At 61.5% G+C, this 57,671-nt stretch carries 47 protein-coding genes and 1 pseudogene (1 of these 48 running past the window's edge); 20 read left to right on the plus strand and 28 right to left on the minus strand.

Features of this window, described 5'->3' with window-relative positions:
* The first annotated feature begins 537 nt into the window (after positions 1-537).
* From ACZ6YA_RS03040 to ACZ6YA_RS03055, 4 genes are all read left to right on the plus strand, one after another.
* Positions 538-1,518, plus strand: a complete 981-nt coding sequence (locus ACZ6YA_RS03040) for an integrase domain-containing protein (protein ID WP_465895340.1) — start codon at positions 538-540, stop codon at positions 1,516-1,518.
* A complete protein-coding gene (locus ACZ6YA_RS03045; protein ID WP_465895341.1) occupies positions 1,515-1,790 on the plus strand; it encodes a hypothetical protein in 276 nt (91 codons plus the stop codon). The genes ACZ6YA_RS03040 and ACZ6YA_RS03045 overlap by 4 nt, the downstream gene beginning before the upstream one ends.
* Before the next feature lie 286 nt (positions 1,791-2,076).
* Positions 2,077-2,778 carry a hypothetical protein gene (locus ACZ6YA_RS03050; protein WP_465895342.1) on the plus strand — a complete coding sequence of 234 codons (702 nt, stop codon included), beginning with the start codon at positions 2,077-2,079 and terminating at the stop codon, positions 2,776-2,778.
* 528 nt (positions 2,779-3,306) lie between these two features.
* Positions 3,307-4,602 carry a hypothetical protein gene (locus ACZ6YA_RS03055; RefSeq protein ID WP_465895345.1) on the plus strand — a complete coding sequence of 432 codons (1,296 nt, stop codon included), beginning with the start codon at positions 3,307-3,309 and terminating at the stop codon, positions 4,600-4,602.
* 925 nt (positions 4,603-5,527) lie between these two features.
* On the opposite strand, the gene ACZ6YA_RS03060 is transcribed toward ACZ6YA_RS03055, so the two are convergent.
* The 3 genes from ACZ6YA_RS03060 to ACZ6YA_RS03070 form a co-directional block, all read right to left on the minus strand.
* Complete coding sequence (locus ACZ6YA_RS03060) at positions 5,528-7,003, minus strand: ATP-dependent nuclease (protein ID WP_465895347.1); 1,476 nt, start codon at positions 7,001-7,003, stop codon at positions 5,528-5,530.
* Between the two features lie 349 nt (positions 7,004-7,352).
* Positions 7,353-8,789: an IS1182 family transposase gene (locus ACZ6YA_RS03065; RefSeq protein WP_465895348.1), complete on the minus strand. Its 1,437-nt coding sequence runs from the start codon at positions 8,787-8,789 to the stop codon at positions 7,353-7,355.
* Positions 8,790-8,901: 112 nt separating this feature from the next.
* Positions 8,902-9,717: a hypothetical protein gene (locus tag ACZ6YA_RS03070; RefSeq protein ID WP_465895350.1), complete on the minus strand. Its 816-nt coding sequence runs from the start codon at positions 9,715-9,717 to the stop codon at positions 8,902-8,904.
* A 622-nt stretch (positions 9,718-10,339) separates the two neighbouring features.
* On the opposite strand from ACZ6YA_RS03070, the gene ACZ6YA_RS03075 reads away from it, so the two are divergent.
* Positions 10,340-10,687, plus strand: a complete 348-nt coding sequence (locus ACZ6YA_RS03075; RefSeq protein WP_465895921.1) for a helix-turn-helix domain-containing protein — start codon at positions 10,340-10,342, stop codon at positions 10,685-10,687.
* Positions 10,688-10,881: 194 nt separating this feature from the next.
* Here the strand turns inward: ACZ6YA_RS03075 and ACZ6YA_RS03080 are convergent, their stop codons facing one another.
* The 11 genes from ACZ6YA_RS03080 to ACZ6YA_RS03130 all read right to left on the minus strand — a co-directional run bounded on the left by ACZ6YA_RS03080 (position 10,882) and on the right by ACZ6YA_RS03130 (position 25,149).
* Entirely contained in the window at positions 10,882-11,604 is a 723-nt protein-coding gene (locus ACZ6YA_RS03080; protein ID WP_465895352.1) for an anaerobic ribonucleoside-triphosphate reductase activating protein, read from the minus strand.
* A gap of 142 nt (positions 11,605-11,746) precedes the next feature.
* Complete coding sequence (nrdD, locus tag ACZ6YA_RS03085) at positions 11,747-11,896, minus strand: anaerobic ribonucleoside-triphosphate reductase (RefSeq protein WP_465895354.1); 150 nt, start codon at positions 11,894-11,896, stop codon at positions 11,747-11,749.
* The gene (locus ACZ6YA_RS03090) at positions 11,871-13,622 is read right to left on the minus strand and encodes a ribonucleoside triphosphate reductase (RefSeq protein WP_465895355.1); all 1,752 of its coding nucleotides are present in this window, start codon (positions 13,620-13,622) and stop codon (positions 11,871-11,873) included. Before ACZ6YA_RS03090 ends, nrdD begins: the two co-directional genes overlap by 26 nt.
* 90 nt (positions 13,623-13,712) lie before the next feature.
* Entirely contained in the window at positions 13,713-14,702 is a 990-nt protein-coding gene (gene moaA / locus ACZ6YA_RS03095; protein WP_465895358.1) for a GTP 3',8-cyclase MoaA, read from the minus strand.
* A gap of 121 nt (positions 14,703-14,823) precedes the next feature.
* Positions 14,824-15,657 (minus strand): peptidylprolyl isomerase, encoded by an 834-nt coding sequence (locus tag ACZ6YA_RS03100; RefSeq protein WP_465895360.1) that lies wholly within the window; start codon positions 15,655-15,657, stop codon positions 14,824-14,826.
* Positions 15,658-15,672: 15 nt separating this feature from the next.
* Positions 15,673-16,368: a respiratory nitrate reductase subunit gamma gene (narI, locus tag ACZ6YA_RS03105; RefSeq protein WP_465895362.1), complete on the minus strand. Its 696-nt coding sequence runs from the start codon at positions 16,366-16,368 to the stop codon at positions 15,673-15,675.
* Positions 16,361-17,113 carry a nitrate reductase molybdenum cofactor assembly chaperone gene (gene narJ, locus ACZ6YA_RS03110; protein ID WP_465895363.1) on the minus strand — a complete coding sequence of 251 codons (753 nt, stop codon included), beginning with the start codon at positions 17,111-17,113 and terminating at the stop codon, positions 16,361-16,363. The genes narI and narJ overlap by 8 nt, the downstream gene beginning before the upstream one ends.
* 2 nt (positions 17,114-17,115) lie before the next feature.
* Entirely contained in the window at positions 17,116-18,654 is a 1,539-nt protein-coding gene (gene narH / locus ACZ6YA_RS03115; protein ID WP_465895365.1) for a nitrate reductase subunit beta, read from the minus strand.
* Positions 18,655-18,664: 10 nt separating this feature from the next.
* Entirely contained in the window at positions 18,665-22,435 is a 3,771-nt protein-coding gene (locus tag ACZ6YA_RS03120; protein WP_465895366.1) for a nitrate reductase subunit alpha, read from the minus strand.
* Between the two features lie 61 nt (positions 22,436-22,496).
* Positions 22,497-23,876, minus strand: coding sequence for a NarK family nitrate/nitrite MFS transporter (locus tag ACZ6YA_RS03125; protein WP_465895368.1), 1,380 nt, complete (start codon positions 23,874-23,876; stop codon positions 22,497-22,499).
* A gap of 19 nt (positions 23,877-23,895) precedes the next feature.
* On the minus strand, positions 23,896-25,149 hold the full coding sequence (locus ACZ6YA_RS03130; RefSeq protein ID WP_465895369.1) for an MFS transporter: 1,254 nt from the start codon (positions 25,147-25,149) through the stop codon (positions 23,896-23,898).
* Positions 25,150-25,383: 234 nt separating this feature from the next.
* Here ACZ6YA_RS03130 and ACZ6YA_RS03135 point away from each other — a divergent pair, with 234 nt between their 5' ends.
* Together ACZ6YA_RS03135 and narL are read left to right on the plus strand one after the other, a co-directional pair.
* Positions 25,384-27,189 carry a HAMP domain-containing protein gene (locus ACZ6YA_RS03135; protein ID WP_465895371.1) on the plus strand — a complete coding sequence of 602 codons (1,806 nt, stop codon included), beginning with the start codon at positions 25,384-25,386 and terminating at the stop codon, positions 27,187-27,189.
* A complete protein-coding gene (narL, locus tag ACZ6YA_RS03140; RefSeq protein WP_465895372.1) occupies positions 27,186-27,824 on the plus strand; it encodes a two-component system response regulator NarL in 639 nt (212 codons plus the stop codon). Before ACZ6YA_RS03135 ends, narL begins: the two co-directional genes overlap by 4 nt.
* A 128-nt stretch (positions 27,825-27,952) precedes the next feature.
* Here narL and ubiT read toward each other — a convergent pair whose 3' ends face one another.
* From ubiT to moaB, 5 genes are read right to left on the minus strand one after another with little or no spacing between them, the layout of a single operon-like run.
* Positions 27,953-28,408, minus strand: a complete 456-nt coding sequence (gene ubiT, locus ACZ6YA_RS03145; RefSeq protein WP_465895373.1) for a ubiquinone anaerobic biosynthesis accessory factor UbiT — start codon at positions 28,406-28,408, stop codon at positions 27,953-27,955.
* A complete protein-coding gene (locus ACZ6YA_RS03150) occupies positions 28,405-29,292 on the minus strand; it encodes a U32 family peptidase (RefSeq protein WP_465895374.1) in 888 nt (295 codons plus the stop codon). The genes ubiT and ACZ6YA_RS03150 overlap by 4 nt, the downstream gene beginning before the upstream one ends.
* Positions 29,293-29,299: 7 nt before the next feature.
* Positions 29,300-30,295, minus strand: coding sequence for a ubiquinone anaerobic biosynthesis protein UbiU (ubiU, locus tag ACZ6YA_RS03155; protein ID WP_465895376.1), 996 nt, complete (start codon positions 30,293-30,295; stop codon positions 29,300-29,302).
* A 25-nt stretch (positions 30,296-30,320) separates the two neighbouring features.
* Complete coding sequence (locus ACZ6YA_RS03160; protein ID WP_465895378.1) at positions 30,321-31,553, minus strand: molybdopterin molybdotransferase MoeA; 1,233 nt, start codon at positions 31,551-31,553, stop codon at positions 30,321-30,323.
* Positions 31,550-32,104, minus strand: a complete 555-nt coding sequence (moaB, locus tag ACZ6YA_RS03165) for a molybdenum cofactor biosynthesis protein B (protein ID WP_465895380.1) — start codon at positions 32,102-32,104, stop codon at positions 31,550-31,552. Before moaB ends, ACZ6YA_RS03160 begins: the two co-directional genes overlap by 4 nt.
* 172 nt (positions 32,105-32,276) lie before the next feature.
* On the opposite strand from moaB, the gene ACZ6YA_RS03170 reads away from it, so the two are divergent.
* The gene (locus ACZ6YA_RS03170; protein ID WP_465895382.1) at positions 32,277-32,546 is read left to right on the plus strand and encodes a DUF3079 domain-containing protein; all 270 of its coding nucleotides are present in this window, start codon (positions 32,277-32,279) and stop codon (positions 32,544-32,546) included.
* A gap of 9 nt (positions 32,547-32,555) precedes the next feature.
* Here the strand turns inward: ACZ6YA_RS03170 and ACZ6YA_RS03175 are convergent, their stop codons facing one another.
* Positions 32,556-34,817: a TonB-dependent siderophore receptor gene (locus ACZ6YA_RS03175; RefSeq protein ID WP_465895384.1), complete on the minus strand. Its 2,262-nt coding sequence runs from the start codon at positions 34,815-34,817 to the stop codon at positions 32,556-32,558.
* Positions 34,818-34,956: 139 nt separating this feature from the next.
* On the opposite strand from ACZ6YA_RS03175, the gene ACZ6YA_RS03180 reads away from it, so the two are divergent.
* From ACZ6YA_RS03180 to ACZ6YA_RS03190, 3 genes and pseudogenes are all read left to right on the plus strand, one after another.
* Complete coding sequence (locus ACZ6YA_RS03180; protein ID WP_465895386.1) at positions 34,957-35,676, plus strand: response regulator; 720 nt, start codon at positions 34,957-34,959, stop codon at positions 35,674-35,676.
* Position 35,677: 1 nt separating this feature from the next.
* Positions 35,678-37,045 carry an ATP-binding protein gene (locus tag ACZ6YA_RS03185; RefSeq protein ID WP_465895387.1) on the plus strand — a complete coding sequence of 456 codons (1,368 nt, stop codon included), beginning with the start codon at positions 35,678-35,680 and terminating at the stop codon, positions 37,043-37,045.
* Positions 37,046-37,113: 68 nt separating this feature from the next.
* Positions 37,114-37,458 (plus strand): annotated as a pseudogene (locus ACZ6YA_RS03190) (FMN-binding glutamate synthase family protein); the annotation flags it as partial.
* Positions 37,459-37,488: 30 nt separating this feature from the next.
* On the opposite strand, the gene ACZ6YA_RS03195 reads toward ACZ6YA_RS03190, so the two are convergent.
* Complete coding sequence (locus tag ACZ6YA_RS03195; RefSeq protein WP_465895388.1) at positions 37,489-38,808, minus strand: OprD family porin; 1,320 nt, start codon at positions 38,806-38,808, stop codon at positions 37,489-37,491.
* Positions 38,809-39,281: 473 nt separating this feature from the next.
* Between ACZ6YA_RS03195 and ACZ6YA_RS03200 the strand changes: the two genes are divergently transcribed.
* Complete coding sequence (locus tag ACZ6YA_RS03200; RefSeq protein WP_465895389.1) at positions 39,282-41,384, plus strand: TonB-dependent receptor; 2,103 nt, start codon at positions 39,282-39,284, stop codon at positions 41,382-41,384.
* 127 nt (positions 41,385-41,511) lie between these two features.
* On the opposite strand, the gene ACZ6YA_RS03205 is transcribed toward ACZ6YA_RS03200, so the two are convergent.
* The 3 genes from ACZ6YA_RS03205 to ACZ6YA_RS03215 all read right to left on the minus strand — a co-directional run bounded on the left by ACZ6YA_RS03205 (position 41,512) and on the right by ACZ6YA_RS03215 (position 46,052).
* Positions 41,512-41,709 carry a hypothetical protein gene (locus ACZ6YA_RS03205; RefSeq protein WP_465895390.1) on the minus strand — a complete coding sequence of 66 codons (198 nt, stop codon included), beginning with the start codon at positions 41,707-41,709 and terminating at the stop codon, positions 41,512-41,514.
* 184 nt (positions 41,710-41,893) lie between these two features.
* On the minus strand, positions 41,894-43,000 hold the full coding sequence (gene aguA, locus ACZ6YA_RS03210; protein ID WP_465895391.1) for an agmatine deiminase: 1,107 nt from the start codon (positions 42,998-43,000) through the stop codon (positions 41,894-41,896).
* A 151-nt stretch (positions 43,001-43,151) separates the two neighbouring features.
* Positions 43,152-46,052 (minus strand): aminotransferase, encoded by a 2,901-nt coding sequence (locus ACZ6YA_RS03215; protein WP_465895392.1) that lies wholly within the window; start codon positions 46,050-46,052, stop codon positions 43,152-43,154.
* A 190-nt stretch (positions 46,053-46,242) separates the two neighbouring features.
* Here ACZ6YA_RS03215 and rfbC point away from each other — a divergent pair, with 190 nt between their 5' ends.
* Genes rfbC through ACZ6YA_RS03235 form a run of 4 tightly spaced genes read left to right on the plus strand, consistent with a single transcriptional unit; the run spans position 46,243 to position 50,515 of the window.
* Positions 46,243-46,785 (plus strand): dTDP-4-dehydrorhamnose 3,5-epimerase, encoded by a 543-nt coding sequence (gene rfbC, locus ACZ6YA_RS03220; protein WP_465895393.1) that lies wholly within the window; start codon positions 46,243-46,245, stop codon positions 46,783-46,785.
* Positions 46,786-46,843: 58 nt separating this feature from the next.
* Positions 46,844-48,658 (plus strand): sensor histidine kinase, encoded by a 1,815-nt coding sequence (locus tag ACZ6YA_RS03225; protein ID WP_465895395.1) that lies wholly within the window; start codon positions 46,844-46,846, stop codon positions 48,656-48,658.
* Positions 48,655-50,073 (plus strand): sigma-54-dependent transcriptional regulator, encoded by a 1,419-nt coding sequence (locus ACZ6YA_RS03230; protein WP_465895398.1) that lies wholly within the window; start codon positions 48,655-48,657, stop codon positions 50,071-50,073. The genes ACZ6YA_RS03225 and ACZ6YA_RS03230 overlap by 4 nt, the downstream gene beginning before the upstream one ends.
* Positions 50,060-50,515 carry a thioesterase domain-containing protein gene (locus ACZ6YA_RS03235; RefSeq protein WP_465895399.1) on the plus strand — a complete coding sequence of 152 codons (456 nt, stop codon included), beginning with the start codon at positions 50,060-50,062 and terminating at the stop codon, positions 50,513-50,515. Before ACZ6YA_RS03230 ends, ACZ6YA_RS03235 begins: the two co-directional genes overlap by 14 nt.
* Positions 50,516-50,635: 120 nt before the next feature.
* On the opposite strand, the gene cysQ is transcribed toward ACZ6YA_RS03235, so the two are convergent.
* Positions 50,636-51,454 carry a 3'(2'),5'-bisphosphate nucleotidase CysQ gene (cysQ, locus tag ACZ6YA_RS03240; protein WP_465895400.1) on the minus strand — a complete coding sequence of 273 codons (819 nt, stop codon included), beginning with the start codon at positions 51,452-51,454 and terminating at the stop codon, positions 50,636-50,638.
* Complete coding sequence (nudE, locus tag ACZ6YA_RS03245; protein WP_465895403.1) at positions 51,451-52,017, minus strand: ADP compounds hydrolase NudE; 567 nt, start codon at positions 52,015-52,017, stop codon at positions 51,451-51,453. Before nudE ends, cysQ begins: the two co-directional genes overlap by 4 nt.
* Before the next feature lie 64 nt (positions 52,018-52,081).
* Here nudE and yrfG point away from each other — a divergent pair, with 64 nt between their 5' ends.
* The gene (yrfG, locus tag ACZ6YA_RS03250; RefSeq protein ID WP_465895404.1) at positions 52,082-52,744 is read left to right on the plus strand and encodes a GMP/IMP nucleotidase; all 663 of its coding nucleotides are present in this window, start codon (positions 52,082-52,084) and stop codon (positions 52,742-52,744) included.
* A 103-nt stretch (positions 52,745-52,847) separates the two neighbouring features.
* Here the strand turns inward: yrfG and lysM are convergent, their stop codons facing one another.
* Complete coding sequence (gene lysM, locus ACZ6YA_RS03255) at positions 52,848-53,288, minus strand: peptidoglycan-binding protein LysM (RefSeq protein ID WP_465895406.1); 441 nt, start codon at positions 53,286-53,288, stop codon at positions 52,848-52,850.
* A 175-nt stretch (positions 53,289-53,463) separates the two neighbouring features.
* Between lysM and fdhD the strand changes: the two genes are divergently transcribed.
* From fdhD to ACZ6YA_RS03270, 3 genes are all read left to right on the plus strand, one after another.
* Positions 53,464-54,300 carry a formate dehydrogenase accessory sulfurtransferase FdhD gene (fdhD, locus tag ACZ6YA_RS03260; RefSeq protein ID WP_465895408.1) on the plus strand — a complete coding sequence of 279 codons (837 nt, stop codon included), beginning with the start codon at positions 53,464-53,466 and terminating at the stop codon, positions 54,298-54,300.
* A complete protein-coding gene (locus tag ACZ6YA_RS03265) occupies positions 54,297-56,642 on the plus strand; it encodes an FdhF/YdeP family oxidoreductase (RefSeq protein ID WP_465895410.1) in 2,346 nt (781 codons plus the stop codon). The genes fdhD and ACZ6YA_RS03265 overlap by 4 nt, the downstream gene beginning before the upstream one ends.
* A 202-nt stretch (positions 56,643-56,844) precedes the next feature.
* Positions 56,845-57,324, plus strand: a complete 480-nt coding sequence (locus ACZ6YA_RS03270) for a glycine zipper domain-containing protein (protein WP_016484415.1) — start codon at positions 56,845-56,847, stop codon at positions 57,322-57,324.
* A 57-nt stretch (positions 57,325-57,381) separates the two neighbouring features.
* On the opposite strand, the gene ACZ6YA_RS03275 is transcribed toward ACZ6YA_RS03270, so the two are convergent.
* Positions 57,382-57,671, minus strand: the 3' portion of a protein-coding gene (locus tag ACZ6YA_RS03275) for an acyl-CoA thioesterase (protein ID WP_465895412.1). Its footprint extends 151 nt past the window's final position; the window shows 290 of its 441 coding nt (coding positions 152-441); the start codon falls outside the window, past its right edge; it ends in the stop codon at positions 57,382-57,384.

Here is a 57,671-nt window from a genome sequence, read left to right on the forward strand (position 1 = left end):
ATCCCAGGGCATGGCTGTAGCTCCGGCAGTCATTGCTACCGATAAGTGTCCACCATGTCCTGGCACAGCCGTCACCCATGTCTCCCGTTTATACATTCTGGAAAGAGACGGGCACTTCTAACACTGCTGCAGCCCTTATCGCATATGGCTTTGCGGCAATCCCCCTCGTGACAATTGGCGTGACAAACGCCGATGTCACCAGCAACAGCCTTGTAGATGATGGTGCCGCAGACCAGGGAATGGACTGCACCTGACTGACAGTCAGGCATGCACCGGTCATCGCAGTGCTGCTTGCACATGGCTCAGGATCTCGCGGCACTGGTCTCGTCAGCCAATGCAGCCTCCACCCGCCCACCAGTAACGGTGCTCAGGAGGTCAGATCATGAGATGCCCTTGCTCCCGGACGTAAGGAGCCGCCAGTCCCGCGTAGAGGACATTCCCCACAGGTCGCAGGGGCCTTGATCCCTGATAACACTCAACATTCCTGGCGGGATGACGTGGGGCGAGGATCGTAGAACGGTAGATGAGGTGACCGACATGGCATTGGTGGGTAGACGCGACGGCCGTAATTTCGGCTACGGCAGGCAATTGAGCTATGCAGGGCCGCAGGCGCTGAAAGACATGTTCGGCGGTGGCCACTACGGTACGGTCAAGGCGCACAGTGGTCGATGGCAGGCATTCGTGAAGTGGTGCCGCTCCGAACAAGGGCCAGGTATCAATGATGCGCGGCAGATTGATCGGAAGGTATTGGCGGACTATGCGGCGTGTCTGCGCGATGCGGTTAAGTGCGGTAGCCTCGCCATCAGCACCGCACAAAACCGCCTATCCAGCGTTAACAGGACCATGGCAGCGCTTCGCGGTGATCAGCATGTGAAACTGCCAAGTCCGAGCAAGGCGTTGGGTATGCAGCGCACCGGGGTTCGACAGTCAGTGCCACAAGGACAAGATCGCGAGCACGTGAAGCAGATCGTCAATGCACTTTGCAGCCAACATCATCAACGCGCCGCCGCGCTTGTGCTGTTGGCGCGAGCCACCGGTATGCGCTTGCGTGAGGCCATCTTGGCTGACCTGCCACGACTAAGCCGTGAGGCTAACGAGCTAGGCAGGATCAACATCCAGGACGGCACCAAAGGCGGCCGCGCCGGTGCCCCTGCCCCCCGTTGGATTACGGTGGATGACCATATACGTGACGCACTGAAGGTTGCACAGAAGGTGTCGCCTGCGAGTAGCCGTAACCTGATTGCGCCAGACGAAAGCTATCTGACTGTTCTGCAGGAAATCATCCGCCCAGCGCGGGACGTCCTGCATGCACACAAGCTCAAAGGCTTCCATGAGCTACGAGCGGCGTACGCATGTGAACGCTATGAGCAAATCACCCAACACCCCGCGCCTATCAACGGCGGCCAATGTTGCCAGGTAGATAAGACCCTTGATCGTGAGGCCCGAAGGCAAATCAGCTATGAGTTGGGCCACGGTCGGATCGATGTGGTCGCGGCCTACATTGGAGGACGCATATGAGTAAGCCATTCGATATGGAACTGTTCTTGGCTGCGGTGCTGACGGGGTCGTACGCAACGCGGCAGCGCCATTTACGGCAAGCAAAGCTCATTCAAGCTGAGATATCTGGACGCTGGCAGCTAGAAACACCTTGGGCTTGGAAGAGAAAACATGTGATTTGGGTTCTGGAGCACCGACTAGCTGGGCGATGCACGGCGACTCGGTACTACTACCTACTGACCGTGCGGCTGCTGGCTCGTCGCTTAGAAAGAGCATGGGTCTTCGAATGCTAAGAAGGCCTGACTTTGACATTCACGACCGACCGCAACCGACCCAAAGCAGCCCTCCAGGAAAGTCGGCTGTCGCCCGAAAGCAGACGGATCAATCTTAGTCGGAGTCCGCCGATACTTCCGTTCTGTGGCTCTCTAAGCACCGTATGCAATCCGGGAAAAACAATCGCCGCCCCTCGGGCGCTAAGATTTTGTAGATTCACTTGCCATCGAAGGAAAGTACTCCTGTGATGGCAATGTGATATTCTCGCTGATTGATCACTGGGATGTATTACAAGGAAGGGGTGACATGGGGCCGGATGTCGATGAGGGAAGCTTCAAAAAGACGAGGAGCTTCTTGCTTGTTTTTTCGGGTTTGCTTGTGGCGGCCTGGTATTTTGATGCCAAAATAGAAAGCATTTCCCTACTCGGTAACGCAGTAAGGTTTGGCGATAACGTAGCGCACCTATGGGTCGTGTGGGCGATCATCTTGCTCTATCTATTCGGTCGATATGTCCAGCATTTGCCAAAGAATTGGAGAGTGCTGGATGGCAGAATGTGCGAATTCTATGCGAACGATTTGGTTCGACTGACTTATCGGTCCTATCGTGGGCAGGTGCTCGCTAAATGCCGGGAAAAGTTCGAAGCCTCCGCGTATGCCAGCGTGCCCGAGCGCTATGCCCCCGTTAGTGAAGGGGCCACTATGGGGAAAGTGACTGGTTTTGAGCTATTCAAAGCTATCGATGTTAACTATGTTAGATTCGGTTATTCGTTTCGATGTGGGATGATCGATGACCCCATCGCTGACTTTATCGATTTCCGCGTTTCCACGTGGGTCAAGCGGCGGGCCAGATTAAGCGCACTCATCAAGGGCGGATTGCTGACTCCATTTTTTACGGAATATATTTTCCCGATGTGCTTCGCTTTTCTGGCGCTCCTCGTCACGCTGTGGAGCCCGCTCGTTGTCTCGGTCTGGACCAGCATAAGTGACTTCTTCGCCGCCCTGGTTTGATGGCAATACTGATGCTCAGAGAGAGGTGTTTTCACGCTGGTTCCGACTGATGCACTGCACTCTTCGGATCGGTTGCTGACCTCCATGAATGACTGCAATGGGTCGTTGGCTGCTGTTCGCGAATGGCTGCTATCGACCCAGGCTGTGTGAAAACCCCAATAGCTCTTTAGATAGCAGTCCTACGTGAAGTCTGAAAGGCTTGGCTACTCAGCTGACCCAGAATTCGTGTAGAGGCGCGAATTCTGGGTTGGTTTTTAACCAATCGAATCACGCCTGAGGTTTTCACACAGCCTGGACCCGAAGCAGTCGGTTGAGACAGCGCTGGTACTCGTGGCTTAACCTAACACCTTTACTCCTGAGGATCGAAAATATGGCGCCGAAACTCTGGGCAGTTCAGAGCTAAAACTCAGGTCAGATCAGAAAACTTTCTGAAGTCAGAATTCATATAGATCAGTGCGCAGCGAGCATCCAATGTCACCTATAAGTGTTTACCTCCTTCCGCCCAGAGTGATACCGCTGGATATAAAAATGAAACATGTTAATCTTTTTCTTGGGGTTCTTTGGGATATATTTGAGGACACTATTGGTCCAGTAGCTTGCCAGCATACCTATGGCGCCACTGCGGACCCACAGGTATATAGTTACAGGGTGCGCTGGATTTCAAATAAATTCGAAGCGGTCTTGATTTTTTATAACCATACGTCTCAAGGCTTGAGATTTCTAGAGTTGAGACTGATTGAACGCGAAACAAATTTAGCTTTCGGGGCTTACGCAAGCAAAATAGCCGATGCTATACAGGCTGCCAAAGACAAAGTGCGTTTTGGGGAAAGCGGGGCGAACCACGATTGTTATGCCATAGTTAAGATCCTATGTGGCTCCGCATTATCTGGAAGTTATCGTATAGACAGGCTTGGGATGCTGTTGATCGCCTCATCTCGCGGATATGAACTTGTTTATCCTGCGAAATTCAGAAAGGCAAAATCCGAATTCAACTATGAAATAAAAAAAGATGCTATTGGCTACGCATCAGCGCTGACGGTATTGTCTCAAGATCTGTTTTTAATCTCAGAAGCCCATGATGTCGATATGATTTCACAGGAGGATTTTGAGGTATTGGTTAAAAGCACCGAGTTCTCTGGCAAGTACATAGACGACACTCCGCTCTTTGGCCTTCACGGAGCAAAATTAGGGATGCCCTCGGGGCCGGATGGCATAGCAAATATTCATGAAGTAATCATGATGGAAGCCAAAGATTTTAGAGTGGAAGGACTGCTATGTTTTCCAGCGCGGCTTGGTGAGTTGATAGAGCACATTAATGGCGATTTAAAACTGCGCCAGGCTTCCAGGAGGTTTCACGATGCATTGCGCTTCAGAGAAATTTATGAGCGGTACTCTGATGGCGACTTTGGAGTTTCCTATGAGCTTGTAGCGTATGTTGCTGCCATTGAAGCACTTCTTGATCACTCTAAAGTTGAAAATGAGATAGACTGCAAAAATTGTGGGGCTACGATAATCACCGAGGATTACAAGATAAGTCAGAGGTTTAACGATTTCGTCAATATTTACGGCGGAGGAAGTGAGGCCATGAACAAAAAGTTCAAAGAGCTATATGCTCATCGTTCAAAATTTGTTCATACCGGCATGGAACTGCATGTTTCTAATGCGCGACGTCCTAATCGCCCATTGATACTTGAGGGGAAAAACCATATTGCAGGGACTCCAAGCTATTATTACAATATACATGAGTGGACTGGATTTCTATTGAGGGTGTACTTTTATTTTACAGCCTACCAGGCCAGTGAAAATGACTCAGGTAATGTATGACCTCGCAACTATCGCATGTAGCCACTTTAAATGGCTGCTTGTGGCCGGTAGCCGTACTTCGCGAAGGACGGCAATGAGGCGGAAGCTGCCAGTGATTGATAACCCTATCGCCCCATTGCAACTGGTAGGGAGAGGCGACAAACGGCCAAAATCGGCCTGAACTTCGAAGCTACGGTAGCGATATGTTTCATCTCACACTAGAAGCACTGAACATCCTCCAGGAGCGCCGCCTCAGCTGCGTCACGAAGGCCTCCGATCGGCTTCAACTGGGAGGTGGGCCGCCTCCGAAATCGGATGGTTTGTACTGGCTTTATACCAGCTACTCGGATGCAGAGATCAGGTCTGCCGCTCCAAGCCAGAAAAAGGGGTCAGTGGCCATCAATGTTCTTGCTGCGCATCGTGAGAACTTAGGGATGATCTGCGACCGCAGGGTGGGTGACTTTCGGGTTGTCTATAACGGCATTGGGGGAGTCGGTCTTAAGGGGTATGGCGGGCTTAGAGAGCGAATTCTTCAAGAGTTTCGAGGTGGGCAAGGAACTGGTTCATTGGCAATCTGCGACACGTCGTTGAACGATCTTAGCAAGTGGCGTTACTCATATGTCTTATGGTCAGAAATTGAACACAAGGATAGCATTCAGTATTTGTCACTTGCGGAGCGACTAGAAACCATGTGGCGCTTACATTTCGGTTGGCCAATCTTATGCGCACGGTGAGGCGAGGTGACTCGCCCCGTTTTTTGTAGATGTCCTATGACCGCTTATGGCCGATTGCTGCCTGTCGCGAAGGGCAGTATTCGGCAAAAAACGGCCGTTCACGACGTCTAATTACACGCTGTTCGGCCGCCAGAGATACACACGCCGCCATCATGGTCGGCGTGGTATAGGTGGACTTTCAATCAGAGTTTAAAAAGGTGCTATGTGGCGTCCTACTCTTTAAGTAGCTCATGGATTCGTGTCGCTAGCGTGTTGCAAAAATCAGGATTATTTCTCACCCAAAGAGCGAAGAACGCCCCTCGGACAATAACTTCAGATACGAAACCAATTTTCAGTCCCAATTGGACGTAGAGCAAGTGTGGGTCTCTATTAGTTCTCACAACTTCTTCCATGGCTGATCTGACTTCCGCTTGCGCTTCCGGAGGACGCTGGCACGATACTGTTAGGACCGCGATATCTCGTTCGATATTAGACAAAACATTGTCGTAAACACTTATCTCAGGTTGATCGCCAGGTAGCCGGATAATGCCACTTTCGGGAACATCATCACCTTGCTGCTCAGAGTCGCCATCGATAATGCAGAGTGACTTGAACGAAATTGCAGGGTTACGCACATGGCCTCTGTGCGTGCTGACGGCTGTACCGTCCCCAGCAACTGCATGAATTTCCACTTGTTCAAACTCAGCGCCAAGCTTTTCTCGAAGGATCGCCTCGACCCAGTTTTTTGCAAAATCATCCTCAACAAAAACGGCGAGTTTCCTATCAACACGGCCTGATACAGCTCTCAAAGCCTGAACCGATAGTTTTCCTTGCTTAAGCTTGCCTGATATGCACGCCCAGATTGCCTCATTAGGCAACGGGGAAAGAGCATAGTCACTGTGCGTTGTGAACACTGTTTGCACGTTTTTACGCTCAGCGACGTCAATAAGGTACTCGACCATGCGGCGTGTGGCGATTGGATGGAGACCATTCTCAATTTCTTCAATGATGATGAGGGAGTTTGGGGGAGCTTGTTCGATCTCGCTGATCATTCTGATGATGGAGGACTCGCCAGCTCCAAAATGAAACTCAGAGTACTGCTGGTCACCATTTTTTCCGATTAAGAAAAGTTCGTCTTGGCCCACATCGGTCACACGAAATTCAGTTACGGCCTTTCCAAGAACATGTTCGACTTGAGTAGCAACCTCCGCGTCAAGAGACAAAAGCTCACCCTGATGTACATAAGACGACTTAGTCAGCTTTTTGAATCGATTTTTTTCTCCCGCAGGTACGGTGCGCTCAATTCCGAAGAAAAGAACAACTCGATCCGCTACTTCCCCCCTAACCCATTTCGCTTGTCTGAAATTGCTGCTCCTTTTTACCAGTTGGCGGGGATTTAGTGCTTTGTCCACGAGTTCATACTCGACTCGCCATCCAGACATAGACTCATCACCAACGGCACTTTTAGGAAAAAAATATCCAGGCTTGATGGGTTTGTACGCACAACCTGCGACACCTAAAACGGAAGACTTTCCGCTACCGTTAGGACCGATGAGTGCCGTAACTGGAAATTCAAAAGTAATGTCCTCTCCGGAAAAACCTCTAATCCGCTGGATACTTGCTTTATACAAGTACTTTCCATAGTCGTGCTCACGGACTTTCTTGAGCAAGGCGAGCTTTCTCGACTCTCTGATTTCACTACGTTCCATCGTACAGCCTCACTGTCTAATTTTAGATGGTTGTGCCAAAGCGCCACTGTACCACCAGTGCTTTCAGTTAGCCTCATAGGGGCCGTCAGCGTAGATCCACTTTTGGCCGATAGCTGTCTTCCGCCACCGCCAGCTTCGGGTCGATAGCGGTAATCCTCAGCCGGCAGCTATCGACCCAGGCTGTGTGAAAACGCAGTAAACACGTCGAAAACTGAGAGTCGCGAGGATTGCCTGTGGAATTAGCAGGCAAGAGCGTGCATAGCCTTACCCGGCGACATAGACATTTGTAGTGCTATATGGCCGCGTCAGCGGCCCATATAGCTGTTTGCGGGCCAGCAAGCGACGGGGTTTATGCCCTGATCGCCTCAAGTAACCCGGCGATGCCGAAGATGCTCATCATCCGTTTGAGGTTGTAGGCGAGCACGTGAAGGCTCATCTCGGTGCTTACCCTCGGCAGGGTTTTGGTCAGGAAGTGCGTACTTCCCATCCAGAATTTGAGCGTGCCAAAGGGATGCTCCACCGTCTGCCGGCGAACCCTCATCTTCCCTGGATCTTGCTCCAATCGGATCTGCACTCTCTCGACTATTGCTTCATGCTCCCAGCGCTTGAGTCGACGCTCTTTACCGGTCGTACACTGCTTCTGCATGGAGCAGCTCTGGCATCCTGAAAACCAATAGCAGTGCAGTAACATGCCGTCTTCCATCGAGGAATGCCGGCGCGTCAGCAACTGGTCCGCAGGGCATCGATATTCGTCCGATGCAGCCATGTAGACGAAGTCCTGCTTGCCGAATCGGCCTTCCGCTTTGCTGCTCGATGTCAGTGGTTTCGGTACAAAGGTGGTGATGCCAGCTTGTTCGCAAGCAAGGATTTCCGGGCCTTTGTAATAGCCTCGATCAGCAACCACCGTCAGCGCCTCGGCACCGATCTCTTCGCGTGCCTGGTTCGCCATATTGCTCAGTTGCCCGCGATCATTACCAACGTTGGTCACCTCATGGGCAATGATCAGATGGTGCTTATCGTCGACTGCTGTTTGTACGTTGTACCCAACTGTGCCGGAGCCTCGGCCGCTTGTGGCCATTGAGCGGGCATCTGGATCAGTAAGAGAGATTTGCTGATCGGGACTGGCGTGAAGCTGCGCCTCAATGTCCTTGAGTTTTTGCATCTGCTGTTTCAGCTTTTCGACTTTGTCTTTCAATCGCTCAGTCTTGGCCTCGGTTACTTCCGGCGCTGCCCGATCGGCTGAATCCATTGCCGCTAGATAGCGGTCGATGCTTTGCTCGATCTGCTGCATGCGCGCCTTCACCTTGCCTTGAGTGAAATTGCGGTCGCGATTGTTCACGGCTTTGAATTTGCTGCCGTCGATGGCGATGATCGATTGGGAGAAGAGATTGAGGTTGCGGCAAAGCACTACGAACTGTCGGCAGACGCTGCGAATGGCTTTACCGTTGTCTCTGCGAAAGTCGGCAATCGTCTTGAAGTCAGGCGCCAATCGGCCAGTTAGCCACATCAACTCAACATTACGCTCTGCCTCACGCTCAAGCCGGCGGCTGGACTGAATCCGGTTGAGATAGCCATAGATGTAGATTTTTAACAGCACTGCTGGATGGTAGGCCGGACGGCCAGTTGCCGCAGGATCGACACCCTCGAACCCGAGCGCCCCAAGGTCGAGTTCATCGACAAAAACGTCGACGACCCGAACTGGGTTTTCTTCGGTGATGTAATCGTCCAGGCAATCCGGCAGTAACGTGACTTGCGTTCGAGCCTCACCTTCGATGAATCGCTTCATGATCGTCCCCGTCACGATCTCGACGATCAGAAGGTTAGACAATCGCAGGGGTTTTCACACAGCCTGGACCCAAAGCTGCCAGTTAAAGGTGCTTTTATGGTTTTAAGATGGATTAATCGAGGGGATTAGTCGAAACCCTCACACGGAAGCAGAACGCAGATCCAAATTCTATGGGGTCAGGGTATAGAAATTGCTTCATCTGAAATTTTGAAAACTTATCGAGAATCTTGGTCGCGGCAGTATCGCAATGACGTACAAGCTGATTGGCGAAATTATCGGCCTTATCTGATGAAGCGTAGAGCAGCTTTACTCCAGGAGGAAGATAGATATCATCGAAGTAAGTAGCACGACCAGCATTGATGACAGTATGTTTTCCTAAGTCATGATCGGTGATGAGGCCGACGCGTTTGGTGGCTTGACGTGCTAATGCGGTATGGCGACTTATCGCAAGATGCCACCCTAACGGCTCATGGCTAATAGACGAATCCTCACTAGCGTCACAGATAAGGTATGACTCCACGTGCATGGCACTGTCACTTGGCCCTAGCCGGGCAAGCTCGTTGGAAAAACAGTAGATTGAACAAACGCTTATGCGAATGCCTCTCTTGCGTTCCTTGAGCGTGTTCGTGTCTACTGCCATAAGATAGTCAAAGTGTTGCACCAACTCGTCCCACTGACTGATTTCGTGCGTAAAGTCAGTCGCCGGAGCAGCGTAGATTACCTTGTCTTGTTTCCCTTCCCGCTCATACGTTAGTCGTCTCTGGATGCTTGCAGGATCTATTTCGGGAATGCTGATCCGACCTTGGGCATCAATGGTGACAGTGAGCGAGGTTACGTTCTTAAGGACGTTGCCATACACCGCGTCAAGCCGTGGCAAAGTCTGCTGAGCCTGAAGCTTTCGGTTTCTTTTACTTTGCTTTCCGCTCATGTCTACGCCCCAGTGATGACCGAAGTAGAGTGCCATGTTCCCTGACTTCGAGACAATGAAATTCAAGCGTCGCCGTGGGGTCGTCAGTCCGCTAGCTATATTGCCGTAGCCCCTAAAACCACACAGGGGTACGTCTAGAATGGCTTGGTACAGATTATCGGCGAAGCTTGTGAACGCCTTAGACTCAGCTACAGGGGTTTAATTGAATCTGTACACGACTGGCAGCTTTGGCTCGGTAGCGATCGTCTGTAAAAGCTTCTTCGAGACAATTTTGTGCCCCTCCATGGCTAGTATTCAAGACCGATGATCTCAGATCTCACTGAAGCTTTCAAAGATGTCTTCAATAGCAGACATCCTCTTGCACAGCAGCAATCGGTAGGGCTCCAAAATTCCCGATTCGATTCCACAGAAATCCATAACTAGCTGATTTTTTTATAGATACCCTATGAGGTACATCAAAAAATCCACCAAATTCCAGCCCCGCGAATCCTCTGACCTCACAACGGGAAACCGTTCGTCTGGTGCCGGCACCATTCAAGGTTCCATAGAAAGCTTTCAAAATCTCTGGAGCCCCCGAAAAACCCGCCTTCTGGCGGGTTTTTTCGTTTTGGCGTTCCGTCGGATTCCGAGGGTAGCCAGCGCTAATAAGGGTACTTTTAAGGAACAGATCATCAACGACGCGGATGGCCGCCCCGCGTTCGTCGTGGTGCCGTATGCGGACTACATCGCAACCCGTCCCCAGGAAGACCTGGTCCCCAATGCCGTGGTGGGATACATGGTCAAAGAGGGAATGACGGCTATCGGCGCATGGCGCAGGCACCTGGACCTGACGCAAGCTGAGGTTGCCGAACGCCTGGGGATTACCCAGTCGGCCTATTCCCAGCAGGAAGCTAGCGAGCGCCCACGCAAGGCCACACGTGAAAGATTCGCTGCCGCTCTCGGCATCCCGGTGCAGTCTCTCGATCTGTAAATGCCCAAGGGACCGGTAAAGACGTATCAATCATTCACCTGAGCTTACTCAAAACAGCTACCTGAGTGACCTCATTTCAAATAAAGTCGCTCGCAATATACCCGCCATGCCAATGGTTGCTACGGCAGCTAAGCACAAAATGTGCGGGTTTTTTATGGAGTCGGCTTTTTTCGCCTGACACAGTGCATGCGCCCTCATGGCTCCCTAACCTCAAAGCACTCAAACAGCTGCCCCAAGTATTCCCAAACCCGCTCAACCTCAGCAGGCCTGGGCACATCCCCTAACCCCTGATCCAACACCCGCCCCGCCCGCGCCACCTGCACCACAAACCGCCTCACCCCCACCCCCGCCAACCGTTCCCCCAACCGCTGCACCCGCTGGCAATCAAACAACCCCCAATGCACCGTAGTCCTGCACTCATAAGCCACCCCACTGCCCAGCAACACATCCAGACTCGCCCAATTCGCCCGCCCACTCCCGCGCACGCCGGTGATCAGCTGGCAATCTTCCTCCAACGCCTTGACGTCCATTCCTATCCAATCGCAATACGGCAGCACCCGGCTCAACGACCCTGGGCGAATGCCGGCGGTGTGCAGGCCGACTTTGAAACCGCGCTCACGCACGGCGCGCATGGCGGCGGGTAGCGCTGGTTGCAGGGTGGCTTCGCCGCCGCTGAAGACGACGGCTTGCAGCAGGCCTTGGCGGCGGTCGAGGAGTTCGAGCACGTCGGTCCAGGGGAGGCCTGGGTTGGGGGTGGCGGGGATGAGTTCGGGGTTGTGGCAGTAGCGGCAGTGCCAGGCGCAGCCTTGGCAGAAGACTACGCAGGCGAGGTGGTCGGGGTAGTCGAGGGTGGTCAGGGGTTGCAGGCCGCCGATGCGTAGGGCGGTGGGGTGGGATTTGGGGTTTGGCACTGTCATAGTCAATCCTGATTGTGGAAAACAGTGCGGACTCTGTGGGAGCGGGCTTGCCCGCGAACACCGGCAAAGCCGGTGCCATATATCGCGGTGCGTTCTTCGCGGGCAAGCCCGCTCCCACAGATTTCCACTCTAAGCAGAGACTTCAGCGGTCCTCGCGGAAATGCAGGCGCTCGCGGTGCTCGGACTGTTTGCCGGGGTTGAAGGCAGCGACGGGGCGGTGGTAGCCCATCACGCGGGTCCACACTTCACACCGTTGACGCTTGGCTTCAGGCAATGGCTGGTTTGCATTCATGGTGTTGCTCCTTTTCTGCGCACAATAAAACTTCATCACAACGCGGGCAGAACTCGTGCTCTCCCGCCAGGTACCCGTGCACCGGGCAAATCGAAAACGTTGGGGTCACGGTCAGGTAAGGCAGCCGGAACCGGCTCAGGGCCGTGCGCACCAGCTGCTTGCAGGCCTGGGCTGAGCTGATGCGCTCGGCCATGTACAGGTGCAGCACGGTGCCGCCGGTGTATTTGCATTGCAGGAGATCCTGCAGTTCCAGCGCTTCGAAGGGGTCGTCGGTGAAACCGACCGGCAGCTGCGAAGAGTTGGTGTAGTACGGCGCTTCAAGGGTGCCGGCCTGTAGGATGCCGGGGTAGCGCTTGCGGTCTTCGCGGGCGAAGCGGTAGGTGGTGCCTTCGGCGGGGGTAGCTTCGAGGTTGTAGAGGTGGCCGCTGCGTTCCTGGAACGTCACCAGGCGGGCGCGTACGTGGTCGAGCATGGCGAGGGCGAAGGCTCTGCCGGCTTCGGTGTGCAGGCCGTCGCGGTCGCCGGTGTAATTGCGCAGCATCTCGTGCAAGCCGTTCACGCCGATGGTCGAGAAGTGATTGCGCAGGGTGCCGAGGTAGCGCCGGGTGTAGGGGAACAGGCCGTTGTCCATGTAGCGCTGGATCACATCGCGCTTGCATTCGAGGCTCTCGAAGGCCAGTTCCAACAAGGCATCGAGGCGTGCGTACAGCGCCTGCGGATCGCCGGGATAGAGATAACCCAGCCGTGCGCAATTCAACGTGACCACACCAAGCGAACCGGTCTGTTCGGCCGAGCCGAACAGACCGTTGCCGCGTTTGAGCAGTTCGCGCACATCCAGTTGCAGGCGGCAGCACATCGAGCGCACCTGGTTGGGCTGCATGTCGGAATTGAGGAAGTTCTGGAAGTAAGGCAGGCCGTAGCGGGCGGTCATCTCGAACAGGCGCTGGGCGTTGTCGCTGTCCCAGGGGAAATCGTGGGTGATGTTGTAGGTCGGGATGGGGAAGGTGAACACTCGGCCCTTGGCGTCGCCGGCCATCATCACGTCGATGTAGGCGCGGTTGAGCAGGTCCATTTCCACCTGCAGCTCGCCGTAGGTGAAGGGCATTTCTTCGCCACCGATGACGGGCACCTGCTCGCGCAAATCCTCCGGGCAGACCCAGTCGAAGGTCAGGTTGGTGAAGGGCGTCTGGCTGCCCCAGCGTGACGGCACGTTGAGGTTGTAGATAAACTCCTGCACGGCCTGGCGCACCTGCGGGTAGGCCAGGTTGTCCTTGCGCACGTAGGGTGCGAGGTAGGTATCGAACGAGCTGAAGGCTTGTGCGCCTGCCCATTCGTTCTGCAGCGTGCCAAGGAAGTTGACCATCTGCCCGAGGGCGCTGCTCAGGTGCTTGGGCGGGCCGGCCTCAATGCGCCCGGGCACGCCGTTGAACCCTTGGTGCAGCAGGTTGCGCAGGGACCAGCCGGCGCAATAGCCGGCGAGCATGTCGAGGTCGTGCAGGTGGAGATCGCCCTGGCGATGCGCCTCGCCGATTTCGGCACGGTAGATTTCATCGAGCCAGTAGTTGGCGGTGACTTTGCCGGACACGTTGAGCACCAGGCCGCCTAGCGAATAACCCTGGTTGGCGTTGGCCTGCACGCGCCAGTCCTGGCGTGACAGGTACTCGTTCATGGCCCCCGCCACGTCGATCGAGCGGCGCCCGCGCTGCTCGTCTTGCTCCCTCTCCATCTGGCCTCCAGACACATCATCTAGTTATCGAAAAACGTACAACTACTATATGTTGTGTCTTGTTTTGAAAAATGACCCATATCAAGGGTTTCAACCACCGCTGGCATTCATGAAGCGCAGCACCTGCACATCGTCGTTGCCGAACTCGTGGCGGGCAGGCTTGCGCAGCAACGCTTGCTGCACGGCATCGAGGATAGGGGCGTCGTGCACCGGATGGCGACGTAGCAGGCCGCGCAGGTCAAGCGCGTGCTCATGGCCCAGGCACAGCAACAGGCGGCCCTCGGCGGTCATGCGGACGCGGTTGCAGGTGTCGCAGAAATGCTGGCTGATGGGTGAAATGAAGCCGATGCGGGTATCGGGGTGGCCGCTCACCCGCACGTAACGGGCTGGGCCGCCGCTGTGTTCGGCGCTGTCGATCAGCGTGTAGCGCGAAGCGATGCGTTCGCGTACCCAATCACTTGAGCAGTAGCTTTCGTTACGTGGGCGGCCGACGTCACCCAAGGGCATTTCTTCGATGAAGGTGATGTCCAGACCGTGGCTGATCGCGAAGTCGACCAACGACGGGACTTCATCGGAATTGCGCCCGTGCATCACCACCGTGTTCAGCTTGATGGCGCTGAACCCTGCGTTGCGGGCGGCTTCGATGCCGTGCAGCACACGGCCGAGTTCGCCAGTGCGGGTGATGCTGCGAAAGCGTTTCGGGTCGAGGGCATCGAGGCTGATGTTTAGCCGTTTGACGCCAGCGTCGGCCAGTGGCCGGGCGAGCTTTACCAGCTGCGAGCCGTTGGTGGTCATCACCAGTTCGCGCAGGCCGGGCAGCGCGGCGATGCGTTGGCACAGGCCGACGATGCCGGGGCGTACCAGCGGCTCGCCGCCGGTGAGGCGGATCTTGCGCACGCCCTGGCTGACGAACAGGCGGGCGACGCGTTCGATTTCTTCCAGGGTCAGCACTTGCTGACGTGGGAGGAACTGCATGGTTTCGGCCATGCAGTAGATGCAGCGGAAATCGCAGCGGTCGGTGATGGAGATGCGCAGGTAGTCGATGTTGCGGCCGCAGCCGTCTAGCAGTTTGGGGGTCATGGTGGAAATCCTTTCGGGCCCCTTCGCGGGCAAGCCCGCTCCCACAGGAATGTCACTGCCCTCAGGCGTGGCGCCGTATCTGTGGGAGCGGGCTTGCCCGCGAAGAGGCCCTCAAATGTTTTTACTGGACCAAGGGGCTTGCAGCGCCATCGAGCACAATGCCGCGGATGTCCGCCTGGCCCACCAGGCTCTTCAGGTACTGCCCCACCGCCACCTGCCACACCCGTTGATCAAGCTCGGCGCGGATGGCTTCATGCACCACCTCGAACGGCAGCGCCCTGCCCTCTATACGCTGATCCACCCACACCAGGTGCACGCCATAGCGGCTCTCCAGCGGTTGCGCGGCCAACCCCAGCGGCAAGCGCAGCAACTGGCGCTCGAACTCCGGTACGGTCTGCCCCTGACTGATCTGCCCGAGCGCCCCGCCCTGCTCTTTCGACGGGCAACCGGAATGGGCCAGCGCCAGCTCGGCAAAGCGCGAAGCGTCCTCGGCCAGTTGCGCGATCAAGGCCACAGCTAGCTCACGTGCCTGGCTGCGCCCTTCGGCATCCTCCGGTGCGCAGGCCAGCAGAATGTGCCGGGCCGCCAGCAACGGCGCGGTCGAGTAGCGCTCACGGTTGCTGTCGAAGTAGTGCCGGCAGATGTCGTCATCGGCACCCGGCAGCGGCAGTTCCCGTTCGATGAGCAGGCGAGTCAATGCTTCCTCTTCGCTCTCGCCCTCGGTGCATTCGGCCTGCAGCCCCAATTCGGCGACGCGCTGCTTCAGCAGCTCGCGCACCACCAGCGCCTGGCTGGCCAGGAACACCGCCTCTTCGCGCTGCTCGGCCGGGTGGTACTGCAACTCCCGGGCAATCGCATCGGCTTCGATCTCCACCCCGTTGACGGTGATGCGCGGCCACTGCTGCTCGCTGGTGGCGATCAGTGCCGCAGGTTCATGACGCTGTGCAATAGCCATGGTCATCTCTCCTGATCAGCCTTTCTGCCGGACGATCTGGTAGCGCCGGCCCAAGTACCACACCGGGGCACTGACGAAGTGCACCAGGCGGGTGAACGGGAACAGCACGAACAAGGTCAGGCCCAGCGCGACGTGCAACTTGTACACCAGGCCCACCGGCGCAATGGCCTCGGCCGCCAGTTGCGGCTGCAGGGTGACGGTGTACTGCGCCCAATCGGCCAGCATCACCATCACCGAGCCGTCCAGGTGCTGGGTGGAGGCGACGATGGTCATCAGGCCAAGCGACAGCTGCGCCAGCAGCACCACCAGGATCATGATGTCGGAGAAGCTCGAACTGGCCCGCACCCGTGGGTTGAACACACGCCGGTACAGCAGCATGATCAAGCCGAGGAAGCACAGCACACCGAAGAAGCCGCCCGAGACCATGGCCAGCAGTTGCTTGTCGGCGGTACCGATGAAGCGGTGATACACCACCTCCGGGGTCAGCAGGCCGACGAAGTGGCCCGCCAGGATGAACAGCACACCGACGTGGAACAGGTTGCTGGCCACGCGCATGTAGCGCTGGTCGGCCGGAGTCTGGCTGAACAGCTGGCTGGAGCCGGCTTTCCAGCTGTACTGGGACAGGTCGAAACGCGCCCAGCTGCCGATCAGGCAGACCGCCAGGGCGATGTACGGGTAGACCCCGGACATCAGCAAGTTGAAGTTAGACATCGTGCACCTCCCGAGCCGGCGCACCCGGCCCGCCCTGGTTGAAATCGACCCAGTGCAACGGCACCGGCACTTCTTCACGCGCCTTGCCCGGCGCGCGTGGCTGGCTGGGGCAGCGTTCCTGCTGCTCGGCCTTGAGGAAGTCCACGGCCTCCTCTTCCCAGACCTTGTCCAGCGCTTCCAGCGAGTCGTCGCGTACCTCTTCGGCCACCCGCTCGCGGGCGCTTTGCATGACCTGCTGCGGGTGCACCCCGGCGATTTGCAACAGTGCCCGCAGGCAGGCGGCATAACGGCTTTCGCGTTCCTCCAGGCGTGCGGCCAGCAGCGCCAACAGGTGCGCCACGTCGGCCAGGCCCTCGCGGGCGCTCAAGTCGTCACGGGTGGAAAGGTATTCAAGGTACAGGGGGATGTAGTCAGGCAGCTCGCGCACGCCGATGGCGAAGCCCGCTTCCTCGTACTGCGCCATCAGGTCGACCATGGCCTGGCCGCGATCGCGTGACTCGCCGTGCACGTGCTCGAACAACAGCAACGACAGTGCCCGGCCACGCTCGAACAGGCCGTCGTAGCGAGCCTGTACTTCCATCGGGTCTTCGCTTGCCAACTCATCGAGCAGGCTACGCAGGGCCGTACGCTGCTCCGGGCTGATCTCGCGGGCGTCGTCGATGGCCTGGGCCAGCTCTGCCTGGGCCTGCCACAACGGTGCGTCGGGGTAGTCCAGCAACAGGGAAATCACTTTGAGAATTCGCATGTTCATTTCTCCCACAGCTGAACGGTCTTGAGCACATCGCGGCGGTTGGCTTTCTTCGCTCCGAACATGTTGGTGTCGGAGCTGCCACCACAGCCGCTGCCGAAACTGAAACCACAGCCAGAGCGCTCGGCGAAGGCGTCGCTCATGGCCTCTTCACGGTGCGCGGACGGCACCACGTAGCGGTCTTCGTAGTTGGCGATGGCCAGGTAGCGGTACATGTCCTCGCACTGCGCCTGGGTCAGGCCGACCGACTCCAGCACCTCAAGGTCGATGACGCCATCCACCTGCTCGGCGCGCTTGTAGGCACGCATCGCCAGCAGGCGCTTGAGGGCCAGGCGCACGGGCTCTTCATCGCCGGCGGTGAGCATGTTGGCCAGGTAGCGCACCGGAATGCGCAGGCTGTCGACGTCGGGCAGCACGCCGTCCATGCTCACGCTGCCGGCGGCGGCGGCGTTCTGGATCGGCGACAGCGGCGGCACGTACCAGACCATCGGCAGCGTGCGGTACTCAGGGTGCAATGGCAGCGCCAGCTGCCAGTCCACGGCCATCTTGTACACCGGCGACTGCTGCGCGGCTTCGATCACCGAGCGCGGTACGCCATCTTTCAGCGCCTGTTCGATCACTTTCGGATCGTTCGGGTCGAGGAAGATTTCCAGCTGCTTGCGGTACAGGTCCTGCTCGCCCGCCGTGCTGGCAACCTCATGGATGCGGTCGGCGTCGTACAGCAGCACGCCGAGGTAGCGGATGCGCCCCACGCAGGTTTCCGAGCACACCGTCGGCATGCCGGCTTCGATGCGCGGGTAGCAGAAGATGCACTTCTCGGACTTGCCGCTCTTCCAGTTGAAGTAGATCTTCTTGTACGGGCAGCCGCTGATGCACATGCGCCAGCCGCGGCACTTTTCCTGGTCGATGAGGACGATGCCGTCCTCTTCGCGCTTGTAGATGGCACCGCTTGGGCATGACGCCGCGCACGCCGGGTTGAGGCAGTGCTCGCACAGGCGCGGCAGGTACATCATGAAGGTGTTTTCGTATTCACCGTAGATGTCGGCCTGCACCTGGTCGAAGTTCTTGTCCTTGCGCCGCTTGGCGAACTCGGTGCCGAGGATTTCTTCCCAGTTCGGGCCCCACTCGATCTTCTCCATGCGCTGGCCGGAGATCAGCGAACGCGGCCGCGCCACCGGTTGGTGCTTGGCCTGCGGGGCGGTGTGCAGGTGCTGGTAGTCGAAATCGAACGGCTCGTAGTAGTCGTCGATGGCCGGCAGGTCGGGGTTGGCGAAGATGTTCGCCAGCACCCGGAACTTGCCGCCGATGCGCGGTTTGATCGCGCCGTCGCTGTTGCGCACCCAGCCGCCTTTCCATTTGTCCTGGTTCTCCCATTCTTTGGGGTAACCGATGCCAGGCTTGCTTTCGACGTTGTTGAACCAGGCGTATTCCATGCCTTCGCGGCTGGTCCAGACGTTCTTGCAGGTGATCGAGCAGGTGTGGCAGCCAATGCACTTGTCCAGGTTCAGGACCATGCCGACTTGCGAACGAATCTTCATGGCTATCTCCTCAAATCTCAGTCGGCAGTGGCTGTGGCAGGGCATCGCCGCCCAGGCCACCGTGTTCAGGGCCATCGAGCCAGTCGACCTTGCTCATCTTGCGCACCACGACGAATTCGTCGCGGTTGCAGCCGACCGTGCCGTAGTAGTTGAAACCGTAGGCCTGCTGGGCATAGCCGCCGATCATGTGGGTGGGCTTGAGCACCACGCGGGTCACCGAGTTGTGGTGGCCGCCGCGGGTCTTGGTGGTCTCGGAGCCAGGCACGTTCACGATGCGTTCCTGCGCGTGGTACATCATCACCATGCCTTCCTTGACCCGCTGGCTGACCACCGCGCGGGCCGTCAGTGCGCCGTTGGCGTTGAAGCATTCGATCCAGTCGTTGTCCTCGATGCCGACCTTTTTCGCGTCGATCTCGGACATCCACACAATCGGTCCGCCACGGCTCAGGGTGAGCATGATCAGGTTGTCACTGTAGGTGCTGTGGATGCCCCACTTCTGGTGCGGGGTGATCCAGTTCAGGGCGATTTCCGGGTTGCCGTTGGGCTTCTTGCCCTTCACGTAGTCGACGGTGCGGGTGTTGATCGGCGGCCGGTAGCTTTGCAGCTGCTCGCCGAAGGCCTGCATCCACGGGTGGTCCTGATAGAACTGCTGGCGGCCGGTGATGGTGCGCCATGGGATGTACTCGTGGACGTTGGTGTAGCCGGCGTTGTAGCTCACGTGCTCGTCCTCCAGGCCCGACCAGGTGGGGCTGGAAATGATCTTGCGCGGCTGCGCCTGGATGTCGCGGAAGCGAATCGCTTCGTGCTCCTTTGGCAGGGCCAGGTGGCTGTGGTCGCGGCCGGTGAATTCCGACAGCGCAGCCCAGGCCTTGACCGCCACATGGCCGTTGGTTTCCGGGGCCAGGCTGAGGATCACTTCGGCGGCGTCGATGGCCGATTCGATTTGCGGCCGGCCGTGGCTTACGCCTTCATCGCGCACGGTGTGGTTGAGCTCGCCGAGGAACTCCACCTCTTGCTCGGTGTTCCAGTTGATACCCTTGCCGCCGTTGCCGAGCTTGTCCAGCAGCGGGCCGAGGGAGGTGAACTTTTTGTAGGTGGCCGGGTAATCGCGCTCGACCACGGTCATGTTCGGGCAGTTAAGGCCGGGCACCGGGGCCACACCGGCGGTTTTCCAGTCGCTGCCACCGAACGGCTGGGCCAACTCGCCGGGGCTGTCGTGCAACAGCGGCACGGTGACCAGGTCCTGTTCCACGCCCAGCTGGCCTTCGCTCATGGCCGAGAAGGCCTTGGCGATGCCCTTGTAGATTTCCCAGTCCGAACGCGCTTCCCAGGCCGGGTCGATGGCGGCCGACAGCGGGTGGATGAAGGGGTGCATGTCCGAGGTGTTCATGTCGTCCTTCTCGTACCAGGTCGCGGTCGGCAGGACGATGTCGGAGTACATGCAGGTCGATGACATGCGGAAGTCCAGGGTGGTGACCAGGTCGAGCTTGCCGATGGCGCCCTCGTCCACCCACTCGGCTTCGTTGGGCTTGAAGCCGCCACGCTTGCCGAGGTCTTCGTTCATCACGCCATTGCGAGTGCCGAGCAGGTACTTGAGCATGTACTCGTGGCCCTTGCCCGAGCTGCCCAGCAGGTTGGAACGCCAGATGAACATATTGCGCGGGAAGTTGGCCGGGTTGTCCGGCTGCTCGCAGGCAAAGCGCAGCGAGCCGTCCTGCAGCGACTTGAGCACGTAGTCCTTGGCCGGCATGCCAGCAGCGGCGGCGTCGCGCGTGACCTGCAGCGGGTTGCGGTTGAGCTGCGGGGCGCTGGGCAGCCAGCCGGCGCGTTCAGCGCGGATGTTGTAGTCGAGCATGTGCTCGGGGAACTGCGACTTGTCGGCCAGCGGCGAGAGCACTTCATGAATGCTCATCTTTTCATGGCGCCACTGCGAGCTGTGGTTGTAGAAGAAGCTGGTGCCGTTCATCTGCCGTGGCGGGCGGCTCCAGTCCAGGCCGAAGGCCAGGGGCAGCCAGCCGCACTGCGGGCGCAGTTTTTCCTGGCCGACGTAGTGGGCCCAGCCACCGCCGGTCTGGCCGACGCAACCGCAGAGCATGAGCATGTTGATCAGCCCGCGGTAGTTCATGTCCATGTGGTACCAGTGGTTCATCGCCGCACCGACGATGATCATGCTGCGGCCGTGGGTCTTGTCGGCGTTGTCGGCGAATTCGCGCGCAACCTGAATAGCCTTCTCGCGACTGACCCCGGTGATCAGTTCCTGCCAGGCCGGGGTGCCCGGCACCGTGGCGTCGTCGTAGCTGCTGGCGACATTGGCACCGCCCAGGCCACGGTCGATGCCGAGGTTGGCGGCCATCAGGTCGAATACCGTGGCGACCTTGACCTGGCGACCATCGGCCAACGTCAGGCTGCGCACCGGCACGCGGCGCAGCTGGATGTCGTCACCGGGGGCGGCGGCGAAGTGTTCGTGGTATTGGCCGCCAAAGTACGGGAAAGCCACTTCAGCCGCTTCGCCATCGGCGAGCAGGCTCAGGCGCAGGTCGGTGGCACGGCCTTCACCACCCTCACGCGCTTCGATGTTCCACTTGCCCTTCTCACCCCAGCGATAACCAATCGAGCCCTGCGGCGAGACCAGCCCGGCGCTGATGTCGTCGACGGCGATGGTTTTCCACTCGGGGTTGTTTTCCTGGCCAAGGTTGGCGGCCAGGTCCGAGGCGCGCAGGAAGCGGTCGGCGCTGTAGCCTTCGCCGCGCGCTTCGAGCAGCACCAGCATCGGCATGTCGGTGTAGCGCTTGGCGTAGTCGCGGAAGTAGTCACTCGGGGTGTCGAGGTGGAATTCCTTGAAGATCACATGGGCGAAGGCCTGGGCCAACGCGGCATCGGTGCCCTGCTTGGGGTTGAGCCAGAGGTCGGTGAGCTTGGCCACCTCGGCATAGTCCGGGGTGATGGCCACGGTCTTGGTGCCCTTGTAGCGCACCTCGGTGAAGAAGTGCGCATCGGGGGTGCGGGTCTGCGGGACGTTGGAGCCCCAGGCGATGATGTAGTTGGAGTTGTACCAGTCGGCCGATTCCGGCACGTCGGTCTGCTCGCCCCACACTTGTGGCGAAGCGGGCGGCAAGTCGCAATACCAGTCGTAGAACGACAGGCACACCCCGCCGATCAGCGACAGGTAACGGGCGCCCGCAGCGTAGCTGACCATCGACATGGCCGGAATCGGCGAGAAGCCCACCACCCGGTCCGGGCCGTGCTCCTTGACGGTGTGCACGTTGGCCGCGGCGATGATCTCGTTGACCTCTTCCCAGCTCGACCGGACGAAGCCGCCCATGCCGCGCTGGCTCTTGTACGACTCCGCCTTGACCGGGTCGCTGACGATGCTCGCCCAGGCGTCCACCGGCGCCAGGGCCTGGCGCGCTTCGCGCCACAGTTTCAGCAGCGGCTTGCGCACTTTCGGGTACTTCAGCCGGTTGGCGCTGTAGATGTACCAGCTGTAGCTGGCGCCGCGCGGGCAGCCGCGGGGTTCGTGGTTGGGCAGGTCGTTGCGCGTGCGCGGGTAGTCAGTCTGCTGGGTTTCCCAGGTGATCAGGCCGTTCTTCACGTAGATTTTCCAGGAGCACGACCCGGTGCAGTTCACCCCATGGGTGGAACGCACGATCTTGTCGTACTGCCAGCGTGAGCGGTAGACGTTTTCCCAGTCGCGGGATTCCTTGCGGGTTTCACCGTGGCCGTTGGCAAACTCACCTTGCTTGCGCTTGAAGAAGCGCATCTGGTCGAGTATGTGGCTCATGTTCATTTCCTCTCAGGCTGAGCGCGGCTGCCCGCGCCCGTAATCAAGTCGTCGGGTTCGGTCAGCAGGGCGTCTGCGCGCCCTTGCGGGCATACCACCACCAGGTCACCAGGATGCAGCTGAGGTAATAGGCGATGAACGCGTAGAGGGCTGCCTCCGGGCCGCCGGTCAGGGCAATGGAGCTGCCGAAACTCTTGGGGATGAAGAAGCCGCCGAACGCGCCCACGGCCGAGGTGAAGCCGAGCACCGCTGCGGCCTCTTTGCCGGCCTTGGCGCCATCGTTGCGGTGCAGGGTGCGGAAGATCACCGGGATCATGCGGAAGGTCGAACCGTTGCCGATGCCGGTGGTGATGAACAGCACCATGAACATGCTGAGGAAGCCGAAGAAGTGCCCGGCCTCACCCGCACGCGGCAGGAAGGCGATGACCCCGAAGACGGCGGCGATCATCAGCACGAAGTTCCACAGGGTGACCCGGGCACCGCCGAGCTTGTCCGAAATCCAACCGCCGAGGGGGCGCGCCAGCGCGCCGACCAGTGGGCCGAGGAAGGCGAACTTGAGCGCATTCACGTCTGGGAACGAGGTTTTGATCAGCAGTGGGAAGGCGGCGGCAAAGCCGATGAACGAGCCGAAGGTGGCCAGGTACAACCAGCACATCAGCCAGTTGTGCTTGCGCTTGAAGATCACCGCTTGCTCGGAAAATGACGCGCTGGCCGACTTCAGGTCGTTCATGCCGAACCAGGCGGCCAGGGTGACCACGGCAATCAGCGGCACCCACACCAGGCCTGCGTTCTGCAGCCACAATGCGCTGCCGTCGGCGAGTTCGGCGGGGTTGCCACCGGCGGCGCCGAACAGCCCCACGCCAATCACCATCGGCACCAGGAACTGCATGCCGGAAACGCCCAGGTTGCCCAGGCCAGCATTCAGGCCCAGGGCCGTGCCTTGCTGTGCCTTGGGGAAGAAGAAACTGATGTTGGACATCGACGAGGCAAAGTTGCCGCCGCCGAAGCCACACAACAGGGCGATGATCACGAACACACTGTAGGGCGTGGCGGTGTCCTGCAAGGCCACACCCATCCACAGTGCCGGGATCAGCAACGACGCGGTGCTCAGGGCCGTCCAGCGGCGGCCACCAAAAATTGGCACGATGAACGAGTAGAACACCCGCAGGGTTGCGCCAGACAACCCCGGCAACGCTGCCAGCCAGAACAGCTGGTCGGTGCTGAAGGTAAAGCCAGCTGCGTTCATGCGCACGATCACCGTGCTCCAGATCATCCACATGGCAAAGGCCAGGAACAGCGCAGCGATGGAGATCCACAGGTTACGGGTGGCGATGGCCTTGCCGGTCGCGCCCCAGAACTGCGGGTCTTCCGGGCGCCAGTCTTCGATCACCGGCCCAGGCTTGGCCTGGCGGCCGATAGCGGGATTGTTGGATGCCGACATGGTCAGTCTCCTTGAGGTTTCAGGAATCGGAATTCGGGTTTGCCCAGGCGCCCAGCACCGGTGCCTTGCGCACCTCGCTGCGGTACATCCAGATCAGCGAGACCCAGACCACGCCGTACAGGAACATGAAGCTGGAGCTGCGCACACCGGTCAGGTCGACCAACGCGCCGAACACAATCGGCAGGACGAAACCGCCCAGGCCACCGGCCAGGCCGACGATGCCGGACACCGCACCCATGCGGTCGGGAAACTCGTCGGCGATGTACTTGAACACCGAGGCCTTGCCGAACGCCCAGGCCACACCGACGACGAACATCAGCGCGGTGAACATCCAGACGTTGAGGCCGATGTGGAAGGTGCGCATCCCTTCCAGGGTGTACACCGTGATGTCGGTGCGCGGGTACGAGAGCAGAAACAGGCACACCCAGCTCACCCACATCACCCACCAGGTCACGCTGTGCGCGCCCCAGCGGTCCGACATCCAGCCACCGAGTGCACGCAGCACGCCGCCGGGCAACGAGAAGCAGGCGGCCAGCAGGGCAGCGCTCTGCAGGCTGAAGCCGTACTCGCCGACGTAGTACTGGGTCATCCACAGGGCCAGTGCGACGTAGCCACCGAAGACGATCGAGTAGTACTGGCAGTAGCGCCAGACACGTGGGTCCTTCAGGGTGTCCAGCTGTTCGCGCAGCGAGACGGTGGAAGACACCCGGTGCGATTTGTCGTCATAGGTGAAGAACCAGAACATCACCGCCGTGACGAACAGGATCGCCGAGAACACCTTGGGCACCATTTGCCAGCTGGCGGCGGCGATGATCGCCGGGGCCAGGAACTTGGTCAGTGCCGAGCCCGCATTGCCGGCGCCGAAGATGCCCATCGCCAAGCCTTGGTTGGACTTGTCGAACCACTTGGCGACATAGGCAATGCCCACCGAGAACGAACCACCGGCCAGGCCGACGAACAGGCCCAGGGCCAGGAACTGCCAATACGCGGTAGCTTCGCTGATCAGGTAGATCGGCAACACGCAGGCCAGCATCAGCACGAAGAACACGATGCGCCCACCAAAGCGGTCGCCGAGCATGCCCAGCGGCAGGCGCACCAGCGAACCGCTGAGCACCGGGGTGGCGGCCAGCAGGCCGAATTGGGTTTCGTTGAGGTCCAGCAGATCCTTGATAGGCACTCCCAGCACCGCAAACATCATCCAGACCATGAAGCAGATGGTGAAAGCAGTCGTGCTCATCCCGAGCACCAGCCCCTGTTGTACGTTGCGTTGCATGATGAACGCTCTCCAGGGCGACATTTCACGCGCAGGCTAGGAGCATGCCGGCCGGCCACCGTTGACCTGCATCAAGGTGTGCAAAGCCCCGGCTGGCCTACCATTAGCCTGTCTACCCCCAAAGTGGTAGGACTGATAAACAATGATTTATCCTTATTAATCAATAGTTTATATACATTTGTAGAAAGCCATTGGCGGCTGATAGACGGCCCAGGACTCTTTGGAGGTAGCGCAATGCTGAGCTGGCTGAAAAGCTCGTTACCCGCCCGCGCCGGCCTCGCCGTGGTGGTGCTGGCCACCCTCAGCCTGGCCAGCACCCTCAGCGCGGTGATGATCGCCAGGGTCAGTGAGAACGACGCCGCTGCGATGAACACCGCAGGCTCGCTGCGCATGGCCACCTACCGCCTCGACTGGCAACTGGAAGCCAACGCTTCCCAGGCAACCCTCGACCAGCTGAGCCAGGACATGCAGCAGCGCCTGCACAGCCCGGCGCTCGCGCACATGCTCGACGACGGTGAGCAGAGCCCGGTGGGCAAGGCCTTCGCGCAGGTACTCGGGCAGTGGCAGAGCCAGTTGCTGCCGGCGCTGCAAGCCAATGACAAGGCGCTGTTCCAACGCGAAGCCGAGGTGTTTGTCGACCACCTGGAAAACTTCGTCCTGCAATTGCAGAGGCAGAGCGAGCGGCGCCAGGGCTGGCAGCAGAACATCCAGGGCGCGGCACTGCTGATCAGCGTGGTGGTGTTGCTGATCGGCCTGTTCGAGCTCAACAGCAGCGTGCTCGCGCCGCTGCAGGAACTGGTGCGTGCCACCGAACGCTTTCGCGCCGGCAAGCTCGATGCGCGCATCCGCTACCGCTCTCGCGACGAGCTGGGGCAGATGGCCGACAGCTTCAATGCCATGGCCGATGCCATCGAACAATCGCACCACACCCTGGCCTCGCGGGTGGCGGAGAAAACACTGGAGCTGGAACAGAGCAATGCCGCCCTCGACCTGCTGTGCCACGCCAGCCGCAGCATCGCTACCCAGCCCACCAGCGCCGAGCACCTGGACGCACTGATCTCCAGCTTCCAGCAGCGTTTGCCCGGGCTGCGCCTGTCCCTGTGCCTGCGCCGCGAAACCCCGACCGGCGAGGCGCAGTTGATTGCCCTGCATGGCGATGACAACAGCCGCGAGCTGTGCGCCCCTGACGACTGCGCCAGCTGCGAACGCCAGCACCTTGCCAACCGCTTCAGCCTGGCGGTCAGCTCGCAGGGCACCGTGCTCGGCGACCTGCGCGCACACTTTCTTGACGGGCATGCAGCGCACCCTTGGGAGCGTGAGCTGATCCAGGCGCTGGCCGACCTGATCGGCACCAGCCTGTCGCTGGAGCGCCAGCGCGAGAAGGACAACCGCCTGCTGCTGCTCGACGAACGCACCACCATCGCCCGTGAACTGCATGACTCGCTGGCCCAGGCGCTGTCCTACATGAAGCTGCAGGTCAGCCGTCTGCAAACCCTGATTCGTCGCGGCGAAAAGCCTGAAACCCTGCTGTCGGTCAGCGATGAACTCCGTGATGGGCTGAATAATGGTTACCGGCAACTGCGCGAGCTGCTGACCACCTTCCGCCTGCAGATCCAGGATGGCGGGCTTGAGCAGGCGCTGGTGGACACCACCCTCGAATTTGCAGAACGCGGCAACCTGCGCATACGCCTGCAACAGCAACCACTCGCCTTCAACCTCGGGGCCAACGAACAGATCCATGTCCTGCAGATTGCTCGCGAAGCCCTTTCCAATTGTGCCCGACACGCGCAGGCCAGGGAGGCCTGGGTGCACTTGCGCCAGGAAGGAGAAATGATCGAGCTGTTGATCGAGGATGACGGCGTAGGGCTCCAGCCAGACTACGACACACGTTTGCACCACGGCCTGACGATCATGCAGGAGCGCGCTCGCAGCCTGGGCGGCGAGCTCAGCCTTGAGCCACGCCACCCCCAAGGCACCCAGGTGCGGCTGCGTTTCGCGCCCGGGTTTTTGCGCCAACCTGACAGCGAGAGCCATACATGAACCTTGCACGCCCCTACACCCTGCTGCTGGCAGACGACCACCCGATGATGCGCCGAGCGTTGCGCCAGCTGATCGAGCTGGAAAACGATCTGGTGGTGGTCGGTGAAGCCAACAATGGTCTCGAAGCCTGCGAGCTGGTAACCCGCCTGCAGCCGGACTTGGTGGTGCTCGACAACAACATGCCCGAACTCAATGGTATCGAGGCGCTCAAGCGTCTGCGCGAGCAGGGTTATAGCGGGCAGATTCTCTTGTTCACGGTCTCCGATGCCGAGCAGGACGTGCGCGATGCCATGCGCTTCGGCGCCAATGGCTACCTGCTCAAGGACATGGAGCCTGAACTGTTGATCGACCGCTTGCGTGAGGTGCTGGCTGGCAGCCTGGTGATCAGCCCTTCCCTGACCACGGTGCTGGCCCAGGCGCTGCGTTCGTCACATGGCGCCAGCTCGCTGGACCTCACCGACCGCGAGCGGCAGGTGCTGAAGATGATCGCCGGGGGGTTGAGCAACAAGATGATCGGCAACAAGTTGGGCATCACCGAAGGGACGGTGAAGGTGCATGTGAAAAACCTGCTGCACAAGTTGGGGTTGCGCTCGCGGGTGGAAGCAGCGGTGTGGGCGTTGGAGAATCTGCGTTAGGATGGTTCGGCAGGCCCCTTTTTTGTGGGAGCGGGCTTGCTCCGCGAACACCGGCGAAGCCGGTGCCAACCACCGCGGTGCTTTCTTCGCGGGGCAAGCCCGCTCCCACAAGTACAGCATCGTTCCAGCTAGGCCCTGATTGCCTCGCCCATCCCGCGAATCATCCGCCACAGCACCGGCGGTAGTTGCTCCGGGTCCAGCGCATCGAGCAAATTCTTCACCCCCAGCCCCAGGTCGGTATCGCCCTCGATCACCAACCGTCGCCTAAAGAACAGGGTATCAGGGTCTTCCAGGCGGCTCGCCAGCAAAAAAAAATCCCGCCAGTTGCCACGGATGGTCACATCCGCCCTGCCCCGCGCCGCTACTTTCAGGCGCTGGCCTTCGCAGGTCACGCACCAGGCCAGGCCCAGATCAGTGACTTGCAGCCGTAACCAATGCCCGCGCAACAGTTCAAAAGCCCCCTCGGCCAACGGCTCGGCAAACAGGCGCTGCGCCACCTGTTCGATCGCCAGCTTCTGGCAGGCGAACGGCACGTGCCTGCCGGCCTTGAGCAACGGCTCGCCATACTTGGACAAATGCTTCATGCCAGCGCCTCCCCAACCCTCAACATGCCTGACTGGCCGTGCCAGTAGCCATTACAGCCACCCGTCGCGATGGGCGGTGAAGCGCCTTCACGCACCGCGTCGAACGCGGCAATCACCTCATGCATGCCCTCGCCGCGTGGGCTGAGGCGCAAGATATCCACGCCGCAATCGACCAACCCGGGGTAATCGCTCAGCAGGTTGCTGGCCTCGCCCGACATCGTCTGGATGCCATTGAGCACGAACAATCGCTCACCCTCCTGGCTCAGCATCGGCAGCCCTTCGATGTGCTTCTGGCAGCACAACTGGCAATCGTCCTTGGGCCGATTTTCGGCGCGGGCCGTGAAGCAGCGGGCCGAGTAGGCCAGCGGCAAATGCCCGTAGGCAAACAGTTCGACTTCAGGCCGAGCAATGCCCAACGCGTCCAACTGCACCAGGCAGTCGTGCAGCAGTTGCCCCGAGCACTCGACGGGTGGCACCCAACGCTGCAGGCCGCAATCGATCAACTCCTGCAGCGCATAGGGGTTGTACAGGTTCAGCGCCGGGCCAGCGACAAAGGGCAGGCGCCGCTCGGCGAGCATCTGCACCGCGCCCATGTCATTGGCTTCAACGCGCAGTTCGCCGTTTTCGCACAGGCGCTTGAGGCTCGACAGCTCCGACGCCGCCTCGACCAGCGCCAGCCCCGACAACACCACTTCGGCGCTGCTGCCCGCGCGCAGCTCGCGGGCCAGGGCCAGCCAGTCGTCCAGCGACAGTGCACGGCGCTTGGAGCAGACGGTTTCACCGAGGTAGATCACGTCCAGCGGCTGTCCGGCCATCGCTTCATAGAACGCCAGCAACTGCTGCCGGCTCCAGTAGAACAGCACAGGTCCCAGGCTAAGTTTCATAGGCACCTCACTGCCAGGCTCGATGATAGGCACCCAGCGTCGTCTGGCTGCCTTCGGACAATTGCGCCAGTACCTTGCGCCACTGCGCTTGCACAGCGAACCCGCTGCCCTCCCGGGCATGGGCGTCCAGCGCCTGGCGCCACACGCGCGTCACTTGCTCGACATACGCCGGGCTGCGTTGGCGGCCTTCGATTTTCACAGCGGCAATCCCCAGCTGCGCCAGTTGCGGGATCAGGTCGAGGGTGTTGAGGCTGGTGGGTTCTTCCAGCGCGTGAAACTTTTGGCCCTCGACCACGAAGCGGCCCTTGCACAGGGTCGGGTAACCGGCACGCTCTTCAGGCGCATAGCGGTCGATCAGCACTCCGCCCAGACGCGCGCTGAGGCCCTCGGCATCTTCGCTCCAGCGCACCGCTTTTGCCGGCGAGCAGACGCCGCAGAGGTTGGGCGACTCGCCGGTGACGTAAGACGACAGGTGGCAGCGGCCTTCGGCCATGATGCACAGGCTGCCGAAGGCGAAAACCTCCAGCGGCACTTCACTGCGTTCGGCCACCTGCCGCACCTGGGCCAACGACAGTACCCGCGGCAACACGGCGCGACGAATGCCGTAGCGCTGGTGGTAGAACGACAAGGCCGCCGGGTTGGTGGCAGAGCCTTGCACAGAAAGATGCAGGTTCAGGTTGGGATGGCGCCGGCTAGCGTAGGCCAGCACGCCGGGGTCTGCAGCAATCAGCGCGTCCACGCCAAGGTCAGCGGCCTGGTCGACGGCACGCTGCCAGCGCGACCAGCCCTGTGCCTGGCCGTAGGTGTTGACGGCAACATACAGCTGCCGGCGCTGCTCATGGATCAATGCCAGGCCAATCTCCAGCTGCCGTTCATCGAGGTTGAGCCCGGTGAAGTGCCGGGCATTGGTGTCATCGCGAAAGCCCACGTATATGGCGTCCGCGCCGTGCTGCAACGCGGCCTTGAGCGCAGGCAGGCTACCTGCCGGGCAAACCAGGTGCATGGTGTTGTCTCCTGTGCAAAGCAGCTCAGGCCGCCAGAGTGTCGAAGCTGATGAAGTCGACTGTCTCGCCGGCGCGCAAGGTGCGATTCGCCTCGATCACGGCCAGGCCTTCGGCGCTGCACATGCCGCTGAGCATGGCCGAGCCTTGCCAGGCGTTGGGGATCACGCGCAGGCCTGCTGGCGTCGAGGTGAGCCAGGCGCGCAGGTATTGGCGCCGCAGGTTGGCCCGTGGCCAGTCGAAATTGGCGACCACCGGCATGGCCCGTGGCAACACATCGCGGCGGCCCTGGGCACGCAACAGGAATGGCCGGGCCACCACCTGCAGGCACAGTAGCGCGGCGACGGGGTTGCCCGGCAGGCCAAGCCACGGAGTAGTCCCGACCCGGCCGTAAGCGAATGGCTTGCCGGGCTGAATCGCCAGGCGCCAGAGGCGCAGATCACCCAGCGCTTGGACCGCAGACTTGAGGTGATCCTCCTCGCCCACCGACACCCCACCCGAGGTGATGATCACATCCCAGTCGGCGGCGGCCTTGCTCAATGTCTCGCGGCACGCCTGGGGATTATCCGTCAGGTGGCCGAGTTCACCGACGTCCAGTTGCCAGCCACGCAGTGCTGCAGCCAGGCTGTGGGTGTTGGCATCGTAGATCTGGCCACGGCGCAGCACATCGCCCGGTGCACAGAGTTCATCGCCAGTGCTCAGCAGGCCGACCCGCAGCGGCCGGTACACCCCTACCGAGGCGATACCCTGGCTGGCAAGCAAGCCCAGCTCGGCAGGGCGCAAGCGTTGCCCGGCCTCCAGCAAACGGGCGCCCTGGCGAAATTCTTCGCCACAACGGCGCACATGGTCGCCAGGCCAGCAGGCCGGCAGCCAGACGCTGCCGGCACAGGCCTTGGCGTGCTCTTGCGGCACCACACTGTCGGCGCCGGATGGCAAAGGTGCGCCAGTGAAAATGCGCACCGCATGGCCCTCTGGCAACTCTTCGAGCGCCGCATCCCCAGCCGCAATGCGCCCCGCTAACGGCAGGTAGCCGCCTTCTGCAGGCAGGTCGGCGGCGCGCAGGGCGTAGCCGTCCATGGCGCTGTTGTCCCACGCTGGGCTGGGGCGCGGCGCCAACACGTCATCGGCGAGGATGCGGCCCAGGGCCATGTCCAACGGTAGCCGTTCCGCCGCCGGAGGCCGGGGTGCCTGCTCCAGCAATTCGGCGATGGCCTGATCGACCGGGCGCAGGTTGTCGAGGCTGCAGCCACAGGCATTCATGCGCGGCTCCCGCAGGCCGCCACGGCATGCTCGGGCAATTGCTTGAGGTGAGGTACGAAGTTACACGGCGTGGTGCGGCAGTCGAGCTGCTTGTGCAAGATCTCGTCCCAGCCGGTGCGACAGGCACCCGGGGAGCCCGGCAGGCAGCATACCAGGGTGCCATTGCTAAGCCCGGCCAGGGCGCGGGACTGGATCGTCGAGGTGCCGATCTGCGCCAGCGAAACCTGCCGGAACAGCTCGCCAAACCCTTCCACGTGCTTGTCCAGCAATGGCTCAACGGCCTGGGGCGTGTTGTCACGGGCGGTAAAGCCGGTGCCACCGGTGAGCAGCACCACCTGCACGTGAGGATCGGCGACCCAGGCGCATAGCCGCGCCCGGATCTGCCAGATGTCGTCGGGCACCAGTGCCCGCTCGTAGAGGATGTGCCCGGCTGCCTGCAGGCTATCGACCAAGGTTTGCCCGGAGCCATCGGTGGCCGGGGTGCGGGTGTCGCTGATGGTCAGCACGGCGATGCGCAGTGCCTGGAAGTCGCTGAGTGCAAGGTGAGCCATGTTGGCACCCTCCTCTGAATGACAGCGCGCAGCCTGTGCCAGGTTGGCTGCTTGTCACATTCCTCGAAGGAGGTACACCTGGGGGTAGATGCAGCAAAGCTTGATTTCGATCAAGCCTGGTGGGAGTGGCAGGCATAGTCTGGGGTCAGACGGCGACTGCTGGAGGCATGCCATGGCCAAGAAATTCCCCCATAACCCCAGCCACCCGGAGCGCATCTGCTGGGGGTGCGATCTTTATTGCCCGGCCAAGGCGCTGGCGTGTGGCAACGGGGCGGACCGGACCATGCATCCGGTCGAGTTGTTCGGGGAGGATTGGGATAGTTTCGGTACGCTGGAGGAAGAAACCGTGGGAGCGGCTTCAGCCGCGAACACCGGCGAAGCCGGTGCCATCCACCGCGTCGCTTGCTTCGCGGCTGAAGCCGCTCCTACAGGGAAGGGGTAAAATCCAGGGTCAGAACGCCGTATTGACCGTCAGCGACATGCTCCGCGGATCTCCATAAATCGCCCCCGCATAGAACCCGTACTGGGTGTAGTAATGCTTGTCGAACAGGTTGTCGACATTGAGGCTGACCGAGGTATCGTCGGTCACCTGGTACTTGGCCATGGCATTCCAGATCGCATAACCCGACCAATTCACATCCGTCGAGCCCCCACTTACACCATTCACAGGTTGCCCTGCGGGGCTTGAGATTGCGCGGATGTTGGTCTGCGCCTTCACGCCTGCACCCAAGGTCAGGCGATCGAGCGGGCCCGACAGGCGATAGGTGGTGGAAGCCTTGAACAGGTGCGACGGGTCACTGCGCCCATCGCTGTCGACGCGACGGAAATGCAGGTAGGTATAGCCCGCATACACATTCCAGTTCGGTGTCAGGGCGCCGGCGATTTCCAGGTCGATGCCGTCGGTTTCCTGGCCAGTACCGGCCTTGTAGGCATCCCCTCCCGTTGGGGTGGTCAGGCCGTCGTCGAGCACCGCCTTGTTTTCCTGCTGAGTGCGGAAATACGCCGCCGAGGCATTCAGGCGGCCATCCAGCCACTCACCCTTGATACCGGTCTCGTAGCTTTTGCCGCGGATCGGCTCGACCTTGGTGCCGCTCTCGGTTTCGGCCGTCTGCGGGTTGAAGATGTCGGTGTAGCTGGCGTACAGCGAGTAGGTGTCGTTGAGGTCGTACACAACGCCCAGGTACGGCGTGACGATACCGCTGTTCTGCTGATTGCTGCGCACGCCGCTGACATTGCGGGTGGTGGCCGAATAATCGGTGGTGCGCATGCCGACGATCACCGACAACGGGTCGGTAATGCTCAGGCGGGTGGCCGCGTACATGCCCTGCAAGCGTGTAGTGGTCTTGCTGTGGCGGCCGGTGCGCGAGGCAAGCATGTCGTAGTCGCTGTCCACGCCGTTGTGCCAGTTGGTCACCGGGAAGCCGTTGTTGGCGCGGAACTGGCAGCCCACCGAGGGTGCGCTGACGCGGTCGTCACCGACCATCGTGCAGCTGTACTCCGGCGACCAGGCCACGGTGCGGCTGTCGTTGTAGCCGACCATCGCCTGGTGAGTGCGGCCAAACAGCTGGTAGGGCCCGGACAGGTCGAACTGCGCCGACTGCTGGGTAGTGTCGCTGGAGCTGTGCAGGCCGTTGAGCACCGCACCGCTGCCATCCTGGTCCCAGTAGCCGCCATAGCTGCCGCGCCCGGCCGAGTTGACCTTGGCCAGACCGCGGTGGTTGAGCGCCTCGCTGGTGCTTTGGGCGGCTTTCAGGTCGAGGGTCCAGTCGTTGTCGAAGTGGTGCACCAGGGAGCCGAAGGCGGTACGGGTGGTGTATTCGCCAAAGCTCCAGCTCGGTACCACGTTGGTGCTGCGCGGCAGGTTCGTGGTGCTGCCGTCGCGGTACCAGATCGGGATGTTGGCGCCCCAGCCGCCACCAACGACCTTGTTGTATTCGTACTGGTAGCCGGCGCCGAGGGTGGTGGCGTCGTCGATGTCGAATTCGAAGTTGGCCAGGGCCGCGCGCGAGCGTTCGGACTGGTTGTCACGGAACGAGTTGGCATCGCCCTGGGTCATCACGAAGCGCGAGCGCAAGCGGCCGTCCTCGGACAGCGGCAGGTTCAGGTCAGCGCCCAGGCGGCGCTTGTCCCAGCTGCCGTAGGTGGCATACGCACTGCCGCCAAAGGTCTTGGTCGGGGCTTTGCGAATCAAGTTGACGGTGGCCGACGGGTCGCCGGTGCCGCCGAGGAGGCCGTTGGCGCCACGGACGATGTCGATGCGCTCGTACAGGTCCATGTTCAAAGCATTACCGCCGCCGCTGAAGTCCGAGCCACCCTGGAACTGCAATCCATCGACCTTCCAGTTGCTGATCGAGTAACCTCGGGCACGGAAGTCGGTACGCCCGCCGACTTCGGACTTGGTGGTGCTCACGCCCGGCGTGGTGTCCAGGGCCTGTTCGATGCTGTGGATGGCGCGGTCGTCCAGCTGCTGACGGGTAACGGTGGTGACCGACTGCGGTGTCTGGCGCGGCGTCAGTTTGAGACCGGTGGAGCTGCGCGTGCTTTCCACCGTGTAACCCAGCTGGCCGGTCTCATCCGCGGACAGCAGCGCGCTGTCATCGATCTGGGTGGCATCCAGTTCCAGGGGTTGATTGTCGGCGGCCATGGCACCGCCACTGACGGCCAGTGCAACGAACCAGGCAAGCGGGTGAATCGTGAGGCTGTGAGGTTTCATTTGGGAAGGCTTCGTATTTGCAGATGATTTTTTGTTACGATTCTAGGCATCCGCCCTCCGCGCTCCATGCCCGGCTTGTACGGGCATGTAATTGAACGTAACGAGCGCTGCCAGCCCTCCCGAACAGGTGTTTTTAGCCATGAGCACGACCTTGCTGGTTGTCGATGATGACGACGAGATCCGCGAACTTCTCTGTGATTACTTGAGCGATGCCGGCTACACGGTGTTGGCTGCGGCAGGTGGCGAGGGCATGCGCGAGCAACTGGCCCAACACAAGGTTGAGCTGGTGGTGCTGGACCTGATGCTCCCGGGCGAGGATGGCTTGAGTCTGTGTCGACAGCTTCAGGCAACCCCGGGCTTGGCGGTGATCATGCTGTCGGCCAAGGGCAGCACGCTGGACCGCATCATCGGCCTGGAAGTGGGTGCCGACGACTACCTGGCCAAGCCGTTCGAGCCGCGCGAACTGATTGCCCGCATCAAGGCGGTTTTGCGCCGCCCCCAGCGTCTTGAGGTTGCCGCCGAAGCGCTCGCCGACGATGCGCAATGCTTTGCCGGCTTCAGCCTCGACCACGTCAAGCGCCTGCTCACCCACCCCGATGGCCAGGCGTTGACCCTGCCACGCTCCGATTACCGGGTGCTGCGTGAACTGCTGGAAGCCAACAACCGCGTGGTCTCACGTGACCAGTTGACGCGCAGCGCGTTCGGCCGCGACCACCTCCCCGACGACCGCTCGGTGGACATGTGCATCAGCCGCCTGCGCCAGCAGCTGCGCCGCGCGCCGGGTGGCGGTGTGCAGATCCTCACCATCCGCAACGAAGGCTACTTGCTGAGCATGGCCCGCGCTCAAACGGCCGGCTGAGGTGCGCTGGCTTAGGCGGTTGTGGCCGCGCACCCTGTTTGGCCAACTGCTGCTGATCATGGTCAGCGGCACGCTGGTGATTCAGTTGATGTCCAGCAGCATCTGGTTCGATGTGCGCTTCGCTCAGGTGTTGGAGGCCCCCGTCAGGTTGATGGCCGCACGCAGCGCGCCGCTGATTGCCTACGCCAATTGCCATGCTGGGTCGCTGCCACTACCGGCACACTATCAAGTGCGCTGTTCCGACGACGTGCCAGCCGTGGAGGAAGACCAACGCCGTGGGCGACGTCGGGTCGAGTTGTTACTTCAGCAGGCGCTCACGTACGAAATAGGCCATGCCCAGGAAGTTCGACTGCTCAAGGTGCAATTGACTGACGAGCTCGGCCAGCCGATCGTCTGGCGCAGCCTGTTCGGCTTGCGCACCGCCCAGGCGCATATCCAGTTCGCCGTGCCCTTGGCCGACGGCCATTGGCTGAGCATCGACGGCCAGGAGTTACAAGGCTGGAGTGGCGAGTCGGCCTGGGTGCTGATCAGCGATTACCTGCTGCGAGTGTACGCACTGCGCATCGTCGCGGTGCTGCTGGTCTGCCTGATCGCGGTACGCCTGTGCCTGCGCCCACTGCGGCGCCTGGCCGATGCCGCACGCGGCCTGGGTGCCAACCTGGAACAGCCTCCGCTGGCATTGGATGGCCCGGAAGAAGTGCGCCAGGCTGCCCAGGCATTCAACGCCATGCAGCAACGGCTGATCGCCATGGTCAACGACAAAGCCTATTTCCTCGCTGCCGTATCCCACGATTTACGCACCCCGCTGACTCGCATGCGCCTGCGTCTGGAACGCCTGCCTGACGATGACCACCGCGAGCGTTTGCGGCAGAACATCACGCAGATGGACGACATGATCGGCCAGGTGCTGGATTACCTGCGCGCGGGGGAGCAACAGAACCTGCAGCAGGTCGATGTCGACCGGTTGGTGGCCCGGCTGTGCGCGGACCTTGCCAGCGCCGACGAGCCGCTGCCGGTGCAGGGCAAGGCTGGCAGCCTGCGGGTCGATGCCTTGCTGCTGCAGCGTTGCCTGCAAAATCTGTTGGTCAATGCACTGCGCTATGCCGAGGATGTTTCCGTCACCCTGGAGCGCACCACTACGGTCGTGTTCATCCATATCGACGACGTCGGGCCAGGCATCGACCCAGGGCTGCTGGCGACCATTACAGATCCGTTCGTGCGCGGTGAAGGGTCGCGCAACCAGGCGTCTGGGGGGTATGGATTGGGGTTGAGCATTGCCCAACGGATTGCCGCCAGCCACGGCGGTGAGCTGATGCTTGTGAACCGCGACGGTGGAGGGTTACGCGTAAGCGTGCTGCTGATCGGCTAACTCAGTAGTTCCAATGCTCATCGGGAGCCCAGTGGCAGCGGCTTCAGCCGCGAACACCGGCGAAGCCGCGCCAGCGCGCGCTGGTGGTGCCGGACAAGGCCGAGCGGGTTGCCAGCTTCCACCGCAACACCCTGCATGCCCTGGCCGAGATGCTCGCCGCCGCCGGCCTGGAACACCCGTCCGAGCTCAAGCCGAAGCACTTGGCGCGACGCATCAGCTCCAGTCAGATCAGTCTGTTTTCGGATGTGCATACGTTCCTCAAGCCCGGCGAATTGCTCAGTGGCTCGATCGCGAGCGAGTTCTATGCGCGGATGTGGCGGATGGCGCGTAGCGATAGCTTTGCACCGGAGATGGGGGAAACAGCTTCGAAACCGGCGCCAGCGGTACGCCGGAAAGAAACAACCCCGGCTTAGGCCGGGGCTGCTCGGTACACGGGATCAGTATCAGAAGATGCTGATCGGGTACTCGACGAATACACGGACTTCGTTGCCGTCGTCGAAATAGCCGTTCTGCTGTACAGCGTTGTTGGTGCGAACGAACGAGCTGCGCAGCTTGATCGACAGGTCCTTGGCCGGGCCTTCCTGAACGACGTAACGGATCTGGTTGAAGATCTCGCGCTCTTTACCTTCGCCGAAGCCTTGCGGGGCGCCGACCTTACGGGTGTTGATGTTGTCACCCACCACATAGGCCAGCTTGTAGGTCAGGCCCGGGATGCCGTAGGCACCGAAGTCCAGGCCGTAGCCCAGCTGCCAGGAGCGCTCGTCTTCGGCGTTGAAGTCGGACCAGTAGGAGTTGGCCAGGAAGATGGTCGAACCACCGTCACCCACGCCGCCTTCGTTCTGGTACCAGCCGTAGTTGTAGCCGGTACTGCCGGTGCTGCGCTGGTGCGCCAGGGTGAACGAGTGCGGGCCGTAGGCGTAGGTCGCAGCCAGGCTCCAAATGGTGTTGGAGTCGCCGTTGAGTCCAGCTGCCTGAACATACTTCTTGTCGATGTCCGACTTGTAGCCGTTGAAGTCCAGGGTCAGCGACTGCTCACTGTTAATCGGGAAGACGTAGTTCAAGCCCAGGTAGTGCTTCTTCATCACGTCTTCGTTGTCTGCGGTGTACAGCGAAGCGGTGAAGTTGTCGGTGAACTTGTAGCTGCCGCCGAAGACGTTGATCGACTTCAGGCCGCCACCGTCACGACGCTCGGCGCTCTTGCGCGCTTCCTGGGTGAAGCGGCCGGCGTTCAGCTCCAGGCCTTCGATCTCCTTGGAGGTGATCAGGGTGCCGGTGAAGCTTTCTGGCAGCAGGCGACCGTCGTCGTAGTTCAGCACTGGCAGGGTCGGCATCTGGTCACCGTACTTGAGCACGGTGTTGGAGATGCGGAACTTCACGGCTGCACCAGCGCGGGCCAGGTCGTGCGGGCCGCTTGCGTTTTGGTCCGCGTTCTTGGTGTTACCCGGCTTGAAGAAGTCGACACCGGCGCCGCCGTTGTGACCCTTGCCGCCGTCCAGACGCACAGCGTACAGGCCGAAGGCGTCAACGCCGACACCGACGGTGCCCTGGGTGAAACCAGAGGAGAAGTTAGCGATGGCCGCCTGGCCCCATTCGATCTGGTCATCGGTACCGTGCTTCTTGTCACGGTTGATGTAGGCGTTGCGCAGCAAAACGTTTGCGTGGCTGTCTTCGATGAAGCCCTTGCTGTCGGCCTGCTCGTTGGCCTGTGCCTGGGTCGCGGCGATCATCGCCAGGGCGACCAGGCTGATCCTGGTTTTCAACATGTTGTTCTTTTCCTTATTTCTTAATCAAAAACGCTCTGCAATATGACGCCAGGAACCAACGCCCCTTCGTAGGTTCGACGCTATGCGGATCCAACTGAAAGGCCGCCGTGGGTTGCGTGGCGGGCCTTGTGCAGCAGCATGGCCAGGTCATGGCCATCAGGCGTTGGCCGAATCCTAGCCGTGTGCGATTACAAATGTCAAAAAGTCGTGAAATGCAGGTCGATATAACCAAAATAACCGGCATGTGAAGGGCATTTCCATGCACGTTCGCGCCATCAGTGGGGTTTTTGTCTCTTGTAAGATGTGTCGAACTGACGCACCGGATAATTTTCCGGCCGCGCCCCACTGCCAAACGACTAGTTACAAAGTGTTACCTATGTAAAGACGAGTCTTTACAAATAGCCAAGCAACAGCAAATAACAAGCATTACCATTCGCGCCTCTTTATCACCTGCCTTAGGTCCGGATGCTTCCATGCGTGCCCCCTGCCGCCTTTCACCCCTCACTTTAGGGCTGTCGCTGCTGTTCAGCGCCAGCCTGGCCAGTGCCGCCTCCACCACCCTGCCCGAGTTGTCGGTGACCGCCGACAGCGAGCGCGAAGAAGAAACTCCACGGGTCAAGGAGGTCAGTACCGCAACCCGCACCTCGACACCTGTGCGCTATGTGCCCCAGGCCATCGACACGGTGAAAACCCGCAATGTCCTGGACTACGGCAGCGACTCGCTGGGCAAGGCACTCGAAGGCATTCCCAACGTCAGCAGTGGTGCCGACACGCGATTCGACAGCGTGCGCATCCGCGGTTTCGAAGCGAGCAACGACTTCTACCTGGACGGCATCCGCGACGACAGCCAGTACATTCGCGACCTGCACAATATCGAGCGGGTCGAAGTGCTCAAGGGCCCGGCCGCCGTGCTGTATGGCCGTGGCAGCCAGGGCGGTATCATCAACCGGGTAAGCAAGGCGCCGGAACAGGGCCGCCGCTCCTCCATCGAAGCCCAGGGTGGCAGCGAGGACTTGCGCAGCCTGTATGCCGACCTCAGCGCCGACCCCAGCGACACCGTCAGCCTGCGTCTGAACATGGGCAACCAGGATAACAACAGCTTCCGCGATGGCATCGATGGCAGCCGCCAGCTGTTCGCCCCGTCGATGAGCTGGCAGCTCACACCCGACCTGAACTGGCTGGTGCAGTACGAGTACAGCCGCTACAACCGTACTCCCGACCGCGGCATCCCTGGGGTCAACGGGCGTCCGGCCGATGTCGGCCGCAGCACCACTTATGGCGATACACAGCGCGATTTCATCGACGATCGTGCACAATCGCTGCGCTCGCGCTTGAACTACCAGCTCAACGACACCTGGCAACTGCGCCATACCCTCGGCCTGTTCAAGCTCGACAGCGAGTTCGACAACACCTACCTGACGGGCTACAACGCCAGCAACAACTCGGTCACCCGCCAACGCTGGCAGCAGGACTTGAACACCCGCAACCTGTTCAACAACCTGGAAGCCGAGGGCGACTTCGCCACTTGGGGCCTGGAGCACAAACTGCTGCTGGGCCTGGAGTTCGGCAACCAGCGCCGCGACCCGACGCTGTACACCGCCGCTGCGGTCTCGGCCGGTGGCCGCCCGGTACCAAGCCTGGACCTGAACAACCCGAATCGCGACCTGCAGCACACCGGCCGCATGGTCGTATCGAGCGACAACCACACCGTGGTCGACAGCCGTGGTCTGTACCTGCAGGACCAGATCCGCCTCAACGATCAGTGGCAGATTCTGGCCGGTGTGCGCTTCGACCAGTTCGAGGTGGAGACCACCAACAAGGTCCGCAACCTGTCCGAAAAGCAGGACAGCACTACCACCAGCCCGCGCCTGGGCGTGGTCTATACACCGTGGCGCGACCACTCGTTCTACGCGTCGTGGAGCAAGACCTTCTCGCCCGTCGGCGGCGGCCTGATCGGCATTACCCCAGGCGCACCGGGCAACACCAACGACACCGGCCCCGAACTGACCCGGCAGAAAGAAATCGGGGTCAAGAGCGACTGGTTCGACGAGCGCCTGACCACCACCTTCGCCATTTATGAACTTGAGTTGTACAACCGCCGCACGCGTGACCCGAACAACCCGGAAATCACCCTGCTGAGCGGGCTGCAGCGCTCACGCGGGATCGAGCTGACCGCAACCGGCAACATTGTTGGCAACTGGTACGTTCGTGGCGGTATCGGTTTGCAGGACGCAACCATCGTCAAGGACAACAACGGGCTGGAAGGCAATCGCATCAACGATGTGGCCAAGCGCAACGGCAGCCTGTTCGTGACCTGGAAGCCGGAGCTGGGCTGGTACGCCGAGACCGGTTTGACGCTGGTGGGTGAACGCTATGCCGACAACCAGAACACCACGGTGATGCCGGGTTATGGGCGTTGGGATGCGCTGGCCGGGTTCCGTACGCATGACTGGGATGTGCGGGCGGCGCTGAGCAACATCACTGACAGGACGTATTACAGCTCGGCTACCAGTGCGGCGCAGATTCAGATTGGTGATCCGCGTAGCCTGGTGGTGACCGGTACCTATAGCTTCTGATTTTTTTGCTGGCTGTTCTGGCCTCTTCGCGGGCAAGCCCGCTCCCACAGGTGCCCCACAGCTCTCAGGCTCGGTGGGCTACCTGTGGGAGCGGGCTTGCCCGCGAAGGGGCCGGCACTGACACCTGTCAGTGCCACACACCCAGCAGTGCTTCCAGCTCCGCATCGCTGATCAGCCCTTGGGGATAGCGGCCGTCAAGCAGACGTCGTGGGTCGGTCGTCCTGACCCGTTTGCCTCCATGGTGTTTCAACCACTGCGTCAAGGTTCTGAGCGATTGGTGATTCACTGCCGATGGGCGCAAAGCCGTCTCACTTGCTGCGTTCATGTCTACACGTACTCCTGGTGCCCGTGAGCGGCTAATCTACTTCGCGATTGTTACAGAACGGCATGACCGACCTGTCCGGGTTAACTCCCTGAAAACAATACAAAACATATGCCATTTCGGCGGACTGGATGTCGCCGCAAAAAAAAGGCCCGTCATCTGACGGGCCTCATTTTGCGGCGTTGTCTCAGCGCTTGGCCGGTGCCGGTTGCTGTTGGGTCAGGCAGTGGATGTTGCCCCCACCCAGCAGCAGTTCGCGGCCTGGAATCATCACCACTTCATGGTCAGGGAAGACCTTGGCCAGGATCGCTCTAGCCTGGGCATCCGCCGGGTCATTGAAGCTCGGCGCAATGATGCCACCGTTGACGATCAGGAAGTTCACATAGGATCCGGCCAGGCGCACCGACGGGTCGCGCTCCTGGCTACCGGCCACGTGGTCGACACCGGCGCACTCTTCCTCAGTGGCGAACAGCGGCCCCGGGATTGGCATCTTGTGCACCACGAACTCGCGGCCTTTGGCATCACGGCTGTTTTTCAGCACCTCATAGGCAGCATGGCAACGCGTGTAGTTGGGGTCGTTGGAATCATCGGTCCAGGCCAGTAACACTTCGCCTGGGCTGACGTAACAGCAGAAATTGTCGACGTGGCCATCGGTTTCGTCGTTGTACAGGCCATCCGGCAGCCAGACGATGGTCTGGACGGCCAGGTGCTCACGCAGAATGTCTTCGATCTGCTCGCGGTTAAGGTGCGGATTGCGGTTGCGGTTGAGCAGGCACTCTTCGGTGGTGATCAGGGTGCCCTCACCGTCCACGTGGATCGAGCCGCCCTCCAGCACGAAGCCTTCGGTGTGGTAGCGCTGGCAGCGCTCCATTTCCATGACCTTGGCCGCCAGTTCCTCGTCGCGGTTCCATGGCGCGTACAGGCCGCCATCGAAGCCACCCCAGGCGTTGAAGCCCCAGTCCACACCGCGCACTTCGCCCGCGTTGTTGATCACGAAGGTTGGGCCGGTGTCGCGCACCCAGGCGTCATCGTTGCTGATTTCAACTACGCGAATGTTCGGCAGGTCGAGCTGGCGACGGGCGTTTTCGTACTGGCCGGCGGATACCGCCACAGTGACCGGCTCGAAACGGGCGATGGCCTTGGCCAAGGTCACGTGGGCAGCCTGGGCAGGCTTGCCACCCAGACGCCAGTTGTCTGCACGCTCTGGCCAGACCATCCACACCTGGCTTTGCGGTGCCCATTCGGCAGGCATGTGGAAACCGTCGGCGCGGGGGGTGGAGTTGAGGGTTTTCATGGTTAACCTCTGCAAAGGCCCTAGGCCGATGGTCAATTGAATTTCGGTTTTATAACCGATATATATCGGCTTTAAAAGCTAGATTAATCCGAACGGTCAATAAAAATGCCGCGCTTACCGATAACAATCGGCATACACGGCATTCCTGAGCTTACAGATCTTCGGACAAAATCTGATCCACGCTGTTCACAAAGTAGTCCACGCTCGCCCGTGTGGTGCACATCGGCGGCTTGATCTTGAGGATGTTCAGGTAATCGCCAGTCGGCTGCATGAAAATGCCCAGGTCACGCAGGCGGTTGCACAAGGTCATGGTTTCTTCGGTAGCCGGCTCCAGCGTCTCGCGGTCGCGCACCAGCTCCAGGCCCAGATAGAAGCCCGAACCGTGTGCAGCACCTGCCAGCGGATGTTTGTCGACCAACGCTTGCAGGCGCGCTTTGAAGTAACGCCCGGTTTCGCGGGTGTTTTGCCACAGCCCCTCTTCTTCCATCACATCCAGCACCGCCATGCCGATACGGCAACTGACCGGGCTGCCGCCTGCAGAAGAGAAGAAGTAACCCTGCGCTTCCAGCGCCTCGGCGACCTCGCGGCGGGTGATCACAGCGCCCAGTGGCTGGCCGTTACCCATGCCCTTGGCCATGGTGATGATATCGGGTACCACGCCCTGCTCTTCGAAGCCCCAGAAGTACTCGCCCAGGCGGCCATAACCGACCTGCACTTCATCGGCGATGCACACACCGCCGCGGGCACGCACTTTGGCATAGGCATCCTGCAGGTAGCCTGGCGGCAGCGAGATGCCACCGGCATTGCCGTACACCGGTTCACAGATCATGCCGGCCAGCTGACGGCCACGGGCGTCGAGGTCGGCCAGCTTGGCATCGACGTCGCGCAGGTAGTCGCCGGCGCTGTCGGCGCCGCGATAGCGGCCACGGAAAGTGTTCGGCGCCTCGACCGGGTGCACCCAGTCCGGCCGGGTTTGCAAGGCTTGCGGGTTGTCGGCGATCGAGGTGGAAATCGCATCCGTGGCCACCGACCAGCCATGGTAGGCCTCCAGTACGCTGAGCAAGTCGCGCCCCCCACTGTAGGCCCAGGCCAGGCGGATCGCCAAGTCGTTGGCTTCGGTGCCGCTGTTGACCAGGAAAACCCGGTCGAAACCGGCCGGCGCCAGCTCGAGCAAGCGTTCGGAGAACTCGGCGATGGCGGCGTAATGAAAACGTGAGTTGGTGTTGAGCAGCGACCACTGGCGCGCCGACTCGGCCACCATGCGCGGATGGCCATGGCCGAGTACCGCGACGTTGTTGAGCATGTCGAGGTAGGCGCGGCCTTGCATGTCGAACAGGTAATTACGCCAGCCACGTTCGATGTGCGGCGGCTGTGCGTAGTAGTGTTTCTGCGAACGGGCAAAGCTGGCGTCGCGGCGGGCCAGCAAGGCCTGCGGGTCGGCCAGCGGCTCGGCATCGCAGTCGAAACCTAGCAGCGCTGCCGGTGACGGGCAGAGCGCCAGCCAGGCGGCAGCTTGCGAAGGCGTGGCAAAGAACGGCGGCTGGAGCGCGCCGTCCAGGCACAACTGAACACTGAGGAAGCCACAGCTGCTGCCCAACGCCTGCCCCTTGGCCACGGCCTGGCCGTCTGCCGGGGCATCTTCCAGGCCACTAAGCCACAAGGCCCATTGGGCCGTGCGCAGGCATCCGCGACCATCGCCCTGGCGCTGCCAGGTACCTGCTTGAGGGGCTTGCAGCGCGGTACCGTTGGCTACGTGCAACTCGACGCCCAGGGCGCAGGTGGCGGGCTCTTCGGGGCGGTCGATGTGTGTCTGTGACAGGCGGTATTGCCCATGCAGGCTGCACGCAGGCGCCGGCTGTGCGGTCAGCAGGCGCTGATCGAAGCCAGGTTGCTGCCAATTTCCAGCTTCGCAGTGTGTGCTGAGTACGCCCATATCGACCTGGGCAACACCCTGCCCGGCCAAGTCCGGGAGCAACGGCGCAAGGTCGGCCAGGTCAGGCGCGCACGGCTCAAGACCCGCTGCCTGCACAATGGCGGCTTCCATCAGGGCGAAAGGCACGGCGGTAGCGGTGTCGAAGATCTCCCACTCATGGGCGATATTGTCGCGGGTGTACTGGTTGCCAGGATCCACTGCCAATTGTTGCTCGCTGCTCAGCACCAGAACGGCGGCACGGTTCAGCACCAGTGGCCACAGGGCGCGTAGTTCGGCTTCGCTCAATGGATTTATAGCCTGGTAGGCGGTAACTGCCGGCAGGACGCGCAACGGGTCTCCCTCAGCATGGTGCAGCAGTGCCGCGCAGGTGACCGACAGGTCGGCGATACGCCAGGTACGCAGCAGGTCGCCGAAATCGATCACGCCTTGAAGCTGCCATTGACGTTCGCTGTCTCGAGCCCACACCGCGTTGTCGTCGGTGATGTCCAGGTGCACGGCTTGGCTCGGCAGTTGCCCGACCAGCGGTGCAAGCTTTTCGGCGGCCAGGCGAGTGGCCTGCCCGACACGGGCGCGCTGGCCAGCATCCTGTAACACCGGTAGAAGATGCTCGATCAGTGCCTGGGCATGCTGCGGATCCCATTGCAGGGTGCGCGCCAGGCCTGGGTGGTCGAAATCGGCCAGGGCCTGGTCGACGCGGGCGCAAAGTGCGCCCAGTTCGGCCATCAACCGGGGCGGCATGTGTTTGAGGCGCGTCAGCGGCTGACCCTCTATATAATCCAGCAGGCGTGCGCGCAGCGGTTGCCCGTCGATGTTCAGCGCCAGCAAATCCTGGCCGTCCCGGGCCGTACGTACCGCAGGTACCGGCAACCCCTGCTCACCCAGGTAGGCCAGCGCCGCATGCTGCGCCTCCAACTCCACCTGGGCATAATTGCCATGGCAAACCTTGAGCACGAACCGCGCTTGCCCCGTGTCCAAGCGGAAGTTGAGGTCCTGCTGGCTGCCCAACGCCGACAAACTGCCAACCAGGTCGTAATGGGCCTGCAGCAAGGCATGCGCCTGGGCTTCGCTGAGCGAGGGGCTGGGCAGGCTGGAACGCTGAATCAGGGTGCGCAGGGGCATGAAGATGAAACCTCTTTTACTTTTTTGCTTATCTCGCCACTGCCCAGGCCGATACACAAGTGGCAAAGATGAAATGATGTTTGTGCGTCCGTGCGCAGTCATGATGGCAATCTAGGCTGCAACAGGCCAAGGCGGGCTAAATTCAACGAGACTGGTACGGTCCCCTGAGTACACGGGTCAGATAATCACCATGAACATAATTGCAACCGATATCCCTGATGTACTGATCATCGAACCAAAAGTCTTCGGCGATGACCGCGGCTTTTTCTTCGAAAGTTTCAATGCCCGCGAATTCGCCAGGCAAACCGGTTTTGACGCCCGCTTCGTCCAGGACAACCACTCTCGCTCTCAGCGCGGCGTGCTCCGTGGCCTGCACTACCAGATCGACAACCCCCAGGGGAAACTGGTCCGTGTGACCCAGGGTGAAGTACTCGACGTTGCCGTGGATATTCGCCGCAGTTCACCCACGTTTGGCCGCTGGGTCGCGACCCGCCTGTGCGCCGCAGACCACCGCCAGTTTTGGATTCCACCAGGGTTCGCCCATGGTTTCGTGGTACTGAGCGAGTCGGCTGACTTCCTCTACAAGACCACCGACTACTACAACCCTGCCGCCGAGCGTTGCATCCGCTGGGACGACCCGCAACTGGCCATCGACTGGGGCGTGGAAGCGCCACTGCTGTCGGCCAAGGACCAGGCTGGCGCGTTGCTGAAAGACGCCGACCTGTTCCCATGAGGATTGGCTGCCTCAAGTAGCGCATAATTGCGCCAGACTCCACTGGCGCATTTTCGCAATGATTGCAAAACCCACGCACCCTCGCCGTCCCCGCTGGCGCAGCCTTGCCCTGCTGGCCCTGTGCCTGGCCCCGTTGCTGTGGCCGTTGCACCACCTTGCCGAACGCTATTACCAGGACGAACTGGCCTCGCAGAACCGCCAGACCCTCGACCTGTACGTGGCCAACCTGCTCGGTACCCTGCACCGCTACGAAACCCTGCCGCAGATCCTCGGCGACCTGCCGGCGCTGCGCGGCGTGCTGGACGACCCGTTCAAGCTCGAAGCGGTAACCAACGCCAACCGCCTGCTCAAGGACATCGTCCAGCAGACCGGTGCCGAGGTGATGTACCTGATGGATGTCAGCGGCAACACCCTGGCCGCCTCCAACTGGGACAAGCACGACAGCTTCGTCGGGCGCAACTTCGCCTTCCGCCCGTACTTCAACGAAGCCATGGCCGGGCACCTTGGGCGCTTCTTCGGCCAGGGCACCACCTCGGCCAAGCGCGGCTACTTCTTCGCCGCCGCCGTGCGCGACCGCGAGCGTATCGTCGGCGTGCTGGTGGTCAAGGTCGACCTCGACCACACCGAAACCCTCTGGGGCCGAACCCCCGAGCAACTGCTGTTGACCGACCACAATGGGGTGGTCATTCTCACCTCGCGGCCAGACTGGCGTTTCCGCGCCACCCGCGAGCTGACAGAGGCCGAGCGCCAGGCGATCATCGCCATCCAACCCTACCCGACCCAGGCGCCGCAGCCACTGGTGCTCAACCAGGATGCCTGGCTAACCCAGACCCGCGACATCAAGGAGACCGGCTGGCAAGTCAGCATCCTCGCGCCGCGCCTGCTGGTCGACCGTTCGGTGCAGACGGTCATGGCCATCGGCGGCGGTACGCTGCTGGTGCTGATGCTGCTGGCCGGCCTGGTGATGCAGCGGCGCCGGCACTATATCGACCGCATCGACTTCGAGGCCCGTGGCCGTCAGGAGCTGGAAAACCGTGTGATGCAGCGCACCGCCGACCTCGAAGGCCTCAATACCCGGCTAAAAAGCGCGGTGCTGGAGCGCGAGAGCGCCCAGCAGGAACTGGTGCGTGCCCAGGACGAGCTGGTGCAGGCCGGCAAGCTGTCGGTGCTCGGCACCATGTCGGCGAGCATCAGCCACGAACTCAATCAGCCCTTGGCCGCAATCCGCAGCTATGCAGAAAATGCCGAGATCCTGCTTGACCACCAGCGCACCGAGGATGCCCGCGGCAACCTCAAGCTGATCGGCGAGTTGACCGGGCGCATGGCCTCGATCATCGCCCACCTGCGCGCCTTCGCTCGCCGCGATCGCCACGCCCCGGAAAGCGTGGCGCTGCAGCCAGCGCTGGACGACGCCCTGGCCTTGCTGGCCAAGCGCCGCCGGGCCATGGCCGTGGAGCTGGTCCGCGACCTGCCCGATGCCACCCTGTGGGTACAGGCCGGCGAAACCCGTCTGCGCCAGGTGCTCGGCAACCTGCTGGCCAACGCCCTCGATGCGTTGACCGAAAAGGCCAACCCGCGCCGCCTGTGGCTGAGTGCCGAAAAGCGCGATGATTTCGTCTACCTGTTCATCCGCGACAACGGCCCAGGCTTCAGCCGCCAGGCTCTGGAGCATGCCAAGGAGCCGTTCTTCACCACCAAGACCCGAACCCAGGGCCTCGGCCTGGGCCTGGCCATCTGCGAAAGCCTGATGCGTGCGCTCGGTGGCGAGCTGCTGCTGGCCAACCACCCGGAAGGCGGTGCCCTGCTGACCTTGCAACTTCGCGTGGCCGCGCCTGGCGCCAACCTGCAACCCTCGGAGGACCCCTCGGCATGACGACCGAGACCTACATCGACAGCCAAGCCCAGGTGCTGCTGGTCGACGACGACCCACACCTGCGCCAGGCCCTGAGCCAGACCCTGGACCTGGCCGGCCTCAAGGTAGTCGCCTTGGCCGACGCCCAGGGCCTGGCCGAGCGCATCGAGCCCGACTGGCCCGGTGTGGTGGTCAGCGATATCCGCATGCCCGGCATCGACGGCCTGCAACTGCTGGAACAACTGCACGGTCGCGACAACGAACTGCCGGTGCTGCTGATCACTGGCCACGGCGATGTGCCGCTGGCAGTACAAGCCATGCGTGCAGGCGCCTATGATTTTCTGGAAAAGCCCTTCGCCACGGATGCCCTGCTCGACAGCGTGCGCCGCGCCTTGGCCCTGCGCCGGCTGGTGCTGGACAACCGCAGCCTGCGCCTGGCCCTGAGCGACCGCCAGCAACTGGCCACTCGCCTGGTCGGCCATTCGCCCGCCATGCAACGCCTGCGCGAGCAGATCGGCGCTTTGGCCGGCACCCGCGCCGACGTGCTGATCCTCGGTGAGACGGGCGCTGGCAAGGAAGTGGTGGCCCGCGCCCTGCACGACCTGTCCAGCCGCCGTGACGGCCCATTCGTGGCCATCAATGCCGGCGCGCTGGCCGAGTCGGTGGTCGAAAGCGAATTGTTCGGCCATGAACCCGGCGCTTTCACCGGTGCGCAGAAGCGCCGCATCGGCAAATTCGAGTTCGCCAATGGCGGCACGCTGTTCCTCGACGAAATCGAGAGCATGAGCCTGGACGTGCAGGTGAAGCTGCTGCGCCTGCTGCAGGAGCGGGTGGTCGAGCGCCTGGGCGGCAACCAACTGATCCCGCTGGACATCCGCATCATCGCCGCGACCAAGGAAGACTTGCGCACCTGCGCCGACCAGGGCCGCTTCCGGGCCGACCTTTATTACCGCCTGAATGTCGCGCCGTTGCGCATCCCGCCGTTGCGCGAGCGCGGTGACGACATCCTGGTGCTGTTCCAGCATTTCGCCGACACCGCCAGCGAGCGCCATGGCCTGCCGGCGCACAGCCTGCAGCCGGCGCAACGGGCCATGCTGCTTCGCCATGGCTGGCCCGGTAACGTGCGTGAACTGCAAAACGCCGCAGAACGCTTTGCTCTGGGCCTGGAACTGGCCCTCGATAGCCAGGCCCCCGCCGCCTCGGCTCCCTCGGCGCCCATCTCGCTGGGCAACCTCAGCGAACAAGTCGAGCAATTCGAGCGCTCACTGATCGCCGCCGAACTGGCCCAACCGCACAGCTCCATGCGCAGCCTGGCCGAGGCCCTCGGCGTCCCGCGCAAGACCCTGCACGACAAACTGCGCAAGCACGGCCTCAATTTTGATGGCGGCAACAGCGGGCCAGACGACCATGAGGACAACCGCCATGAACAGCGATAGCCAATACCTGCAGTCGGTGCTGCACAGTGATATCCCCCTGACCCGCGAGATGGGCCTGGAAGTCATCGATTGGCAAGGCATGAGTCTGCGCCTGCAGTTGCCGCTGGCCGCCAACGTCAATCACAAGAGCACCATGTTCGGCGGCAGCCTTTATTGTGCTGCCGTGCTGGTAGGCTGGGGGTGGTTGCACCTGCGCCTGCGCGAGCTCGGCATTGATGACGGGCATATCGTCATCCAGGAAGGCCAGATCAGCTATCCGCTGCCGGTGACCGGTACGGCGGTGGCACGCTGTGCGGCGCCGGACGACAAAACCTGGGAACGTTTCGTGACGATGTACCAGCGCCGGGGCCGTGCGCGGCTGACGCTGGAAACTACGGTCAGCAACGCTGGCAGTGACGAGCCCGCCGTCACGTTCAGCGGCCAGTACGTCCTGCACCGCTGACACGGCTTGCAGCAATCCCCTGAGGCAGCGGCTTCAGCCGCGAACACGGCGAAGCCGGTGCCATCCACCGAGTTGCCTGCTTCGCGGCTAAAGCCGCTCCCACAGGATTTGCGCAGGTGCTTAGATCAGCTTCAGGAACGCAGGGCGCCAGGCGGCATCCTTGGGCAACGCCAGAAAGAACGGGTTCAGCAGCGACTCGCGGGGCGGGTAGCGGAACGGCTGACCTTCCAAGTCGATCACTTCGCCTCCCGCGCCCTCCAGCACGCCCTGGGCGGCAGCGGTGTCCCACTGTGAGGTCGGCGCCAGGCGCGGGTAGCAGTCGGCGCTGCCTTCGGCCAGCAGGCAGAATTTCAGCGAACTGCCGATATTGGCCAGTTCAAGCTCGCCGACCGCGGCGCCTAGGCCAGCCAGCAGCGCTTCCTGCTGCGGGCTGGAATGGCGACGGCTGGCCACCACGGTGAAGCGGCCAGCGGCGGGGGGAGCGTTACGGACCTGGATCGGCTGGGCATGACCGGCCGCCTCTGCGCGCCAGGCGCCCAAGTTGCGGCCACCGAAGTAGCAGCGCCCGCTGGTCGGCATCGACACCACGCCAAACACCACTTCACCGTTCTCGATCAAGGCGATATTGACGGTGAACTCTTCGCTACCGGCGATGAATTCCTTGGTCCCGTCCAGCGGGTCGACCAGCCACCAGCGCTGCCAGCCCTGGCGCTCTGCCAGCGGGATATTGCAGTCTTCCTCGGACAACACCGGGATATGCGGCGCCAGGGCCTGCAGGCCGTCGGCAATGACCCGGTGCGCGGCCAGGTCGGCGGCAGTCACCGGCGAATCATCGGCCTTTTGGGTCACCGCCACATCGGCGCGCCAGTACGGCAGGATCGCCTCGCCTGCCAAGCGCGCCAGCTTTACCGCTTCATGCATCAATTGTTGGTCGCTCATGCGTCGAGCAGCCCCCGCTGGATCATCAGGTCACGTGCCAGGTACAGCGCCGCCAACGCCCGCCCCTCGGTGAACTGCGGGTGCATGGCCAGCGCCGAAAGCTCGCGCAGGTTGACCTTGTCGACCCGCATCGGCTCGGGCTCGTCGCCCTCCAGACGCTCTTCGTACAGGTCGGTGGCCAGCACCACCTGGATCTTCTGGCTCATGTAGCCTGGCGATAGCGACAGCTCGGTCAGGTGTTCCAGTTGCCGCGCGCCAAAACCGGCCTCTTCCTTGAGTTCCCGGTCCGCCGCCGCCAGCACGTCTTCGCCCGGCTCGATCAGGCCCTTGGGCAGCGACAGCTCGTACTCGTCGGTACCGCCGCAATATTCCTCGACCAGCACCGCATGTTCGGCATCGAGCATGGCCACGATCATCACCGCGCCATAACCGTTGCCACGGCCGACCAGGCGCTCATAGGTACGCTCGGTGCCATTGCTGAAGCGCAACTGCACGGCCTCGACGCGGAACAAGCGGCTGCTGGCGACAATTTCGCGGCTGAGGACGGTGGGTTTCTGGCGCATGGGGCGGCTCCTTGGCGTGAACGGGTTACTATACCGTGGCTTGCCGACTGAACGAGAGTTTCCCATGCCTGTTCTTCCCTGGTCCGCCATCGATACTGTCCTGCTGGACATGGACGGCACCCTGCTCGACCTGCACTACGACAACCGCTTCTGGCTGGAGCACCTGCCCCAGCGCTACGCCGAGCTGCATGGCGTGAGCCGGGCCATGGCGGAAATGGAGCTGCAACCGCTGTTCGAGCGCAACGCCGGCACCCTCAACTGGTACTGCCTGGACTTCTGGAGCCGCGAGCTGAACCTGCCGATCCGCGAATTGAAACGCGAAATCGCCGACCTGATCGCCCTGCGGCCCGATGCCGACACCTTCCTTGCGGCGATCCGCCAGGCGGGCAAGCGTGTGGTGATGATCACCAATGCCCATCGCGATTCACTGTCGCTGAAGCTGGAGCGGGTGGAACTGGCGCCGTATTTCGAACGGCTGATCAGCTCGCATGATTATGGCTACCCAAAGGAGAGCCCGCAGTTCTGGGATGCGTTGCAGGCGGATATCGGGTTTGAGCCGCAGCGTAGTCTGTTCATCGACGACACACTGGCGATTCTGCGCAGTGCTCGGCGGTTTGGCGTGGGGCATTTACTGGCAGTGCGCCAACCGGACAGCCAGGCGGCGCCTCGGGATACCGAGGAGTTTGCGGCGGTCGAGGATTACCGGGAATTACTGCAGGGTCTGTAATGGCCCTTTCGCGGGGCAAGCCCGCTCCCACAATGGTTCTGGCAACACCCATCATTGTGGGAGCGGGCTTGCCCCGCGAACAGGCCGGTTCAGGCTGTGGATCTCATTCGGGAATGCGCAAAACCTGTCCCGGATAGATCTTGTCCGGGTGCGTGAGCATCGGCTTGTTGGCCTCGAAGATCTTGTTGTACTGGCCAGCGTTGCCATACACGACGACGGAGATGGCCGAAAGCGTGTCACCCTTTTTCACGGTTACGAACCGTGCAGCCTTGACGACTGGCCCAGTCACAGTGATCTGGTCATCGACGCTGGCCACGCCATTGATATTGCCGGCGGCGAGGATGATCTTCTCTTTCTCCTCCTGGCTGGCCACCTCGCCCTTGAGGATGATCTTGTCACCCTCTACCGTGGCGGTGATGTTTGGGTTGCCCAGGCCAACACTTTCCACGTGTTTCTTCAACTGCTCTTCAGCATTGGCATTGCCAGGGGTCAGCAGGTCGATCAACTTCTCGCCGGCTTCCTTCACGAAACTGAACAGGCTCATAGCGCGCTCCTTGTTGACTGAAAACCTCGGAGAAAGGAGTCTAGGCCAAGAATGCCCCACCCGCCCCACTGCGACCAATCGACGCGGTCTATCAAGGCATAGACCCTAGCGATTAGACGTGCCCGGCGTACACGCCTAGTCTGGTGCTATCAAATAGCCGCCGGTAGTCAGCCGAATGAACAAGCCTCCGGTCTGCGCGGCCGCCACGCCTTTGGCCATGCCTGCCGCCAGCCAAACCTACGACTTCGTCCAGCTTGACGACGGCGCACGTGCCAGCACGCCGCTGGCCGAGGAAGTCGCCCTGGCCATCGCCTACAACGGCCTCAACCAGGCTGTGATGCTGGTCAGCCCTACCGACCTGGAAGACTTTGCGGTCGGCTTCAGCGTTGGCAGCGGGATTGTCGAAAGCACTGCGGAAATCTATGACCTGAAACTGTCCGGCAGCGGCTCGGCAATGTACGTCGACCTGGAGATTTCCAGCCGTGCATTCTGGAACCTGAAGAACCAGCGCCGCCAGTTGGCCGGCACCAGTGGCTGTGGCCTGTGTGGCGTCGAGGCCCTGGAGCAGGCGCTGCCGGATCTGGCTGAACTGCCTGGTGCGCCGTTACCCCCCGCCCAGTGGCTTGACGGCCTGCGTGAACGCATTGGTGTCTTCCAGCCTCTGGGCCAGCACTGCGGTGCTGTGCACGCGGCGCTGTTCATGAACGCCCAGGGCAAGATCTTGCTAGGCCGCGAAGACATCGGCCGCCATAACGCTCTGGATAAAGTCATCGGCGCTCTGCTGCGCCAGAACATCGCGACAGAAGGCGGCCTGGCCATCGTCACCAGCCGCTGCAGCCTGGAACTGATCCAGAAAGTCCTGCGCGCCGGCATCCAGACCCTGGTCAGCCTCTCGGCGCCCACGGGCCTCGCCCTGCAATGGGCGCGCAAGCACAACCTCAACCTCATTCATCTGCCCAAACACAGTGCACCGCGGGTTTACAGCCCCGCGGCGGAGCCGAATCAGCCGTGACCTCGTACCAGCCTCTTCCCGACAACGCCCCCGCCTCCACCCCTCGCTACAAGCCCTACCACGGCCCTGCCGGCGGCTGGGGTGCGCTGCGCAGCGTGGCCAAGGCCTGGGTCGGCAGCGATAATGCGCTGAAAAACCTGCGCGCCCTGCTCAAGACCAACCAGAATGGTGGCTTCGACTGCCCAGGCTGCGCTTGGGGCGACTCGCCCGAGAGCGGTATGGTCAAGTTCTGCGAGAACGGCGCCAAGGCGGTCAACTGGGAAGCCACCAAGCGCCGGGTCGATGCCGCCTTCTTCGCTCGCTACAGCGTCAGCGCGCTGCGCCAGCAGAGCGACTACTGGCTTGAATACCAGGGCCGCCTGACCGAGCCGATGGTCTACGACCCAGCCAGCGATCGCTACCAGCCGATCACCTGGGAAGATGCCTTCGCCCTGATCGCCCGTGAGCTGAATGCACTCGCCACGCCCGACCAGGCGGAGTTCTACACCTCGGGCCGCGCCAGCAACGAGGCGGCCTATCTGTATCAGCTGTTCGTCCGCGCGTTTGGTACCAACAACTTCCCCGACTGCTCGAACATGTGCCATGAGGCCAGCGGCGTAGCCCTGGGCCAGAGTATCGGTATTGGCAAAGGCACGGTCACCTTCGACGACTTCGAGCATGCCGATGCGATCTTCGTCTGGGGCCAGAACCCCGGCACCAACCACCCGCGCATGCTCGACCCGCTGCGCGATGCGGTGAAGCGCGGCGCCCAGGTGGTATGCGTCAACCCGCTCAAGGAGCGTGGCCTGGAGCGCTTCCAGCACCCCCAAAACCCGCTGGAGATGCTGACCAACAGCGACCGCCCGACCAACACCGCGTTCTTCCGCCCGGCGTTGGGTGGCGACATGGCGATGCTGCGCGGCATGGCCAAGTTCGTCTTGCAGTGGGAACGCGAAGCACAGGCCAAGGGCGAGCCGGCGATCTTCGACCACGTGTTCATCGCCGAGCATGGTCACGGCGTCGATGAATACCTGGCGGCGGTGGACGCGACCCCGTGGCAGCACATCCAGGAGCAATCCGGCCTGGCGCTCGCCGATATCGAATTGGCCGCGCGCATGTACTGCCGCAGCAAGCGGGTAATCATGTGCTGGGCGATGGGCATTACCCAACACCGCCATTCGGTGCCGACCATTCAGGAGATCGTCAACCTGCAAATGTTGCGCGGCAACATCGGCGTGCCCGGCGCGGGCCTGTGCCCGGTGCGCGGCCACAGCAACGTGCAGGGCGACCGTACCATGGGCATCAACGAACGCCCGCCGGTGGCGCTGCTCGATGCCATCGAAAAGCGCTTTGGCTTCCGTGTACCGCGACACAACGGCCACAACACCGTCGAGGCTATCCACGCCATGCTCGACGGCCGCGCCAAGGTGTTCATCGGCCTGGGTGGCAACTTTGCCCAGGCGACCCCGGACACCGAACGCACCGCGCAGGCCCTGCGCAACTGCGAACTGACCGTGCATATCAGCACCAAGCTCAACCGCAGCCACCTGATCCACGGCAAGCAGGCGTTGATCCTGCCCTGCCTGGGCCGCACCGACATCGACCTGCAAGCCAACGGGCCGCAGGCGGTCACGGTGGAAGATTCGTTCAGCATGGTCCACGCCTCCAACGGCCAGCTCAAACCGCTTTCGGGCCAGATGCGCTCGGAGCCGGCCGTGGTCGCCGGCATCGCCGCCGCTACGCTGGGCAAACGCCCGGTGGACTGGCACTGGCTGGTCGCAGACTACAGCCGTATTCGCGACCTGATCGGCGACACGATTACCGGCTTCGCTGGCTTCAACCAGCGCCTGAGCCACCCCGGCGGTTTCTACCTGGGCAACAGCGCCGGCAGCCGCCAGTGGAAGACCTCCAGCGGCCGCGCCAACTTCAAGGCCAACCTGCTGCCCGACACCCTGCTCGACGAGCGCGTGCGCGCCAGCGGCCAGGTGCCGGACCTGATCATGCAATCGATGCGCTCGCACGATCAGTACAACACCACCATCTACGGCCTGGACGACCGCTACCGCGGCGTGCGCGGCCAGCGAGACGTGCTGTTCGTCAATGAAGCCGACATCGTCCGTCTGGGCTTCCAGCCGGGGCAGAAGGTCGACATCGTTTCGCTGTGGGGCGATGAGTATGTGCGCCGGGTGCAGGGTTTCACCTTGCTGGCCTTCGATATCCCGGCGGGGCAGGCGGCGGCCTACTACCCCGAGGTCAATCCACTGATTCCACTAGAAAGCATCGGTGATGGCAGCCACACCCCGACGTCCAAATTCGTCGCCATCAAGCTGGAGCGGGCGCGCGACGACGGGCGAATTGTGTAACCCGTAAAAACGAAAAAGCCCTGTTCCGCAAGGGTTCAGGGCTTTGTCACAATAACCTCAGACACGCGAAAATCGATTAAGTTTCACAGCAAATACAGCAACTTAGAGAATTGTGTACAACTCGTGCTACTCGTCGGATTTCCATTGCCAGGCGCATCGCAGAGCCTCAAATTCGCCTCGTCATCCCTATGAGGCTCTCTTGATGAAGAAGTACTCCTCGATTCTGTTGTTGTCTTTCAGCTTGCTCAGCGGCGTTGCCATGGCAGGCGGCAATACCGAGGCCGGCATTGGCGGCGCATTGGGTGGGGTACTCGGCTCCGTAGTGGGCAACTCCATCGGCGGTAGCACCGGCGGCGCCATTGGTGCCGGCCTGGGCGGCGCGGCCGGCGGCGCCCTGGGTGCCGACAAGCGCCAGCGTGGTGAGGCCGCCATCGGCGGTGCGCTGGGTGCTGCAGGCGGTAACGTGGTCGGTCGCTCGGTGGGCGGCACCACCGGCAGCTATATTGGTGCAGCCGCAGGCGGCGGTGCCGGTGGCGCGCTGGGTAACTACATGGGCAACAAGGCCGATGAAGACGAGCGCCATGACGATCGCCGCTACCGCCGCGGCTACGACGACCGTCGTCACTACGACCGTGGCCGTCATTATGGCCACCGCAAGCACAAGCGCCACTGGCGCGACTGATACCTAGGGCCTACGCCCAGGTAGCGCAAAAGCCCCGCCCTCATCGGCGGGGCTTTTTCATGCCTGCGGTTCGAGTTGCAGGCCGGCCAGGATGACCTGCAACGCATCAGGCAGCGGCACCGGCCGGCCGCTTGCTCGTTCGATGAATACCTGGACCACCGTCCCCGCCGCACAGGCATCCGCTTCGCCCGGGCGATACAGCGCCAACCGATACTCTACTGTGCTCCCCGCCAGGCGTGTCACGCCCAGGCCCACTTCCAGCACATCCGGGAAGCCCGGCAAGGCGAAGAAATCCGCCGCCGAACTGACCACGAACGCCGCCAGTTCACCTTCACGCAGGTCAAACT

Source organism: Pseudomonas sp. NPDC090752 (assembly GCF_055584805.1).

Bases quoted from the DNA above. Each gene is read 5' to 3' on its own strand.
- ACZ6YA_RS03040 (WP_465895340.1), top strand. From the start codon at position 538: ATGGCATTGGTGGGTAGACGCGACGGCCGTAATTTCGGCTACGGCAGG.
- ACZ6YA_RS03045 (WP_465895341.1), top strand. From the start codon at position 1,515: ATGAGTAAGCCATTCGATATGGAACTGTTCTTGGCTGCGGTGCTGACG.
- ACZ6YA_RS03050 (WP_465895342.1), top strand. From the start codon at position 2,077: ATGGGGCCGGATGTCGATGAGGGAAGCTTCAAAAAGACGAGGAGCTTC.
- ACZ6YA_RS03055 (WP_465895345.1), top strand. From the start codon at position 3,307: ATGAAACATGTTAATCTTTTTCTTGGGGTTCTTTGGGATATATTTGAG.
- ACZ6YA_RS03060 (WP_465895347.1), bottom strand. From the start codon at position 7,003: ATGGAACGTAGTGAAATCAGAGAGTCGAGAAAGCTCGCCTTGCTCAAG.
- ACZ6YA_RS03065 (WP_465895348.1), bottom strand. From the start codon at position 8,789: ATGAAGCGATTCATCGAAGGTGAGGCTCGAACGCAAGTCACGTTACTG.
- ACZ6YA_RS03070 (WP_465895350.1), bottom strand. From the start codon at position 9,717: ATGAGCGGAAAGCAAAGTAAAAGAAACCGAAAGCTTCAGGCTCAGCAG.
- ACZ6YA_RS03080 (WP_465895352.1), bottom strand. From the start codon at position 11,604: ATGACAGTGCCAAACCCCAAATCCCACCCCACCGCCCTACGCATCGGC.
- nrdD (WP_465895354.1), bottom strand. From the start codon at position 11,896: ATGAATGCAAACCAGCCATTGCCTGAAGCCAAGCGTCAACGGTGTGAA.
- ACZ6YA_RS03090 (WP_465895355.1), bottom strand. From the start codon at position 13,622: ATGGAGAGGGAGCAAGACGAGCAGCGCGGGCGCCGCTCGATCGACGTG.
- moaA (WP_465895358.1), bottom strand. From the start codon at position 14,702: ATGACCCCCAAACTGCTAGACGGCTGCGGCCGCAACATCGACTACCTG.
- ACZ6YA_RS03100 (WP_465895360.1), bottom strand. From the start codon at position 15,657: ATGGCTATTGCACAGCGTCATGAACCTGCGGCACTGATCGCCACCAGC.
- narI (WP_465895362.1), bottom strand. From the start codon at position 16,368: ATGTCTAACTTCAACTTGCTGATGTCCGGGGTCTACCCGTACATCGCC.
- narJ (WP_465895363.1), bottom strand. From the start codon at position 17,113: ATGCGAATTCTCAAAGTGATTTCCCTGTTGCTGGACTACCCCGACGCA.
- narH (WP_465895365.1), bottom strand. From the start codon at position 18,654: ATGAAGATTCGTTCGCAAGTCGGCATGGTCCTGAACCTGGACAAGTGC.
- ACZ6YA_RS03120 (WP_465895366.1), bottom strand. From the start codon at position 22,435: ATGAGCCACATACTCGACCAGATGCGCTTCTTCAAGCGCAAGCAAGGT.
- ACZ6YA_RS03125 (WP_465895368.1), bottom strand. From the start codon at position 23,876: ATGTCGGCATCCAACAATCCCGCTATCGGCCGCCAGGCCAAGCCTGGG.
- ACZ6YA_RS03130 (WP_465895369.1), bottom strand. From the start codon at position 25,149: ATGCAACGCAACGTACAACAGGGGCTGGTGCTCGGGATGAGCACGACT.
- ACZ6YA_RS03135 (WP_465895371.1), top strand. From the start codon at position 25,384: ATGCTGAGCTGGCTGAAAAGCTCGTTACCCGCCCGCGCCGGCCTCGCC.
- narL (WP_465895372.1), top strand. From the start codon at position 27,186: ATGAACCTTGCACGCCCCTACACCCTGCTGCTGGCAGACGACCACCCG.
- ubiT (WP_465895373.1), bottom strand. From the start codon at position 28,408: ATGAAGCATTTGTCCAAGTATGGCGAGCCGTTGCTCAAGGCCGGCAGG.
- ACZ6YA_RS03150 (WP_465895374.1), bottom strand. From the start codon at position 29,292: ATGAAACTTAGCCTGGGACCTGTGCTGTTCTACTGGAGCCGGCAGCAG.
- ubiU (WP_465895376.1), bottom strand. From the start codon at position 30,295: ATGCACCTGGTTTGCCCGGCAGGTAGCCTGCCTGCGCTCAAGGCCGCG.
- ACZ6YA_RS03160 (WP_465895378.1), bottom strand. From the start codon at position 31,553: ATGAATGCCTGTGGCTGCAGCCTCGACAACCTGCGCCCGGTCGATCAG.
- moaB (WP_465895380.1), bottom strand. From the start codon at position 32,104: ATGGCTCACCTTGCACTCAGCGACTTCCAGGCACTGCGCATCGCCGTG.
- ACZ6YA_RS03170 (WP_465895382.1), top strand. From the start codon at position 32,277: ATGGCCAAGAAATTCCCCCATAACCCCAGCCACCCGGAGCGCATCTGC.
- ACZ6YA_RS03175 (WP_465895384.1), bottom strand. From the start codon at position 34,817: ATGAAACCTCACAGCCTCACGATTCACCCGCTTGCCTGGTTCGTTGCA.
- ACZ6YA_RS03180 (WP_465895386.1), top strand. From the start codon at position 34,957: ATGAGCACGACCTTGCTGGTTGTCGATGATGACGACGAGATCCGCGAA.
- ACZ6YA_RS03195 (WP_465895388.1), bottom strand. From the start codon at position 38,808: ATGTTGAAAACCAGGATCAGCCTGGTCGCCCTGGCGATGATCGCCGCG.
- ACZ6YA_RS03200 (WP_465895389.1), top strand. From the start codon at position 39,282: ATGCGTGCCCCCTGCCGCCTTTCACCCCTCACTTTAGGGCTGTCGCTG.
- ACZ6YA_RS03205 (WP_465895390.1), bottom strand. From the start codon at position 41,709: ATGAACGCAGCAAGTGAGACGGCTTTGCGCCCATCGGCAGTGAATCAC.
- aguA (WP_465895391.1), bottom strand. From the start codon at position 43,000: ATGAAAACCCTCAACTCCACCCCCCGCGCCGACGGTTTCCACATGCCT.
- ACZ6YA_RS03215 (WP_465895392.1), bottom strand. From the start codon at position 46,052: ATGCCCCTGCGCACCCTGATTCAGCGTTCCAGCCTGCCCAGCCCCTCG.
- rfbC (WP_465895393.1), top strand. From the start codon at position 46,243: ATGAACATAATTGCAACCGATATCCCTGATGTACTGATCATCGAACCA.
- ACZ6YA_RS03225 (WP_465895395.1), top strand. From the start codon at position 46,844: ATGATTGCAAAACCCACGCACCCTCGCCGTCCCCGCTGGCGCAGCCTT.
- ACZ6YA_RS03230 (WP_465895398.1), top strand. From the start codon at position 48,655: ATGACGACCGAGACCTACATCGACAGCCAAGCCCAGGTGCTGCTGGTC.
- ACZ6YA_RS03235 (WP_465895399.1), top strand. From the start codon at position 50,060: ATGAACAGCGATAGCCAATACCTGCAGTCGGTGCTGCACAGTGATATC.
- cysQ (WP_465895400.1), bottom strand. From the start codon at position 51,454: ATGAGCGACCAACAATTGATGCATGAAGCGGTAAAGCTGGCGCGCTTG.
- nudE (WP_465895403.1), bottom strand. From the start codon at position 52,017: ATGCGCCAGAAACCCACCGTCCTCAGCCGCGAAATTGTCGCCAGCAGC.
- yrfG (WP_465895404.1), top strand. From the start codon at position 52,082: ATGCCTGTTCTTCCCTGGTCCGCCATCGATACTGTCCTGCTGGACATG.
- lysM (WP_465895406.1), bottom strand. From the start codon at position 53,288: ATGAGCCTGTTCAGTTTCGTGAAGGAAGCCGGCGAGAAGTTGATCGAC.
- fdhD (WP_465895408.1), top strand. From the start codon at position 53,464: ATGAACAAGCCTCCGGTCTGCGCGGCCGCCACGCCTTTGGCCATGCCT.
- ACZ6YA_RS03270 (WP_016484415.1), top strand. From the start codon at position 56,845: ATGAAGAAGTACTCCTCGATTCTGTTGTTGTCTTTCAGCTTGCTCAGC.